This is a genomic window from Shewanella xiamenensis (genome assembly GCF_014647135.1).
Classification (GTDB): domain Bacteria; phylum Pseudomonadota; class Gammaproteobacteria; order Enterobacterales; family Shewanellaceae; genus Shewanella; species Shewanella xiamenensis.
This window is the reverse complement of record NZ_BMOP01000003.1, coordinates 173,014-230,684: the sequence shown is the minus strand read 5'-3', so window position 1 is coordinate 230,684 and position 57,671 is coordinate 173,014. Positions and strand designations below refer to the sequence as shown.

The window sequence follows — 57,671 nt, the reverse complement described above, 5'->3', positions numbered from 1 at the left end:
GCTGCGCGCCCTAGAGCGTTGGCGCAAGGCCGATGCGATGGAGATGATCGCGGCAATGGAAGGCTTTAAGCGCCTGTTCGAGGGTTCAAACCCAGTTAAAAAGGCCATTCGCGATCTGGGACTCAACCTCGTCGATAATGTCGCTGGGCTGAAAACAGTGTTCATGCAACAGGCCATGGGTAATAAGTCGTCGCTACCCAAGTTATGTCGCTAGCCTCGGTTGCGCTAATGTGATCAGAATTGCTGCTAATATCAGCATATTGGTGGCAAGCTGTGCAAATCTGGCTTTCGCATGTAAAAAAATTACATGTTGAAGATGAGAAAATCTAATGACACTGGCTTCGGATTAGAAAAATCTCCTGTATACAAATTTGTGACGCAAGGTATAATTTCGCCGCATTTTAGACCCTAGTACTTATACCAATCACGATAAATATCTGATTAATTCAGAGCGAATCAGGCGTTGCAGTGACAGACGCATTGAGACCGAAAGAACCCCTTTCAAATTGATGCATCGTGGAAGTGAAATGCCGATTAGCCAGATATTTAGCCGGATTTGTATCACCCTACGCTAGGCAGAGACCTGAAGAAGGCCGCAAAAAAGGGATAACAATGGCTAATAAAACTGTTCTGTTTAACAAGCACTTAGAATCAAACGCTAAGATGGTCGACTTCCACGGTTGGGATATGCCCCTCAACTATGGTTCACAAATCGAAGAACACCACGCCGTGCGTCAAGACGCAGGTATGTTCGACGTATCCCACATGACTGTGGTTGATGTGACCGGAACCGACGCTTGTGCATTCCTCCGTAAGTTGCTCGCCAACGATGTGGCCAAACTTAAAGTTCCTGGTAAAGCCTTATACGGCGGCATGTTAGATGACAATGCCGGCATCATCGACGACCTAATCACTTACTACCTCACCGACACTTTCTACCGTGTTGTTGTTAACAGCGCGACCCGCGAAAAAGACTTAGCCTGGATCGCTAAACAATCCCAAGGTTTTGATGTCACAGTGACCGAGCGTCCTGAGCTGGCGATGATCGCCGTTCAAGGGCCTAACGCTAAGGCCAAAGCCGCCGCCGTATTCAGTAGCGAGCAAAATGCCGCAATCGAAGGCATGAAGCCTTTCTTCGGTAAGCAAGCGGGTTCTCTGTTTATTGCGACCACAGGTTACACAGGTGAAGCGGGCTACGAGATTATCGTGCCAGAAGCGGAAGCCGAAGCCCTGTGGCAAGCTCTGTTAGATCAAGGCGTTAAGCCATGTGGTTTAGGCGCTCGCGATACATTACGTCTCGAAGCCGGTATGAACCTCTACGGCTTAGATATGGACGAAACCATCAACCCGCTTGCCGCCAACATGGGCTGGACCATCGCATGGGAGCCAACCGACCGTGACTTTATCGGTCGTAAGGCGCTTGAAGCCCTGCGCGATGCGGGAACCGATAAATTAGTCGGTCTAGTGATGGAAGAAAAAGGCGTGTTACGCCATGATATGCCAGTATTTTTCACCGATGCAGCGGGTGTTGAGCAGCAAGGCGTGATCACTAGCGGTACTTTCTCGCCAACATTGGGCTATTCTATTGCGATGGCGCGTGTTCCTAACTCGATTGGGGATACGGCGGAAGTCGAAATGCGTAAAAAGCGCGTGGCTGTTAGAGTAGTAGCGCCAAACTTTGTGCGCAACGGTAAACAAGCATTTTAAAAAAACGGAACAAGGAACAAGAACAATGAGCAATATTCCGACAGAACTGAAATACGCCTCTTCACACGAATGGATCCGCAAGGAAGAAGACGGTAGCTACACTGTGGGTATCACTGAGCACGCTCAAGAGCTGTTAGGTGACATGGTTTTCGTTGAGCTGCCAGAAGTGGGTGACACTGTCACGGCGGGCGACGACTGTGCAGTGGCGGAATCAGTGAAAGCGGCTTCTGACATCTACGCGCCAATCTCTGGTGAAGTGATTGCCGTCAACGAAGCACTGGAAGATTCTCCAGAGCTGGTAAACAGCGACGCTTACGGCGAAGGCTGGTTCTTCCGCGTTATGCCTTCTGATGAATCAGAAGTTGACGCTCTGCTCGATGCAGAAGGTTACCAAGCTGTAATCGACGAAGAATAATCGTCGACGCTAACGAAGCCCCAAGGGGCTTCGTTTGTTTTAGCGCAAGTTTGACATAACAATAGCCCGTTTATCAGTACCCTACAGTCCTGAGCGACGGCAAATCTGGAACAAGGTTTATCATGACCAAGCAAACCCTCACTCAGTTAGAACAGCACGATTTATTCTTACGTCGCCATATCGGCCCGGATAGCAGCCAACAACAAGAAATGTTGAACTACGTTGGTGCTGAGTCTCTGGACGATCTGACTGCGCAAATCGTGCCTGAGTCGATCCGTTTAAGCCAAGAGTTGAGCATTGGTGATTCCTGCGGCGAAGCCGAAGGTTTGGCCTACATTCGTGGTTTAGCCAAACAAAACCAAGTCTTCAAAAGCTACATTGGTATGGGTTACTACGGTACCCAAGTGCCTAATGTGATTTTACGTAACGTCTTAGAAAATCCAGGTTGGTACACGGCGTATACGCCCTATCAACCAGAAATCGCCCAAGGCCGTTTAGAAGCGATTCTAAACTTCCAACAAGTGTCGATGGATTTAACTGGTTTAGATTTAGCCTCTGCTTCACTGCTGGACGAAGCGACCGCCGCCGCCGAAGCGATGGCGCTGGCGAAGCGTGTATCTAAAGCCAAAAAAGCCAACATTTTCTTCGTAGCCGATGACGTATTCCCACAAACCTTAGACGTAGTGAAGACTCGCGCTGAGTGTTTTGGTTTTGAAGTGGTGGTAGGTCCTGCCCATGAAGCAGTAAACCACGAACTGTTTGGTGCCCTGTTCCAGTATTCAAACCGTTTCGGTCAAATCACTGACTTCACTGACTTATTCGCCGAATTACGCGCGAAAAACGTGATTGTGACTGTGGCTGCCGACATCATGGCATTAGTGTTACTTAAGTCACCGGGTGCCATGGGCGCCGACGTGGTCTTCGGTAGCGCGCAGCGTTTTGGTGTGCCGATGGGCTTTGGTGGTCCACACGCGGCCTTCTTCGTGGCCCGTGACGAGCACAAACGCTCTATGCCTGGCCGTATCATCGGTGTGTCAAAGGACACTCGTGGTAACCGCGCACTGCGTATGGCGATGCAAACCCGCGAGCAACATATCCGCCGCGAAAAAGCCAACTCAAACATTTGTACCGCGCAAATTCTGTTAGCGAACATGGCGTCTTTCTACGCCGTATTCCACGGCCCACAAGGCCTGAAAACCATCGCATCACGCATCAACCGCTTTGCTGATATCTTAGCCGCGGGCTTACAAGCTAAAGGCGTGAGCTTAGTGAACAATACTTGGTTCGATACCATCAGCATCAAAGGCTTAGACGTTGCAGCAGTCAATGCACGTGCGCTAGCCGCTGAAATGAACCTGCGTTTCGATGCTGACGGCATCGTCGGTGTGAGCTTAGATGAAACCACTATCCGCACCGATATCGAAGCGCTGTTCGATGTGATTTTAGGTGCTGGCCATGGCTTAGACGTTGCCGCATTAGATGCGCAAATCGTGGCGCAAGGTAGCCAATCGATTCCTGCCTCTTTAGTGCGTCAAGATGCCATCCTGAGCCACCCAACCTTCAATCGCTATCAAAGCGAAACCGAGATGATGCGTTATATCAAGCGTCTCGAAAGCAAAGACTTAGCACTGAACTACTCAATGATTTCATTGGGTTCATGCACCATGAAGTTAAATGCTGCGGTTGAAATGATCCCAGTCAGCTGGCCAGAATTTGCCAACATGCACCCATTCTGCCCACTGGATCAAGCCAAGGGTTACACCCAACTGATTGAAGAACTGTCTTCATGGTTAGTGAATGTCACAGGTTACGATGCCGTGTGTATCCAACCTAACTCTGGTGCACAGGGAGAATACGCGGGTCTGCTGGCGATTCGTAAATACCACGAGTCTCGTGGCGAAGCCCACAGAAACATCTGCTTAATCCCACAATCTGCCCACGGCACTAACCCTGCATCGGCGCAATTAGCCGGCATGCAAGTGGTTGTGACTGCCTGTGATAAGCAAGGTAACGTGGATTTAGAAGATCTGAAGGCCAAAGCGGCTGAAGTGGCAGAAAACCTGTCATGTATCATGATCACTTACCCATCGACCCACGGTGTGTACGAAGAATCTATCCGCGAAATCTGCAACATAGTGCACCAGCACGGTGGTCAAGTGTACTTGGACGGCGCCAACATGAACGCCCAAGTTGGCTTAACCTCTCCAGGCTTTATCGGTGCCGACGTATCGCACCTTAACCTGCACAAAACCTTCGCCATTCCACACGGCGGCGGTGGTCCAGGTATGGGCCCAATCGGCGTGAAAGCGCACTTAGCGCCGTTCGTTGCGGGTCACGTAGTGGTGAAACCAGGCCGCGAAAGCGATAATAACGGTGCAGTTTCTGCAGCGCCATACGGCAGTGCTGGCATTCTGCCAATCAGCTGGATGTACATTAAGCTGCTCGGTTCAAACGGCCTGAAAAAGTCGACTCAAACCGCGCTGTTAAACGCTAACTACGTGATGAAGAAGCTGTCTGAACACTACCCAGTACTGTTCCGCGGCCGTAACGATCGCGTTGCACACGAATGTATTATCGACCTGCGTCCAATTAAAGAAGCCTCTGGCGTGACCGAAATGGATATCGCTAAGCGTCTGAACGACTACGGTTTCCACGCACCAACCATGAGCTTCCCTGTTGCGGGCACGCTGATGATTGAGCCAACCGAATCTGAGTCTAAGGTTGAACTGGACCGCTTTATCGACGCTATGGTGTCAATCCGCGCCGAAATCGCTAAGGTTGAAGCAGGCGAGTGGCCAGCGGACAACAACCCGCTGCACAACGCACCACACACTATGGCCGATATTATGGACCCAGCATTTGATTCACGCCCATACAGCCGTGAAGTTGCCGTGTTCCCAAGTGCCGCAGTGCGTACTAACAAGTTCTGGCCAACTGTGAATCGTATTGATGACGTGTACGGCGACCGTAATTTGTTCTGTGCGTGTGTGCCGATGGAAGACTACCAGTAATTGCTGGTTTGGGCTTGCGACAGCTAGCCCTTGCTAAGAGTTAGCTTCGGCTACGACGCAATTATGAACGTTAAAAAGCGACCTTTCGGTCGCTTTTTTATTACCTAAAATCTTGTTGCGGATTGTCATAAAGCGCTAATTAACTTTTAAGTTGCTGATAGCACTGTGCTGCTAATTGCCTGCCGCAGGCTCTTGCACTGTTACACCAGTGACTCGCTGTAAATACATCCCTGTAAGCTCTACTAAAACATCCATGTTTTAGAAGGTCACTGGTGCAACAATGCCAGTTCTGGTGTAACCATTGAGTGAAGAGTTATGCCTGTCCTGTCATTCTTCTGACATTCTTTGTGGTTATATCCTAGTAATAAGTTTTCTTGGTAGGCGTATAAGTTTAAAACTATTAACATTTAGTCCTAAAACAGAAGCTAGATATGTTTCTTCATTTTCATCAAATGATGCAGCAACAATACTTTGTAAACCTTTTGTAGTTGCTAAGGTGTCAAGCATCCTATTAACACTTTTTGTGCTCATTGAATGTTGGGCTGGCTCATCAAATAGTAGCAGTCCAAGGTGATTTCCTCCTGTGGCGTTCGAAGTCGTATACAAGGCAATTAAATAAGACCAAATTAATCTTACAAAGTCACTTGCAGAAGAATCTGATTTTATATCTGTGCCGTTATTCTTTGTCGCAACCTCTGTAGGTGTATTAAGACTCTCTCTTAACTCAAGGTCCTTTAAATATGGCAGTAGTGTATCTGGTTTTATTTCTATCTCATTAACATCTGCACTACGGTAACCAAATTTTATTGCTAATTTTTTAAATTCACTTGAAAATGTGTTAATTTTTAACCAATCACTTTTAGTGACAGTGGTTTTTAATAATTCAGAAATTTCGCCATTTAATATTTTATATCTTTCCGACATTTCTATGAGTGTTCTGACACTGTTTTCAAACTTTTCTTCAATTTTTTTAATTTCTGAAATTCTATTTTCAATATTGATTTTATTTCTAATGTCAGCCTCTTTAATACTATTGGTAGATTTTATATCTCTTTTCAAAGAAGTCAGTTCTAACTTATATTTTATGATTTCCCTATTAATTGTTAATAACTGACCTCTATCAGATTCAATACTGCTTTCTAGGCCTTCAAGGATTGATTTTGTCATTTTCCTCTGGTTATCCAGATGCGTGATGTTCTCTTCTAAAGACATTGGCATTGAAATACTATCAGGTGGTAGTAGAATGTCATCAATTGGATTCATGCACGTATGGCACTTTCCTCTTGCGAAGTCTAGTTCTGCTTCATTAGCACCATATCTGACAAGTTTCTCTATTAATTTATTTGATTTTAAATCCTTTTCAATACTATTTAAGCTTTCAATGTATTGTTTTAGTTGTGACTCGTTTATTTTTATTTTGCTACTACAAATTCCATTGATTGTTAGTAGCTCATCAATCCTGTTTTGTACTTCTTCGATATTATTAATTAAATCAACTGGTTCAGCTTGTAATTGGTTTTTTTCAAGTTTAACAATTTTCATGAACTCTTCGTTAAGTTCATTTTTAATATCTTTTATTGATTTTGATTCTGATCCTTTTTTCTCACTTACTGTTATTAGTCTAGGGTCAAAATCTGTTGATGGTGTTCTATTTAATCCTGATATGGATAAATAATTACTTTCAACGGAGAACTTTAGTTCTGTTACTGTCTCTGACCATTTGTTTATTAGTGTTGAACGTTCAGATTGTAATTCATTAAGAATTTTTTTGTTTCTAAAATTATCTAGATTTAAAAGAAAACTTGCTACTTTCTCCCTCATTCCGCTCACTCCAAAATATGGAATATTCGCAATGTAATCTGTCCAGCCTCTTTTTTGTTCGACTATCAACGCAGCAAAAATTGACTGTAAATAGAGTTTAGTTTCTTTTCCTTTGTTATCAATTAAACTTGGTAGATCTAATCCAATAAATTTCTCTAAATAAGCAAAAAATCCATGTTCAGCATCTTGAGCAGAACCTGCATCGTGTAAGAATGTATACCTGCTTTTAAGATTATTTAGTGAAGGGTTGGTTAAATATGCGCCCTCAATGATTTGAATCAGCTTAGTATTGGCATCTTCTGATTTTATGACTCGCTTTAATGTAATTGTTTTGCCAAATTTATTCTCTATCTCTAGATATACAGTTGAGCTTAAAATTCTTTTTTCTTTTCCATCTAAATCGAACCTTTCTTTTAAAGCGTATGGTAATGTAGTATTTCCTTTTGAGCCTATTATCTCTTCCATACCAAGGCTATATATTAATGAGTTTACAAGTGTACTCTTGCCTGATGAATTATCACCTCTAATTATATTTAGGCCTGAGTTAAACTCTATAATATAGCCATAGTTTTGACTGTCAGGATCAGTTAGTTTTACACATAACTTATTAAACTTCATCTACCCACCTCTTCGCTGCTTGCGTAACCATAGCTTCAGTTATTTTTTTATCTATTTTTTTTAGTGTGTTAAATTCATTATCAAATAAATTTATAAGATCAGATCCCGAAATAAATGATTCTGATTTTGATGTTAGCTTATAATTTCCATTTTGCAGTCTGCAGAGAAGACCTTCAGATGTTGCATAATTCAGTGCCATATTTAACGATGGGTCAATCCCCCATACACCAAGTAATAATTCTTTTCTCTCAGCAGAGCTGAGTAATATTTGTAAGCGTTGTGGCTCTAACATTGCCCAGTTAAATAAGTGTAGTTTTAGGAGACTTGCTTTTCCTCCGCTACAACAAATCTTAAGTATTAAGAGTATTTTACCTACTTTGTACATTGGTCTTAGTTCTGGTAACACAGCAGTTTTTTTTCGAGAAAATAATAGCTTGCTCATTACTCAATCCTCATTGGGCATTCAGCTATCCACCTTGCTATCATATGTTTAGTAATTGATACAAGATCTTCATGAGATATAGCTGATATGTGTGGTTCTTTATAGAATCTATCCAATAATTTATCTTCTACCCATTGAACTAATTTTTGAGGGCTATCTTCCCAAGTCATAGATGACTCTTCTACATCATCTTCAAAATTATTTACTAATTTAGCAATCTTCTCATACAAATCTGGTGATTGATTAAAAATTTTTCTTAATATTTCATATCCTTCTAGATAGTTCTTTTTAGTAATATCATTAAGTCGATGATGATTAGTAGGTTTATATTCTTTGTTTATAATGCTTCTTATTTTGTTTTTATTATAAATATTGTCATCATAAACAGTGTCTAATTTTGGTTCAGATATTTTCTCACCATTAAAACCTGAAAAACTAAGTTGTTCACCATTAATTACTTGTAAATTTCTTATATCATGAATATAAAAACCAAGATCTTTTATAAGAATTTTAAAGTCATCTGCGATAATATCAAGGTTCGCAGATTTTACTTCAGACTCCTTGGTTCTAGCATGAGTATAAATATCATGTTTAGCTATTCTAGGAGTGATAAATACCCATTGAGAAATTTTTGTATCACCAATGTGTTTGCGTAAATCCTCTTGGTTTGAAAACAGTTTACCAATATCCTTAGTTATCTTATCTCGTTGTTTTTCATGTAATGTTTTTGTGTCATAGTTTTCATCTGGACAATAGCATTGAATTACAATTCCTTCATCGAGAACGAAACCTTCTATTCCAAGATCACCTGGTGAGGCAATCATGTCCTGATAAGAGTCGTACTTTTTTTTATAAATAACCTGAATCAGACTTTCCCATTTGTCTCCATCTAATGGACCAATATCAGTTTGAAACATATACTTTTAATCCTGTAATTATTATTTTTCAGTGTCATTTTACTGTTAAGTCTTTAGTAATGCCAAAGTTAAATATAAACTATACCAAGCTTCTATCGTTTAAAGTTTCATCTTTTTCCAATTTAATGTTCCTTCATATAGTAAGTGGAATAAACGTGAGCATTTCATTTTAATTATTTCCTCACTTCACTTTTACTTAGGCATCTTTGGGCGACTTGGTAGATGATGGTGTCGACTTGTTGCTGGGTAAGATCTTGGGTTTTCAGTTTTGGGATCGTTCCGACTAATTGTTTGTGGTTGAGGATCGGCAGCGGTGGTTTTGATTGACTTGTGACATACCAGCCGGGGAATACTAGGGCTGGGGTGGCAGCGACGGGGGAGCCTGTGGCTTTGGTTAACCATTGGCTGACCCATTGGGCTTGGCGCTGCGCTTGTTCTATGGGTTTGGTTTCAGTCCACGAGGGGAAGTTTAAGCGCCCGTCTTTGTAAAATACTTCATAGCCTTTTTTGCCATTGCCATTGCCATTGCCATTGGTTTGGCGTAGGTCTTTATTGCGCTTATGGCGGCCTTTGGTTTCAATCGCGAATACGCCATTTTTGCCGATTACGAGGTGGTCGATATTAAAGCCGTCGGCTTGCACATCGTGGAACACTTGATAACCCAAGGCTTGTAGGCCGATTAGCTCATTGGCGGTAGCGATTTCAGCCGTATGCCCTAGGCGTAATTTGGTAAGTTTGGAGAAGAGTTTCCAGGTTTTAAATCCAAAGTAAGTGGCGCCTACTGAACCCATTAGCGCGTAAGCCCAAGGGAATTTTCCGACAGTGATATAGGCATGGACACTGCTAGCCGCAAATGGGAGGCATACCACCAGTATTCCCATCATCACACAGCCCATTAAATCTAATTGCAGATCATGGATTTGCTTTTGTAAGCCATAGGCGGGAATGCGGGTTAACTGCTCACGATCAACGGGCAGGGTGACTGTGGCATCACGGTGTTTTAGCAACGCATACATCACACCTAGAGTCACCATAAAGCCAGAGAGAAGTATCCCGTAAGATAACAGGCCGTTAGTAAAATCTGCCATTTACATCCTTGAAGTAAAAAGGTTTTTTATTCCATAACGCACATATAACGAATGTGCTTTATACCTTGGTGACAGAGGTGGCTGTTAAGAGGGGAGTCAGATAATTGATTGGCTGCTTCGTCCCTAAATAGCGTGCTCGATATGGGTGTTCGAGTGTGGCTCTGCATTTCCCTTAGTGGTCACACTTTAACCTGCGTTATGTGGTGTAATCAATGCGTTTTATCACAAATACTTATTTTAAATAACAACTTGTGAATATTTGGAGTGATGAATTGGTGGGCGTTTTGGGGTTATACAGGGTAAATAAAAACGGCCAATCGAATTGGCCGTTATTATTATCCATTAAGCCGCGGGTGCTTAACGGTAAAATGCTTCTACTGTGCCTTTGATGGTTAACAGTAGAGGTTGACCGCGACGGTCTAAGGATTTGCTTGGTACTTTAACCCAGCCTTCGCTGATGCAGTATTCTTCAACATCGAAACGTTCTTTACCGTTCACGCGGATACCCACATCGTATTGGAAGACTTCAGCCACATGGTGGCGGCTGCGTGGGTTAACCGAAAGACGATCGGGTAATGCGGGTTGTGCTGTTGTGTCAGTCATGGTCGTTATCTGTAGTGAACAAAAAGTGCGTTATTGTAGGCAATCCCGCCGCCTTGCTCAAGGACTGTTGTTGTCAGTCTGTGACGCCTAAGCCGCTATCTTGGGCGAGTGGCACTCAGCGTGAGTTGTAGCATCTGCCTGTATCGTCTTTTGTTCGCACGCCCTGCAAGGTAAACTCTGGCGGCGTTGGCTATAGGTTTCGCGCTAAAGGCATCTTAAGGCTTAGTGCTTAGTGCTTAGTGCTTAAGGCACGCGCTTACAACTTATAGCCGCGCTCCGTTATTCACCCACATTCGACCCAAGGCCCGATAGTTAACTTGCCATGCATGATGATATTAGTATTCCCTTGCCATCACTTATCCATCGCATCGGCCGCGAGGCGGCAAAGCGGGCGCAGGCAATGGCGCTTAAGCACGGCTGCGAGCTAAAGCGGGTGCGCCGCTCCCGTAATTGGAGTATCACAGGGCAGGCTATCGCCATTCAAAGTTGCTGCGGTGAGTTAACAGCCCAGAGTGATGCTGCCGAATTTACCTTTATGATCAAAAAGATCGACAGCGCCTTATTACAACACGCCGATAAGCTTGAACCACTCAGCGCAAAATTGATCCGCCTAATCAACCAAAACCCCGCAATCACCTTGGGCGAGCTGATGCAGCAAACCCAATGCAGCATAACTGAGGCAAGATTGGCGCGCTTTGATGCCGAGCTCTGAGCTTGGGCGTGGTCTTTAGCGGGCAGCCACTAAGAAAAAGGCCTCAATTGCTTGAGGCCTTAGGTGGTTAAGGATAGCTATTTATGCCGAATCGACTAACACTGAATCGATTAACACTTAATAGACTAACGCCGATCGCCGACATGAAGTCTTAGGCGTTAAATCTTAAATTGACCCACAAGTTTACCCAGATTCGTCCCTTCCTGTGACACGGTTTGGCTCACTCTTGCTGCATCTTCGCTGGAGTGCAGTAGCTCATTCACAATCTCTTGAATAGCAAACACATTGCGATTGATCTCTTCGGTCACTGAGCTTTGCTCGGTCGCTGCCGTGGCAATTTGGGTGCTCATATCATTGATGGCAGTTACTGCCGAAGTCACCGAGCCTAAGCTTTCGGAGATGGCGCGGGACGAATCCACCGAGCGGATACAACTCTGCTGACTCTCTTCCATGGTTTTAACCGCTAAGCTCACCAGCTTGTGTAGCTCAGATAGCATCTCGTTGATTTCTAATGTGCTTGATTGAGTGCGGCTGGCTAAGCTACGCACCTCATCGGCCACCACGGCAAAGCCGCGTCCCTGTTCACCAGCGCGGGCGGCTTCAATCGCGGCGTTTAATGCCAACAGGTTGGTTTGCTCGGCAATGCCGCCGATGACCGAGAGTACGCTGTTGATTTTTTTGGATTGTTCACTCAAGGATTGAATATTGCTGGCGGCATTATTGATTTGCGCCATCAGTGCCGAAATCTCCTCTAGCGAGGCATCGACACAACGCTGGGCATTGGCCACATCGCCCGTGGCGGCATGGGTAGCCTCGGCCACTTGGGTGGTATTTTGCGCTACTTCACTCGCGGTTGCAGACATCTCTGTAATGGCGGTAACCACTTGATCTGTCTCATTGTTATGGCTGATAAGTTGGCTCGACATCACTTTGGTTTGGTCATGAATCGCATTGGCCGCGCTTTTGACTTTGGCGGTCGCGTTTGCCACATCACCAATGATGGTTTGCAGTTTATCGACAAACAGGTTGAAGGAGCGGCCTAATTGGGCGATTTCATCCTCACCCGTCACTGTAAGGCGTTTAGTTAAATCGCCTTCGCCTTTGGCGATATCGTTTAAGTTATCGGCCATATTCTTAATCGGCGTCACCATGCGATGAGCTGTCAAAAGGATTACTGCGGCGGTAATTGCCGCCAGTATCAGCGCAATTAATAACACCCCAAGGGATTTACTCATCATTTGTTCATATGCGGCAGCGCGGTAATCCTCAACCACGGCATCGATATCATCAACATAGACCCCTGTGCCGAGCATCCAATCTGTACCAGGGATCATCATGGAGTAGCCGATTTTTTCGATTTGCTCGTTGGTATTTGGCTTTTGGAAATAAAACGAGAAGTTACCGTCACCGTTTTTCGCGGCATTGAGTAAACCGACAATGATTTTGGTGCCGCGGGGGTCGGTCATATCGATTTTATTTTGCCCTTCGAGATTGGGCATGACCGCATGGAACAGGTTTTTACCTTGGGAATCGTAAATAAAGAAGTAGCCCGAACTACCAAAGCGAATATCGCGTAGGGCTTGATTGACATTGCCCTGTTCTTTTAACGATAACTGATATTGCACTATGCCTGCGGCGATTTGGGTGGCTTCTTTGATTTGGGTTTTACGCTCGCCAATCAGCTTTTCTCTAAATGCGGTGACCTCATCGGCAAGAGATTCTTGTTCTACATGGTAGGAAACTGTCATCAGTATGACGAGGGTTAAGAGTAACGGGAACAGCGCTAACAGGAGCAATTTGTTACGTAAACTGAGATTAGACATGCTTAACAACTCCGAAATAAGCCTCTATATTTGCAGGGCAGTATAACTAATCCCCATTCTTCTTAAGTGCTTAAGTTAACAAAAATCTAATGTAACCGACAAAAAACCTTAATGATATTTGACTTAAGGATGAGGGCGGCTCGCAGTACTTCGTTGATCTTAATCAAAGCCTAAATAAGCCAATGCGCTCATTATATTAGTTATTCTTGATAAAATGCGACAGGGCGTTTGTTCGCTTAAGTGGGCAAGAGTCGCAGCTCAAGCTTAATCAAAGTGAGGTGGGCAAGGCGAGATGGACACATACCAAATGCGCACACTAAAAGGGGCAGGACTGTGACCAACCAACGGCTGATCACCCTCTTAAAAATCTGTATTAGCATCGGGTTGTGCCTGATTGTGCTTGGCATTTATCTGCATAACTTTAATCAAACCGTCGAAGCCATGGGTGTTAAGGGGATTATTATCAGCGCCGTTTGCGTTGCCGTTGGGATGGCCTTATCCCTGCCGACCAAGATGTATTTAACCTTTCTACTGGTTAAACGCGAGGCGGATAAGCAAGGTAGTGCTGAGCATTAATCCTTGGCCAAACCACGGTCAATGCCGCAATAAATCCCACTGTTCTACTTGCTGCTCACTGCATAAAACTCCCGCTGGTGTTTTTTTAACATAATTAACCCAAGACTAATGGTCGAAAAACACCGATAATTCCCCCCAGATGATAGCGCCCAAGGGCAATGCTGTGCGGTAACGGATACGATTACCGCGTTTGAGCATATTGAGTGGAAAAATTCTAATGGAAATCAAAGTTAATTTTCTCGACAACCTGAGACTCGAAGCCAAGTTCGATGATTTTACGGTCACGGCCGATCAGCCCATCCGTTATAAGGGCGACGGCTCGGCGCCGAGCCCCTTCGATTATTTCTTAGCTTCTTCGGCGCTGTGTGCGGCCTACTTTGTGAAGGTATATTGTAAATCCCGCGATATTCCGACGGACAATATCCGCTTGTCGCAAAACAATATTGTCGATCCAGAAGATCGCTATAACCAGATTTTCCAGATCAATGTCGAATTGCCCGACGATATTTCGGATAAAGACCGCGAAGGTATTCTGCGCTCCATCGACCGCTGCACAGTGAAAAAAGTAGTGCAGACTGGCCCCGAATTTAGAATCGAAACCGTTGAAAACCTCGATGCCGACGCCAATGCTATGTTGATGGGTCATCCCGCCGGTGAGAGCAGTACCTATATTTTGGGCAAAGACTTACCGCTGGAGCAGACCATTGCCAATATGACGGCGATGCTCGCCGATTTGGGGATGAAGATTGAGATCTCCTCATGGCGCAACATCGTGCCCAATGTGTGGTCACTGCATATCCGCGATGCTGCATCGCCCATGTGTTTTACCAATGGTAAAGGCGCAACCAAAGAGAGCGCGCTGTGCTCGGCCCTCGGCGAATTTATCGAGCGGTTAAACAATAACTTCTTCTATAACGATCAATTCTTTGGGGTTGAGATCGCGAGTAGCGAGTTTGTGCATTACCCCAACGAAAAATGGTTTGCTTTAGAAGAGGACGATTCGCTGCCAGCGGGATTGTTAGATGATTATTGCCTCGAGATTTACAATCCCGATGAGGAGCTGTGCGGCTCGCACTTAATCGACACCAACTCGGGTAATCGTGAACGCGGTATTTGTGCGATTCCTTATACCCGCAAATCCGATGGCGAGACGGTGTACTTTCCATCAAACCTGATTGAAAACCTGTTCTTAAGCAACGGCATGAGCGCGGGTAATAACCTGAAAGAAGCCGAAGTGCAGTGTCTCTCTGAGATCTTCGAGCGCGCGGTGAAACGCCAAATTATCGAGCAAGAAATCGTCCTGCCAGACGTGCCTATGTCGGTGTTAGAAAAATACCCAAGTATTCTTGCTGGCATTAAGGGCTTAGAAGAACAAGGCTTCCCTGTGGTGGTGAAAGACGCCTCCCTCGGCGGCCAATTCCCTGTAATGTGTGTCACCCTGATGAACCCAAAAACCGGCGGGGTATTTGCCTCCTTCGGTGCCCACCCAAGCTTTGAGGTGGCATTGGAGCGCAGCCTAACCGAATTACTCCAAGGTCGCAGTTTTGAAGGCTTAAACGATGTACCAAAACCGACCTTTAACAGTATGGCGGTGAGCGAGCCTGAAAACTTTGTCGAGCACTTTATCGACTCAACGGGGGTGATCTCCTGGCGCTTCTTTAGCAGCAAGCATGACTATGAGTTCTGCGAATGGGATTTCTCCGGCACGAACGAAGAGGAAGCGGACCGCTTATTCGGCATTTTAGAAGATCTTGGTAAAGAGGTGTATGTTGCCGAATTTACCGAGTTAGGCGCATCGGCTTGCCGTATTTTAGTGCCTGATTACTCTGAGGTTTATCCAGTAGAAGACCTGATTTGGGATAACACCAACAAAGCGCTGGATTACCGTGAAGATATTCTGAATCTGCATTCTCTAAGCACTAAGCAATTGGTTAACCTAGTCAATCGCTTAGAGGAAAGTCAGCTCGATAACTACACCGATATTCGTACCCTGATTGGTATCGTCTTCGATGAAAATACCGTCTGGGGCAAGTTAACGATTATCGAACTTAAGATCCTGATTTATTTGGCACTGGGTGCGCATGAAGAGGCGCTGGAATTAGTCGGTGAGTTTTTGCAATTTAACGATAATACCGTGAAGCGCAATCTGTTCTACCAAGCAATGAGCGCGGTACTGGAAGTGACGCTGGATGAAGACCTTGAACTCGAAGACTTTAGCCATAACTTTACCCGCATGTTTGGCGCGGAAGTGATGGAACAAGTGGTCGGCAGCGTTACTGGTAAAGTCCGTTTCAGCGGTTTAACTAAGACCAGCATGCAACTCGAAGGTATTGAGCCACATTTACGCTTAATCGAGAGCTATAAGAAACTGCACGCCGCCCGCAAGGCCAACGCAGCGAACTAATAGTAAATATTAAGTATTTGATATGAGTAAAAAAGCGAACCTAGGTTCGCTTTTTTAATGGCCGTTGCCACGGATATACAGCCTTAAGCACTATTGGCGATAACGCGATTCTTACCATTCCGCTTGGCTTGATAGAGCGCGGCATCGGCGCGTTTTAAGGTGTCTTCGTAGGATTTATCGCTCGTCTCTATGGTGGCGACACCAATACTGACGGTGGCGAAGAGCCCTTTTACGGCGTGTTTTTGTAGTGCTTTGAAGCAGCAATCGCAGAGAAATTCTGCAAACACTATGGCTTGATCGTATTCAACGCCGGGCAGGGCGACGACAAACTCATCCCCACCAAAACGGTAGGCACTGTCGGTTTTGCGAAATTGCTGCTTGCAAGTGTCGGCCACTGCCATGATGACGTTATCACCCGCATGGTGACCAAGTTGATCATTGATCAATTTTAGATTGTCCAGATCGAGCACTAAGATCGAGGCGGGAATGCGGTGCCGACTATAGGTATCGAACAGCAGGTTTAAGTCGCGCTCTAATCGGCGACGGTTAAATAGTCCTGTGAGTTGGTCTGTATCGCTTAATTGCCGAAGCTGGACTTCAAGCTGATGGCGTTTGGAGATATTGCTAGCGACCCATAGCACCACGGGTTCATTATCGACGAGAAAATCTAATGCCTGAATGCGCCCTTCAAACCAAATAGGTTCGGTGGGGCCTTGTTCGGGTAAGCCTTTGATATCTTTGTTACTGAGCTCATATTCTTCGATGAGCAATTTACGGCTTATTAAAGCTTGTTCAATAATGCTGAGGTAATAAATGGCTTTTTCTTCGTTTAATACGTCACTGATATATAGGCCGACTAATCCACTACCATCATGGTAATAACGATCATCTTTACCGCCAAACACCGCAATATAACGGCCACTTTGGGAAAGGATAAACGCTGGATCGGGTAGGGCGTCCAGCACTAAAGCGATTTGCTCAACATTGATCATCAAATCTACTCCCTGACACATTTTATGTGTTCATTATCCTTGCTACTGCAAATGTCAGTATTGCAGTCATTTGGTTTTGAATTTAGCTTTTTTTTGTGGGTATTCAAACCTTAAACTTGGGTTCAGCATTGTTAACAATATGATGAATAGTCGACTAGCTTTATCAGTTTAGGTGGTTTTTGTGGTCAAATCCTCGATCTGCAAACAATTAGGGTTAATCCCATTTAGGTGAGAGTGTAAACTTTGGCGCATTAACATTTAAAACGAGGAAATGCCATGCACACGGCAGATGATTTTATTCAGTATTTAGCGCTTGAGCAGCATGTTGAGGGCGGTTATTACCGTTCATCTTATCGATCAGAATCGGCTTTTGATCCGAGTCGTCAGCTGTGGAGCAGCATTTATTTCTTATTACGGACAGGCGAAGTGTCGCATTTTCATCGACTCACGGCGGATGAGATGTGGTATTTCCATGCGGGTCAATCCCTGACAATTTACATGATTTCCCCCGAGGGCGAGCTGACCACAGCGCAGTTAGGGCTCGATTTAGCCGCGGGCGAAAGACCGCAGTTTTTAGTGCCCAAGGGCTGTATTTTTGGCTCGGCGATGAATCAAGATGGATTCTCGCTGGTGGGCTGCATGGTATCCCCGGGCTTTACCTTCGATGACTTTGAGTTGTTTAGCCAAGAAGCCCTGTTGACCATGTATCCGCAGCATAAAGAAATCATCTACAAATTAAGTCGGCCAGAGTCGAAATAGCGCAGTAGATCATTGCGTTATCATGCAATGATTTGTTTGTTGAATAGATTTAGTAGCCGCATCCCTTTTATCTCGACATGCGGCTTACTGAGGTTAAGCGCGAATAATGTGGGTTATCTGCACCATGGCATCCCGCGCCGATTGGCTGACGCCAGCGAGTTGGAAGAAGCCGTGGATCACCCCTAAATAGCGGCGGCAATGGGCATTGACGCCCGCATCTAATAGATTACGGAACAGCTGTTCGCCCTCATCTAACAGGGGATCGAACTCGGCGGTAATAATATGAGTTTCGGGTAAACCGGCTAAATCTTGGCTGCGCAGCGGGCTGGCTTCGACATCGGTTCTGGGATGCCAGTCGAGGTACATATCAAAGCCCGTGAGCAGCGTGTCGCGGGTGATAATGTACTTGTCGCCATTGTCGATATAACTCTGGCTCTTGGCGGTCGCATCCAACATCGGATAGATAAGCACTTGTTTTTTAGGCAACCATTCCCCCTTGGCCTTTAACCGCAGGCAAGTGACTAAGGCTAAATGGCCACCGGCACTGTCGCCCATCAGGGTGATATTGGTGTCGTCGCCGCCCCATTGCTGGCAATGTTGCTGCACGAGATTGGCGGCATTGAAGGCATCGTCATGGGCTGCGGGGTACACATGCTCAGGGGCGAGACGATAGCTGACCGCCACCACTAATGCACCGGAATCATTGGCAATTTTACGCAGTTGCTGATTATGAGTAGCGATGCCGCCGCTAACAAAACAACCGCCGTGATAGTAAATAACCACGGGTAAATTGTTATCTGCCGAGGGCTTAAATAGGGTTAACTCTATGCCCTCAAGGGATAGGGTTTTGACCTCAAACACAGCCTCCGGCTCACCTGCCAATACTGTGCTGGCGATATAGCCTTGGCGGCGTTCCTCAAGGCTTTGCTCGCGGACCGAAGGGCAACCTGCGGCGATAAACTCGCTCACCAATTGTTTAATTCCGTCTTCTAAATAGAGTTGGCTCATGTGCAGTTTCTCTGAATATATTCGGCGAGCGCTTATCGCCCTTTGTGGTCGGCAAAGTGTATCGGCTCAATATTAAAAAGGGTAGTGTATATTGGGTGATAAGGTATTAATCCCTGCTATTTCAGTCGATTAAAGATTGTTAATTGAGACGTTGCTGATGTTTTTCGACTTCAATGATTTGAGCTCCACCCAATGAATACGGTTGCAGGGGCTGGTTTTAGGCTTGATGAAGGATTGAGCACAATCTAAAAATGTAAGAAAATTACCGTTCGCCAACCATGGCGTGTTATTGCTATTTCACTTGTCTTCCCGCGGTAAGGATTGGACGTGGCCACACCAGCTAAAACCCTGCAACAACGCATGGGCATTGTCGCCCTCACTTGGCCGATTTTTATCGAAACATTGCTGCAATCCTTACTCGGGATCAGCGATATTTTTATGCTGAGCCATTATTCCGACAATGCCGTTGCCGCAGTGGGGCTCACGACCCAATTGATGTTTTTTATGATGGTGATGTCCATGATGGTGAGCACGGGCGCCAGCATTCTGATCAGCCAAAATAATGGTGCGGGGCGAACCCAACAGGCGACCGATATTGGCGTGGCCAGCGTGGCCTTAAGTTTAGGTTTAGCCGTGATTATGGGTACCTCGATGTTTTTCGGTGCCCACGGCATTATCGGTTTATTTGAGTTAGAGCCTAAGGTTGCGGGCTATGGTTACGATTATCTGCTGATCTGCGGCAGTTTGAGTATCGGGCTGGTAATGAACATCGCCTTTGCCGCCATCTTACGCAGCTACGGTTTTACTCGATCCGCCATGTTAGTTACCTCTAGCACTGGGTTGATGAATGTGCTCGGTAACTATATTGCCCTCTATTCTCCCTTTGGTTTGCCCGTTTATGGGGTAACTGGTGTGGCGATTTCAACTGTCACCAGCCAGATGATTGGTGCCTTGATTATGCTGGCGGTGATCCGCAGTAAGCATATTCCGCTGCCAATGCAACGACTTAAATTATTGCCGCGCAGCACCTATTGGAGCGTGATGCGCATTGGCTTGCTTAATGCGGGCGAAATGCTGTCTTACAACGTGGCGCAGATGACCATCATCTATTTTATTAGTCAGATGGGCACGCTCTCGCTGACCGCCTATACCTATGGCTTGAATATCAGCCGCTTTATTTACTGTTTTGCGGTGGCGCTCGGGCAGGCGGCGCAAATTCAAACCGGTTACTACGTCGGTAAACAATGGTTCGATGAGATTACTGTACGGGTGCAGAAGTATTGCCTTGTGGGCTTTATTGCCTCCCTCGCCATAGTGTTAGCCTTTTATTGGCAGCGCTTTACCATTGTGGGCTGGCTGAGTGAAAACCCTGAAGTGATTCAACTTACTGCACTTCTGCTATTGGGCTCTATCGCCCTGGAAACCGGCCGAGTCTTTAATCTGGTGATTATTTCGGCATTAAAAGGCGCGGGGGATGTGGCGTTTCCGGTGCGGGTTGGCCTGTTTAGCATGTGGGGAATTGGCGTGTTATTGGCTTGGTTCTTTGGACTGCATTTAGGTTATGGCGTGCTGGCCGCTTGGCTTGCCGTTGCGGCCGATGAATGGGTGCGAGGCTTGATTATGGTGCACCGTTGGCGCTCGGGTCGCTGGCAGCGTTTTACGCGTATTCCGCCAGCAACCTCAGCTTAAATCGTTCTGATAATAAAAGGTCAACCCTTATTGGTTGCCCCATTTGCCCGATTTCAGCAGTTCATTTTTAAATTGCAGATACCTTGGGTGCCCTGCATCGGTTTCGATTTCCATTGTGCTGTAAGGGGCAAAAATAGCCCCTGGAATTTGGTATCCTTGCGCCAACACATCTTCTAATGAGGGCATAAAACATTCTTTAATCGGGTCAAAATGGATTTTATAACTGGCATAGCCGCGCTTAACAAAACGCTCGGTGATATCTGTAAATAGCTGTCCAAATTGGGTATAGAGTGTCTCCGGCGTGGAGTAATAAAAGCCTTGTCCGTACCAGTAGAGCAATAAGGCGGTACCCGCATCACAGAGTGGATGTTCGATAATAGCCCTGACCATATCGGGATCATGGTCATCCCAATTCAGGTTGCCCGCGACAAAATGCAATTCCTCCATACTTTGTAAGTCACTGATACAGGTGATTTGTGTCGCCGCTTTGCCAAAGTAGGCGCTGTATTCATGTAAAGCGTCATAATCGGGATCGGCGAGCAATTGGGCGAGGCGGTCATGGTTGGCAATACAGCCTAATTCGGCGCATTCATAGGCGCGGATAAATTGTTCTTGGGTTAATAACTTGGCCACGGGCGTCCTTGGGAGTGTTGAAATAAGCACACTCGCCAGCTCTGAGAGAGCTGGCGAGATATTGGGCGAGTATTAGAGGTTAAGCTTGCTGTTGCAGCAGGGTACGACAGAGCTTGATAAAGTCTGATGAGGTGACTATTCCCAATACTTTCTTATTGTTATCCACTACGGGTAAACAGCCGAGTTTATTGCCGATAAAGTATTCGACTACCACGGTTAAAGGTTCATCAGGGGTGAGAGATTGGCAATCTTTATCCATCACAGTGGCGATGGGGGTGTAACGTTCCTTGCGATCCAATGCGCCTTGGCCGTATTTATTCAACATAGACAATACGCTGGCGATCATCTTTTTGTGGGTAAGAATACCGACTAAGGTACCGTCGGTTTCAGAAATAACAGGTAAATGGCGCACGCTGCGGGTTTGCATTAAATGGTGGGCATCTTTAAGGCTCGCACCATCGCTGATGCAGATGACCTCTGTGCTCATAATATCGCTGACTTTCATCCTAAATTCCTTTTTTAACAATGCTCTGGTTTGACTCAGCATGAGCCAAAATCTGAGCGATTTGCCTCTTATTCGATGTTAGCAGCTTCATTGCGCCTTATGCCAGTATTGTACAAATAAAGTACGATATTCAGTATAAGGCTATGAATTAAAAGAAATCATAAAAGGCTGACAAAGATGTCACAAATGTGTAACAGTGATGTCTCACAATCGGGGCCTCATTAGACCTCATACCAGTGAACCCTCATCTTAGAAAGGAATAATAATAATGAAACGAACCGTGACTCGTCGTGATTTTTTAGCCATGTCAGCCAAAGGTATTGGTGCCGCAGTGATTTCCTACGGCCTAATGGGGTGTAGTGACAGTAATGATGATAACTCTGTGCCCGCACAGTTTTTACATGGGGTTGCCAGTGGTGACCCCGCGCAGGATGCGGTGATCCTTTGGACCCGCGTGACGCCGGATTCTGCGGGGGATGTTAAAGTCAGCTGGCAAGTCGCCAGTGATGCAGCGTTCTCCCAATTAGTGACCACGGGGGAGATGGTCACTAATGCTAATCGTGATTACACCGTTAAAGTTGATGCCCGTGGTTTACGTGCAGGGCAAAACTATTTCTACCGCTTTATGACGGCTGATAAAATCTCTGTCGTGGGCAAAACCCGTACTTTACCGGAGGGAGAGGTGAGTTCAGTCAAGTTAGCCGTGATGTCCTGCGCTAACTTTCCTGCGGGTTATTTTAACGTGTATGAATTGGCTGCGGCGCAGGATGATCTCGATGCCGTGGTGCATCTTGGGGATTATATTTACGAATATGCCCGTGGTGGTTATGCCAGCGAACATGCGGCAGAGCTTGGCCGTGAAGTGTTACCCGCCAATGAGCTACTAACACTTAGCGATTATCGTACCCGTTACGCCCAATACCATACCGATGCCAGTCTGCAAAAACTGCATGCTAAAGTGCCTTTTATTACGGTATGGGACGACCACGAAGTAGCAAACGATACTTGGCGTGATGGCGCTGAGAATCATAACGAAGGTGAAGGGACTTTTGCGGCACGCAAAGAAGCGGCGTTGCAAGCTTACTTCGAGTGGCTGCCGATTCGTCCATGGCGTGAGGGCAACCATGAGGAGATTTACCGTAGCTTTAGTTACGGTAATCTAGTCGACTTACATATGCTCGATACGCGTGTGTTAGCCCGTGATAAGCAGCTCGACTATGCCGACTATATGGATGCCAGCACGGGCGCCTTCGATGGCGAGCGTTTCCGCGCCGATGTGACATCGACCTCTCGCACCATGTTGGGTTTAACCCAATTACTCTGGTTACAGGGCACCTTATTGCAAGCCACGGGTACTTGGCAGGTGTTGGGTCAGCAGATCCTCATGGGCAAAATGTCTCTACCTGCCGCGATTGCCACCCAGCAAATGAGCATTCCACAATACGCCATGCTTGGTGCGCTGGCTAAGTTAGCGGCCCGCGCAGCGGCAAATGATCCAACCTTAACGGCGGCGGAATTACAGTATTTACAGGCCAACCAAGCCCTGTTAACGCCAGAGGTGATCGCCCTACTACAACTGCCATCTATTCCTTATAATTTGGATGCATGGGATGGTTATGCCTATGAAAGAGAAGTGATTTTAGGCACGGCTAAATCGAAAAATCACAACCTAGTGGTGATCGCGGGTGACACCCATAACGCCTGGGCGAATGAGCTTAAAGACGTCAACGGTAATAGTGTTGGGGTGGAGTTTGCCACAAGCTCGGTATCATCACCTGGTTTGGAATATTACTTAAATCTGCCTGTGGAGCAGATCCCCGCGACCGAGGCGGCAATTGTCGAATTGGTACCGGATCTTAAATACACCAACCTCAAAGATCGCGGTTTTATGACCTTAACCTTCACTAAGGAAGCGGTGCGTAGCGACTGGCATTATGTCAGCACGATTCTGGCGAAGGAGTTTGAAGAGTCGACCAGCCGTAGCTACAGCGCCATGACTAAGGTCGGTGAACATATTATCAACCCAGTGAGCTAACTTAAGCGCCAAACTTAAGCTCCATCCTTTGCGCTGAGCTTGTGCTCGTTCCTTGTTGGCCACCTTGGGGTGGCCTTTTTTTTACGCGTTTTTGTTAGTTCCGTCCTAAAAATGCAAAATAAACCGCAGTTAATCTACAACTTATTACTATTACTGCAGCACGGTGGTTTTTTTTGGTATAAAATTCGCTCCCAAAATTCGGCGGCTGCCTACACTTGCTAGGACTCTTATAAAGAGAATGCTGTTCTCGTGTTTTGGACGCCGAACAGACCTTACTAGGTAAAAAGCTACGCTTTGCCGCCTAAAATCAATAATTAAGATGGGGATCGGTGTCATGTCAGAAAAATATTTCGTTACCGCACAGCAACTGCTCGAAGATTCATTTCTATTAGCTTCACAGGTTTATGAGAGTGGATTCCGTCCGCAGTTTATCGTGGGTATTTGGCGTGGCGGTGCTCCAATCGGGATCGCGGTACAAGAGTTTTTCGACTTTAAGAAGGTTGAAACCGACCATATCGCTGTGCGTACCTCGTCTTATTACGGTATTGGTACCGACAAGCAAAGCAAAGAAATCAAAGTACATGGTCTGCATTACATTGTTGAAAATGCCAATGCTAGCGATAGCTTACTGATTGTGGACGATGTGTTTGACTCTGGCCGCAGTATCCATGCGCTGAAGGAAAAGTTAAGCCAACTGATGCGCTTAAATATGCCGCAGGATATTCGTATCGCTTGCCCTTATTACAAGCCAAAGAATACCGCTGTGCCTTTAAAGCCTGATTACTATATTCATGCCTCTGAAGACTGGTTAGTGTTCCCACATGAAGTGACGGGTTTAACGCCGGAAGAAATTGCCGAAGGTAAGGGCGATTTAAAAAATATTCAGCATCTTTTTAAGTAAAAAGAATCTGTTAATAAAAAGCGTTAGCAGTTTTTGCTAACGCTTTTTTGTTTCTCGGTATTTGAAATAGGGCCTATTGTTTTGGCCTATAAATCCATGCAGTTGGCATAGTAAGTCACAGTCGCTGGCCAGTCCGAAAACACGCCAATCACGCCCACATCTTTAGCTAACACATCGAGTAATTCGTAGGTATCGCCCTCATTATCAATGGCATCGGTAATACTTTGATAATAAAAGCCGCCACCATTTTTTAATAAACCAGAACGCTCCAGCGACCATGTGATGATCTTAAGTCCCGAGGCTTTAGCTGCCTTAGCGTATTCCGAGGGAATGATTTTTTTATCCGCATCTAAGGCGACTAAAACCCAGAGTGGCGGCGCGATAATTTCGACGCCTTGGGTCTTTAAATCCGCCATTGAGGGTGACCAAGTCGCTGGATTTTGCGGATCGAAGGCGTTGTTATAATCGTACCTGTCATCGAGAAATACTGCCTGTTTAGCAAATTCAGGCGCGTTGGCGACCCAATATTTAATGTCATCCAAAATAAAGGATTGAGGAAAGACCTGTGAGGCATCGACACCTGCTGCGGTATATTCATCGAGCATCTTCTGAGCGTACTGCTGCTGAGTAAAACCATCGAAGGGCATAGCTACGCTCGCGGCTTTTAGCTCGGGCGTCATTTTTACACCGGCCTTTTTAAACATCTCAATGCTTTCGGCGTGGGTCATTAGGGTGCCATTGCCAGCATATAAATCCGTGCGCCACTTAGGCGTACCATTCATAAACTCCTCGACAGTGGTGGCCTTGGGATTCTCGCCCTCCATCTTCCCCTTTAAGGTTTTAAACTCGGCAAGGGTGATATCACTGGTACAGCAGGTTGCTGTGGCGGCAATGCCATTGGCCGGATCGGCGGGCGTAAAAGGCACAGAGCATTTATTGGCAAGTTCGGGAATGGCCAAAATATTGGTCGTGCTGGCGAGATCGCACTGAGAGTGGCGGCAGACTAAGGCTTTATCGGCGGTAAAGGTCACATCACACTCGACGATACCCGCGCCGGAATCAATAGCCGCTTGGTAGGATTCTTTGGTGTGTTCAGGAAACTGCATCGCCGCGCCGCGATGACCAATGGAAAACTCACTGCGATAAAAATGATCAGTGGTGCATTGCTCTAAGCGGGTTTTAAGTGTGCTGTCTTGCATCTGGCGCACCAGAAACAGCGGCCGCTCACCCACTTGGGCCGCAACCATTTGAGTGGTGGGTGCTGTGGTCTCGTTATCTTTAGTATCACTGTTGCAGCCAGCAAGCAGAGCTGTTGTGGCAAATAGCATGTAGCGTGTTATTGGAGAGGTTTTCATCATCTTTCCTAGATTGAGTTTTTGTGAATGGATTCACCTCACACTCTAAAATGGCTAGATGACTAAATATGTTCAGTTTTATGATCAAAACAAGAAAAGTTACCGTTTGCCCGCCGCTTTTACGCTAGCTTGATACTGAGCTTAGGACTAAGATTAGGGCGAAAAATCATCTAGCATGTCGCGTTACTTTTGGGATTATTACGGCTATTTGAAAGTGCTAAGCATGAAAATTTTCTCGTAAGCGATCTTTCTGTGCCGAAATCAAGTAAACTGCGCTCCTTTTGTTTTATGATGGCGTTTGTATCGCTTGATAAGACAAACGTGGCAAGCATCATTTAGGAAATAGAGCAGAATGAGCAAGGGTAAAAAATACGATTTTCGCGTCACTCAAGCTGAAAATGGTTGGAAGACGGAAATCACTCGTCGTATGACGTCGACTAAGACGGTTGTGTCGAAAAGCCATGATGGTTTTGCGACTGAGGCCGAGGCACAAGCTTGGGGTCAAGCCGAGCTGCAAGTGTTTTTAGGCACACTGGTTGAGCGTAATAAGCGTCGCTCAGAGAAACAAGCTAAGGCTAAATTAGCGGCTGCATTAGCAGCGGAAGCGGCAACTGACGCCGATGATTTTGATGATGAAGACGAGTTCGGCGAAGAATAAATCGCAGAAGAAATCTCGGAACAAAAGTCTCGAAGGCAAGCTGGCTTGTGAGCCAATCTGCATTCAACAAAAAGCGGACCCAAGGTCCGCTTTTTGTTATGCCATCTTAAGGTATTCCCCTAAGTAGCTGTTAGGCAATGGGATTAGCCTTGAATTTTAAAGCTACCTTGCATAATCGCCCAGTGACCTGGGAAGCTGCAGAAGAATTGGTAAGCTTCAGTTGGGCTCATACCCGCAGTACTAAATTTTATCGAAGTAGATTCACCGCCACCCACTAACGCAGTGTGAGCAATAACACGGGTATCACCGGCTTTAACATAAGCTGCATCGGCACCAGCACTCATTCCATCGGTCGCAACGGCAGACATATCTGCGGCTTTAGTTAATACCCAGTTGTGGCCCATAGCGGCTTTGGGCAGGGTACCAGTGTGCGTTAGGGTCAGTGTGACTTCTTTACAGGTAGCAGGAACAGATAGCTCTTTAGTGTCAAATTGCATTGCGTCAGTCGCAGCAATCTTGAGTTCACATTCGTTAGCACTCGCTTGGCTGGCGACGAATAATCCTAGACCGAGTAGGCTTGCGCTAGTCATGTTACGGAAAGTGGTGCTTTTCGCTTTCATCTGGTACTTCCTTATTCTGAACAAGGTGGATCGAGCCGTTTGACTCGAGTATGCGCTGCTCAGCATAGGTTGAATTCATTAAATGGGAATGAATTCGGTATGTAAATTATGTATATACAACTTTTGATTGAAAGAGATTGAGTGCGACAATTTGCCGCACTCATCAGGCATTAACGCGGCACTTCGTTGCGGTAGGGAATGGCGCGTTGTGCGCCTTCACGGGTAACCGTAATCGCCGATGCCGCATTGGCAAAGCCGACGGCGGCGGCAATCGACATACCTTCACTTAAGCCGACAACCAGTGCACCGTTGAAGGTATCACCAGCGGCGACTGTATCTATGGCTTGTACTTCAAGTGCCGGAATTAGCCCGGTAAAGCCTGCGCTACTGATAAATGCACCTTTGCTGCCTAAGGTGATCACTACCGTCGCAATCCCCTGTTGATGTAGCCATTGGGCGGCGAGTTTGGCATCTTCCTCATGCTTGACCTCTATACCCGTTAAGGCTTCGGCCTCGGTTTCATTGGGAGTAATAATGTCGACCCATTTGAGGTAGTCCAGCTCCTGAGTGGCCGCTGGCGCAGGATTAAGCACAGTGGTGATACCAAGACGTTTGGCCATTTGCAGTGCATTACTCACCGTCTCAGTGGGTGTTTCGAGTTGGATCAGTAGGTATTGTGCATTGGCAAACAGGGCGTAATGTTTTTCTAACTCGGCAGGGCTGAGGTGGGCATTAGCCCCAGCGGCAATCCCAATAGTGTTTTCGCCATTTTCAGCGATAAAAATCATCGCTGTACCTGTACTCATATTGGCAACTTGAGTGATGCCATCAGCTTGTATACCGTCCTTGAGCCAACTATTGCGCATTTCATTACCGATACCGTCTTGGCCTACATGGCAAATAAAATCCACGCGAGAATCGGGTAGACACAGGCGAGCGCAAGCGACGGCCTGATTTGCGCCCTTGCCACCATGTTCTAGCCGATAACTTCGGCTTTTTAGGGTTTGTCCGGGAGCGGGCAAATACTCAAAATTCATGACATGATCGGCGTTGGCACTGCCGATAACGAGAATATGGCTCATGGAAGGTTCACCTTAGTGTCATCTGCGGTTGAGATACGTTGGAGTGTAGGCCGCTAAGCTGTCAACTAACAAGTCAACAAAGCCTTGTCTGTCGAGTCCAAACAGTACAGTGGCATTCGCAGGTTTAGCCGTAAGCTGATAGCGGTCGACTACCGTCATCCCCAGCGTTAATTCGCTCTGGGTTTCAATCTCTACTCGACAGTCTTGGGCATCAAACAGTTCAGGTTTGAGTAGCCAAGCAATAGTGCAGGGATCGTGCAGCGGCGCACCCACAAATCCCCATTTGGGATCCCTATGATAAATCATAAAGAAATCCAGTAACTCGGCGACACATTTAGCCACAGGGTTGGGAATAGCACGAATACGTTCGATATCTTCATCCATGATCTGCGCCTGATGTGTTACATCGAGGCCGCACATGGTAATGGGAATGCCGGATTTAAACACGATATCGGCGGCTTCTGGGTCGACAAAAATATTAAACTCGGCGGCAGGCGTCCAATTGCCGACACCCGCTGCACCGCCCATCAATACAATGCGTTCGATCTTGGCGTGTAATTCGGTGTGGCTTGCAAGTAATAGCGCGATATTGGTAAGTGGCCCTGTGGGAACCAATGTCACGGGCTTATCACTTTGACGCAGCTGTTGCGCCATCAACTCAACGGCATTGATGCTTTGTGGCGTAAAGCTGGGTTCTGGTAATACTGGGCCATCGAGTCCGGTTTCGCCGTGGACATTATCTGCAATGATTAACTCACGGCTTAAGGGTTTAACCGCTCCGCCCGCGACCGGAATATCACTGCGATTTAATAAGGTTAAGATCCGCAGGGCGTTATTAAGTGTTTTATCGGGGGTTTGGTTACCCGCGCTGGTGGTGACGGCGAGTGGAACGAGCTCTGGATGGGCGAGGGCTAAAATGAGCGCAATGGCGTCATCATGGCCAGGATCGCAATCCAGAATAATAGGACGAGTCATACTGTTACTCCTTTAAACAGCTCAATGGAGGCTTAGAATAGCACGCTAAAACTTGAAGACAGTGAGTCTCATAGTGTCTTTACAATAAACTGTGAGCATTTTCTGATTTCTCTTCACAAGCTGCTACAATAGCGCCCGCTTTAGGCACAATAAAGATAGATATTCAATGCCTTAAATATCATGGAATGATAAGGACGTTCTGGCGTGTTGGTGAATCCTAGTCAATTAACCTCGAGTACCTCCACTCGTTTTTTGGGGTGGTTAGAAATACTCTTAATCTGTATCCCTCTGCTGCTTTTTAGTTTTGCCGCCTTATTTCTGTGGGAAGGCGTGCAAAAGTGGTCGTTGGTCAATCAACTTGAAGAACGTGGTGCTGTCGCCATTGGCCGAGTGATTGACACTGAGTATCGGAGTGAACGAGGTTCGAACGGCATGTCTCGCCAAAGATTGGTGTGTTTGGTGGAGTATCACACCGCCGAGGGCGAGGAAATTCGTCAGTGGGAGCTTGATGGTGTGGATTGCCGTGCAACTTATCAATTAGTCTCGCCGCAGGGGGATACGCCGGGGGCATTCGTGCCGAACTATGCGCAAAGTGCTGTGAGCTACTTGCCTGATGCACCAACACGGGCGAGCGCCAATCTTGAATTAACCCGCGATCGCGCCAAACTGGACGTTGGCTTTGGCGTCGCAGGCTTATTATTTGGCTTGTTTGTCGGTTATTTCTGCTTGAACTTATTCAGAATTCGTTGGGCTGAGTGTCGTTATGTGCCTATGGTCAAGCGTTTAGGACCGCAGCAGGATTACGCTGGGATTATCAATCTGCTTGAAACCTACAGGTGCCACCCCGCCGCAAATATTCTGGTATGGGAAGCAGCCGATCATATCGGCCATTGCCGTGAGTTATACCCGCGTTTTGTTGCCTTATTTGCCCAAATGCAATCTGTGCCAAGCAAAAAACAGTTAGAACCGATAGATGAAACCATTGTGATGATTAGCTTTTATCGCTTGAGTTCCTTAGGGTTTCACGACTTGGCGCTCGCGATGCTAGCCCGTAGCAATCAAGCTTTATCGGCAAGAACCTTGGCAATCTTTGTACTGATAACTCGCACTTATCAGCTCCCTTTGGCACTGACATTATCGGCAGAAAAGCTCAAGGCATTGGAGGCACTTTGTTATGCCAAAGAGCTCAGTTTTGGCTTGGAGGATGAAAAACAATGCTGTGTCGACCTTGCTACCCGCATCGAATATTTACTTTGGTTAGTTAGATGGGTACTCGATAATACCCATAGTGCGGTGGAACAAACGGTTAGCCCTGTGCAAGCGCGGATCTTAGCGGCGTTTGGCCAGACAATGGCGCTGCAAACACTCAGCCTCGATAGCGCACAGGTGATTGATAAACATACACAAGCACTATTATCTCGGTTAGATACGAGTCATGGTTTTCAGCGCGCATTGAGGCCGATAATCGAGTCATTATCGGATAACGTAGCGCAACATATTCAACAACTCACGTTTTCAGCAACGACAAGGAAATAAGTTATGCAGTCTTATTCAATTCCTCGCCCTTTGGCATTGGTAGCAGCCTTAATCGCCCTACAATTAACGGCTTGTAGTCAGCCGAAACCCGTAACCGTATTCGAAAATGATAAAGAAGCCTTATTGCAGTTTGATAACGGCAAACTGCTCCAATTTAAGGAAAATCCGAGTCCACAGTACCGCCATATTCCCTGTGATTTACCCGCTGTCGAGACTGTGGTCACCAATAGTTCGGCCTTTGCGGCGTTAACACAATCCGGTGAGGTGATCACTTGGGGTGATAGCTATGCTGGTGGCGATAGCCGCGAGGTGACTGAGCAGCTTAAGCAAGTTAAGCAAATCGTCTCGATTAAAGATGGGTTTGCCGCGTTACGTCAAGATGGCACTGTGGTGTTCTGGGGCAATGTGGGTAAATATCGCCTCGACAAAGCCCTACAAAACCGCATGACTAATATTACTAAATTATTCGCCAACCAAGAGGCCATTGCCGCGCTAGATGCCACAGGCAAGGTATACACTTGGGGTTATGGCCCTTACGGTGGCAATAGCTTGCATGTGCAGGATCAATTAGTTGATGTCATTGATATCTTTGCTAAGGGACGCAGTTTTGTCGCCCTCAAAAAACAGGGTAGTGCAGTGATTTGGGGCCAGGTTGAAGAGTCGACCAATATGAAAAAGTTGCTCCCTCAGCTTACGGATGTGGCGAAGATCGAATATTTTCAACACACCTATGCCGCCTTGAAAAAGGACGGCTCAGTAGTGAGTTGGGGCTGGCGCAGTGATACTTATCCTATCCGCAGTGCCTTAAAAGACGTGGCGAGTATGACGGCAAACAATTGCGCATTTGCGGTGTTAAGTCCTACGGGGGATGCGCATTTTTGGGGCGATGGCATTAACTGTGGCGTCGATTGGATTAAAAAAACCGACATTACAGGCGTGAAGGAGATTATCAGCGTCGGCTCAGGTTTTTTATTACTGCGGGATAAGGCGGTGCCGCAAATTGTGGCCGACGACACTGACTACGCGTATATGTTTGGGTTTCACTATGCCCAAGAGATTCTTGATAAATATTGGCAGGAAGGCAGTGTTATTACGCAAGGACCATCTTCCTTTGTGTTTACTCGTCCCGATGGCAAAGTGGTGCCCGTTGGATATCGCGCTAACCGTGATAATGTGGAAAAGTTAATGGCACGTATTCCGCGCCTCACGTGGTTAGATGGCGCAAATGACGGTTATGTTGGCATTAGCGACAAGGGGGAGCTGGTCTCTTGGTCGATGAATTTGCCCATGTTCGACAAGTCGCCTGTGCAACCTGCTGACTCGTTAGTGATTAAGCCGCTGGATTTAAGCCCGGTTGCCCAATGCGAAACCCCTGAGCAACGTCAGGCGATTTTGAGCAAAGACAGACCCCAACCTGCGGCAAAAAACTGGGATGGCGTTTTCTAACTCATCTGAGCTTTCTCGCCAATCTGAGATTAATGGACTTTCATCCGTATAGACGTCTATAATGCGCGCGCTTAGGTCTTTAATATTCTGAGCCTTGTTGGGCGTTAACAGGTTTGACGCCCTTTGAACCTAATTTTTAGTCAACCTTCTGTGGTGCTTGCGATGATGAAGTCGCGAGATAATCGGGAAGCCAGTGAAATTCTGGCACTGCCCCCGCAACGGTAAAAGGTGAGAGACGACCGCATTTGATAGGCGTTCACGATGAACACTGAAATCGAGTGTGTAAAGGTCAGTTTCGCGTTCATTTCAAGTTGAGATGGATATAGCCTAAGTCCGGAGACCGGCCCTAAAGGTGTTTTTGAGATTTCGGTGGGCAGATCTCAAAATGCGATAGTGACTATCAGTGTTTTCTACTGAATCAACGGTATCGTGGCGCTAATGCCCCGTTTTCCTTGTAGGAGTTAAAGGTAAAATGGGAACACATCCAACCAAAATTGCGCTGCTGATTGGCAGCCTTTGCAGTGTATCAATGATCGCGCCCGCTGTGGCTGCTGATGAAACTCATGCCGCCAACGTCGATGAGCATATCGTGGTGATTGGTCGTGCTGATAAGACCCCGTTAAATATTGCCGCTAATGTGAATGTGATTGATGCTGCGGCGATTGAAATGAGTGGCGCGACTAATTTGACTGACGTCTTACGTGGTCAGAGCGGTATTCAAATTTCGGATAACAATATTGGTACTAGCTTTGCGATGCGCGGTTTTAGCGCCAGCGCTGCGGTAAACAACACCTTGATTTTGCTTGATGGTCGCCGTCTGAATAACATTGATATTGCGGCGCCTAGCCTGAATGCAATTCCCTTAAATCAGGTTGAACGCATCGAGATTTTATCCGGCAGTGCGGGCGTGCTCTATGGCGATCAAGCCGTGGGTGGCGTGATCAATATAGTGACTAAATCGCCTGAGAATACGGGCGGCAGCGTGCAATTATCCGGCGGTAGCTTTAATACCTATGAAGGTCGCGGCGATGTGTCTGGCGCGATCAACAAGGATTGGCGCTATTTCTTGACCGGAAGCTACAACCAAGGTGACAACTATCGTCAGCATAATGCCAATGAAACGGGCTCTATCCTTGGCCGCATTCAATATAAAACGGCGACTGATTCTTTCTTTGTCGAAACCAGCTATTACGATGATGACCGCGAAAATCCGGGCTCGTTGACCGTAAATCAGTTCAAAGAAGACCCACGCCAGTCTTCCAATAAAAGCGAATATGTCCATGAGATGACCACTGCGGCGCGTACGGGCTATCAGCATCAGCTTAACCAAAACTGGGCATTAGCGGCGGATCTGGATTACAGCGATACCTTAGTCAGCTCACTCAATTGGGGCCAGAGCCATAATACTCGCTCACTGCTGATGTTTAGCCCTAAGGCGCTCGCCAACTACAGTACCCGTCAAGGTGAGCTAAACCTAGTGACTGGTTTGGATATCAGCCGCGGTAAGGCCGAGTTTGACTCTATGGCGCGTAGCAACGTGCAGGAAATGCAAAGTGCTTACCTGCAAGCCACTGTGCCATTAAGCCACACCTTAAGCTATGTGGTGGGCGGCCGTTATGCGCGGGTGACTGACGATCTGGTCGATGGCAATGTCTATCCAAACGGTATCGATTTAGATGAAGATGCTACCGCATTCGAGTTCGGTTTAAATTACCGCCCGAGCGCCGAGCACAGATTCTATCTACGTGGCGATGAAAACTTCCGTTTCGCTAAGGTGGATGAGCAAGCCTACACCCCGAAAGATGTGTATGGCTTAAAGCCACAGACCGGCCGCTCCTATGAAGCGGGTTGGGATTGGACGGCCGCCAGCCAAAGCCTGCGCGTGAGTTTGTATCGCCTCGATTTAGAAGATGAAATTGTCTTCGACCCGAGTGCTGAAAAACCCGTTGGTGGCAGTTTCCAAGGCGCTAACGTCAATGCCGATGCTTCACGCCGTTATGGCGCGAGTGCCGATTGGGATTGGCAGGTGACTAAAGCGTTGCAACTAGGTCTTGAGTACAACTATATCGATGCCGAATTTACTGATGGGGTAAATGATGGCAAAAAATTGTCTTGGGTGGCCGAGCATTCGGGACGCGGTTATGTCAGCATGGATTTTGCCGAACATTTTCAAGTCTTTGCCGAGGCCATTTATACGGGCGATCGCTTTATCGAAGGCGATAATGCTAACCAAGGCGATAAATTGGCTAGTTATGTCTTAGGTAACTTGGCACTTAACTATACCCGTGACGCTTGGTTAGCGAGCCTGCGTATCGATAACCTGTTCGATAAAGACTATGTCAGTGCTGGTTATTATGCTGGTGGAACCTATGACGGCTATTACTCAGGCCGAGGCCGTGATATTCGCTTTACTGTCGGCTACCGTTTCTAAGCTGAACCCTAATAATTAAGTGATTTAGTACCTTTTTAAGCCAGACTCTGTCTGGCTTTGTTATTTCTGTTGTTGGGTGCAGAGAAAAATCATTTTTACGGGTGTAATATAGGCTAAGTCGTTGCTTATACTGTAAAGCACATCATCTTTAGGGTTAACGCAATTATTCTACGACTTAGTGCTGAAATTCTTTGTAGTTTGGGTATGATGTGAGCGGTATTCGAATCATCTTATAGCTAATTAACAGGTGTAAAGTGTCCTATGACAGATCTTGAGCAACAGGTTTTTACTCAAGTGAGAGCCATCATAGCGAATGAAGAGCAAGTCATTGGCCGCCGTGGGATCTTAATTCCACTGAAAAAGGCCATTCTTGCCGAAGGCGATATTCGTAATGTGATCGATATTATTTCGAGTGATCCCGCGTTAGCGGCCCATATGTTGATGCGCAGTAATTCGGCGCAAGCTTCTGGTGTGGTTAGCCCTAAGTCTCGCTCTTTAAAAGATGCCTTAATTCGTTTGGGCCAAGTTAATATTTACCGTTACGCCTTTACATTTTATTTGAAAGAACGCCTCGATGAATTGCCTCAACCCTATAAGAAGTTGGTGCAAGGTTATTGGAAACTCACGGAAAATATAGCAACTGATGCGGTTGACAGCTTAGTTGATATGCCGGATGTCGATATCGACCCCGATGAGGTGCAAACCTTGGCGCTGTTTAGTGTGTTCGGCCAGATTATTGCCTTAACCGCATTTGCTTATTTGAATGCCAGCTCTGAGCAATCTTTCCCGCTAAGTGTGATTAAGTCTTTGATCGATAATCAGCAACAAACCTTAACCATCGAAGCCTTTGAAGCCTTAGATCTTGACCAAGATCTGCGCCAAGAGTTTATGATCGCCCACAATCTGCGCCAGACCCGTAATCAAAATTCTCCCGGGTTAATTCTGCGCCGAGTATTGTCAATGCGTGGTTTATTGCTTAATCCGCTCTAAGCACCGCCCATAAAAACAAAGCCTGCAATAGCAGGCTTTTTTGTTAAACATTTCAATGCTTAATTGTTTTTTTGCTGGCGGGCTAAGCCTTCGCTTGCTACCAGTTGCAGCCAGTTTTGCACTAAGGCCGAGTTCGCGCTGTGGCGGCGATAAGCCCCAAATAGCGGGCGTTTTAAGCCTTCTTGGCCCAGTTTGACTGAAGCTAAACTCAAACCATGTCCCTCATTGATTGACCAATTGGGTAGGGCGGCGATACCGTCCTTACAGGCGATGCGCTGCAATAACATCATGGTCAAATCACAGGTTTTTTGCTCGCCGGCTTCTATGCCCGCGGGTTCTAAAAAGTGGCGGTAAATATCTAAACGCGCCAGTGGCACCGGATAACTGATTATCGGCAAGCGCGCCAATTGCTTAGGCGTAACATAGGCTTCTTTCGCTAAGGGATGATCCTTAGCAACCACTAACTTCACTTCAAAATCAAACAAATGCTGATAGGCGAGCGAGTGACCTGGCACGGGATCTGAGGTCAGCACTATATCGAGTTCGCCCATTTCTAAGGCATTGAGCGAGTCGAATAGATGACGGCTGGAAAGATCTAACTCGGCTTGGGGATGATCTTGCCTAAATTGTTCCATCACGGGCATTAGCCAGCGAAAACAGCTGTGGCATTCAATGCCAACCCTTAGCTGATTGGTTTCAGTTTCCAGCCCATTTTTGAGATCGGTTTCCGTCTCTAATACCTTAGGCAGGATCTCTTCGGCGAGGTGCAACAGGCGTGCACCTTCCTGAGTAAAGGAGAGCGGTTTGCTCTTACGCACAAAAATGGGCGAGTTAATTCGTTGCTCTAACTCCTTAATTTGATGGGAGAGAGCCGATTGAGTGACAAAACGTTTTTTGGCTGCGCCCGCCAAGCTGCCACTTTCCTTCAGGGCCATTAAGGTTCGCAGATGTCTTAGTTCGATCATGATCACTCCAAGTGAATTTCGCTCATGTTGTGCTTGAAATCAATTCGGTTGCTGGCATAGAGACTATCACAATAAACTTCTAGACGTCCAGACGCCCATTGTGATTTATCTAGGCTTAAATGCGAAAAGTTGCCAAGAAAACACCATCAGCTGGGTGCTAGTGCCGAATATGGCTTATCTCAAATAAAGGAAGATATGGTATGCAATTAAACAGTCTTGGTTTTCCCCGTATCGGGCGTCGTCGTGAATTAAAGTTTGCCCTTGAAAAATACTGGCGTGGTGAGAGCACTCAAGCTGAACTGCATGAGGTGGCTAAGGAGTTGCGTCGCACCCATTGGCAATGGCAGGTGGCAGCGGGGATTGAGCAAGTGCCAGTGGGGGATTTTGCCTTTTACGATCAAGTATTAACCCTGAGTGCAACTTTAAATGCCATCCCTGATCGCCACCGTGGCGAGGGCGCTATCGATCTCGATACTTTATTCCGCGTTGCCCGTGGCCGTGCGCCAACTGGCACCGATGCGCCAGCCTCGGAAATGACTAAGTATTTCAACACTAATTACCACTACTTAGTGCCAGAGCTTAAGCAAGACCAAGAGTTCTCTATCGCCTATGAGCAGTTTTTTGATGAAGTGGCCGAGGCGCAGTCCTTAGGTTATCAAGCCAAGCCGGTGTTATTAGGCCCCGTGAGTTACTTGTATCTGGCCAAAACCGTGGGTCAGGATTTCGATAAACTCAGCCTATTGCCAAATCTGTTAAAGGCCTATGCCGACATTCTCGCGCGTTTTGCTGCGCAGGGCGTGACTTGGGTACAGCTTGAAGAGCCGATTTTGGCGCTCGAATTAGCCGCCGATTGGCAAGCAGCGATTAGCGAAGCTTATCAAGTGCTTAAAACGGCTCAAGTGAAGATTTTACTCACCAGCTACTATGGTAGCATCAGTCATCATCAGACGCTGGTTTCTGCGCTGCCGGTGGCGGGTTTGCACCTAGATTTAGTGACTGCCCCTGAACAATTGGCCTTGTTTGCTAATGCATTAAGACCAGATCAAATTCTGTCAGCTGGCGTAGTTAATGGCCGTAACGTGTGGGCGGCAGAGGTTGACCTGATTGTTGAGCGTATCGGCGGTGTTGCCCGAGACTTAGGCCAGCGTTTATGGATTGGCACTTCGTGCTCACTCCTTCACAGCCCAGTGGATTTAGAGGTAGAGACAACGCTCGCGCCGGCGCTACGTCAGCAGCTCGCGTTTGCTAAGCAAAAGCTGTTGGAACTGGCGAATGTGCGTCAATTGCTGCTGGCCCCTGAGTCTGTCGCGGCCAAAGCGATAGTTAACACCTGTTTGGCTCGCCGTGAGGCCAAGGCGCAGGCGGCGGATGCTAAAGTGATCGCCCGTGTGAATGCGCTGACCCCAGCCGACTATGAACGTGTCAGTGAATTTACTGAGCGCCAAGCGGTGCAGCAGCGCAAGTATCGTTTGCCATTGCTGCCAACGACCACGATTGGCTCATTCCCACAAACACCGGCAATCCGCGGACTACGTAGCCGCTGGCGCAAGGGTGAGTTAAGCGATGCTCAATATACTGAGCAATTACAACAAGTGACCCGCGATACCATCGATCGCCAGCTTAAACTCGGTATCGATGTGCTGGTACACGGTGAGGCCGAGCGTAATGACATGGTGGAATACTTCGGTGAGCAGCTCGAAGGTGTGGGCTTTACCAAAAATGGTTGGGTACAGAGTTATGGTTCTCGCTGCGTTAAGCCGCCATTGATTTATGGTGATGTGAGTCGCCCGAAAGCCATGACGGTTGATTGGGCTGTATTTGCCCAAAGCCTGACGGACAAACCTGTCAAAGGCATGTTAACGGGCCCGGTGACGATTCTACATTGGTCGTTTGCCCGTGAAGATATCAGCCGCGATACCATTGCCACCCAATTGGCGCTGGCTATCCGTGATGAAGTGGTGGATTTACAAAATGCAGGTATTGGCATTATTCAAATTGATGAGCCAGCCTTCCGCGAAGGGTTGCCATTAAAACAAAGCGAGTGGCAAGCTTACTTAGGTTGGGCGGTGAATGCCTTTAAACTGAGTGCGGCGGGTGTGGTGGATGAAACCCAAATCCATACCCATATGTGTTACAGCGAGTTTAATGACACGATTGCCGCGATTGCCGCCATGGATGCGGACGTTATCACCATCGAGACTTCGCGTTCACGCATGGAACTGCTCAACGCCTTTGAAGATTTTGAATATCCAAATGAAATTGGCCCAGGCGTTTACGATATCCACTCGCCAAATACGCCAAGTGTTGAGGCCATGGTGCACCTTATTGAAAAAGCGGCGCAAAAAGTGCCAGTGCGCCAACTCTGGGTTAACCCCGACTGCGGCCTTAAGACACGCACTTGGGCTGAAGTAGAACCCGCGCTGAAGAACATGGTCGATGCGACCCGCGAATTGCGTCGCCGCCTTGGCTAAGTGTTTGTGATATCTGAGTAATAAATGCCACAACTGCTTTACGTAAACAACAGGGATACCTAAGGTATCCCTGTTTTGCTATTGGTTGTTTGAACAGACCGTTACTTATAAAAATCAGCGTTTCACGCCATGACCCTTTAGTTTGAGGTATTCAGATAATCTCAAGTAACACGGATTTATATGGTTCAACGTTTTATCCGTATATTTAAAGGTCTAGGGCGCAAACTTCTACACAGATATTTGCAAATCTTTACCTGATATCGACACTTCCTTCGTCTACTGCGCTTAGCTAACTCTATATACTGACAGCACTATTTTTCTTCCCGCAAGATACACGCTTGCGCCCATTGGCATTGATGGACACCTAGATTCAGATGAAAAAATCCTCAAAGCGTAAATTGATATTGATCCTAAGCGGCCTCATCCTCCTTGGGGGCGGTGCTTATTTTCTGCTACATAAACCCGAGGCGGCCCCAAGCTATGTGACGGAGCCCGTTAGACGCGGTGATATTGAAAACTCGGTGCTCGCCAACGGCATGTTGCAGGCCTCCAAGCTGGTGAGTGTGGGCGCGCAGGTCTCAGGGCAAATTCTGAGTTTGCCTGTGGATCTAGGCCAAGAGGTGAAAAAAGGCGATCTTATCGCGCAAATCGATAGCCTTGCCCAGCAAAACAACCTGCAAAATGCGCTGGCATCCCTTAAAAACATCAATGCCCAGTATCGTGCTAAGCAGGCGCAAATTCGTCAGGCAAAACTCGAATATACCCGTCAGCAGCAAATGCTCGCCGATAAGGCCAGCTCCCGCGCAGACTTTGAAGCCGCCGAAGCCACGCTGACGGTTTATCAAGCCGAGCTTGAGCAGTTACAGGCGCAAAAACAACAGGCTGAGATTAATGTCGATAGTGCCAGAATCGATTTAGGTTATACCAAGATCACCGCGCCGATGGATGGCACGGTCGTTTACTCTGCGGTTGAAGTGGGCCAAACCGTTAACGCCAATCAAACCACGCCAACCATAGTCGAGATGGCACAGCTCGATACCATGACTGTCAAGGCACAGATCTCCGAGGCGGATATCGTCAATGTGCATCCGGGGCAGGCGGTGTACTTTACGATTCTCGGTCGTCCCAACCATCCTTATCGCGGCACCCTAAGGGCGATTGAACCCGGCCCCACCTCCATGGATGGTGACGATAGCAATATGAGTTCCAGCGATTCGGACGCCATCTACTACCACGGCTTATTCGATGTCGAAAACCCCGACCGTACCCTGCGCATTGGCATGACGGCGCAGATCTCGATTGTGCTCGCCAAAGCCGATGATGCGCTGTTAGTGCCATCACAGGTGCTGCGAGCTAAACCGCGGGACAAAGCGGCATCGGCAAGCGAACGCAAATCCCGTGGGCCGCAGTATCAAGTGCCTGTGCTGGTGAATAACCAAGTGCAATATGTGGATGTGAGTGTCGGTATTAATAACAAAATCAATGCCGAAATCCTGTCTGGTCTGAACGAAGGCGACCAAGTGGTGCTCGGAATGCCCGCCGACGGTTCGACCATGAAGTTCCGTGGCCCACCAATGAGGTTTTAAGCGTGAGTAAGCCATTACTGGAAGTCTCAGCTTGCTACCGCAGTTTTCAGGCGGGTGAGCAACAACTGACTGTACTCAAAGATGTTAATCTTTCCATCGCCCGGGGTGAGATGGTGGCGATTGTCGGTGCCTCGGGTTCGGGCAAGTCGACCCTGATGAATATTTTGGGCTGTTTAGATAAACCCTCAAAGGGCGCGTACTTTATCGATGGCCAAGATACCTCGCAGATGGATGTGGATGAACTGGCAAAGCTGAGGCGCGAGCATTTTGGCTTTATTTTTCAGCGATATCATTTGCTTGGCGATCTTAATGCCGTCGGTAACGTCGAAGTGCCCGCCGTGTATGCGGGTAAAGATCGCCTTGAACGTAGACAGCGCGCTGAGCACTTATTGTCGCGCTTGGGTTTAGGTGAGCGTCTCGATCATAAGCCGAATCAGCTCAGTGGCGGCCAGCAGCAGAGGGTGAGTGTGGCGCGGGCGCTGATGAATGGCGGTGATGTGATCCTTGCCGACGAACCGACGGGCGCTTTAGATAGTCACAGCGGCGAAGAAATGATGCGGTTATTACAGGAACTGCACCGCGAAGGCCACACCATTATCATCGTCACCCACGATATGCATGTGGCGCAGCATGCCGACCGTATTATTGAGATTAAGGACGGGGTGATTATCAGCGATGAGCCTAATCCCGCCTCAAACGTTGCGGCTGCGCCTAAGACTGAAGTGATCCCCGCCAAGACGAAGGTGCGCGCCCGCGTGGCGGCATGGGACAGATATGCCGAAGCCCTGAAAATGGCGCTGCTGGCGATGTCGACCCATAGATTGCGCACCTTTTTAACTATGCTCGGCATTATTATCGGTATCGCTTCAGTCGTGTCTGTGGTGGCGCTGGGTGAAGGCTCGCAGCGGGAAATCTTAAAGAGCATTAGTTCAATGGGCACCAATACCATAGACATTCGCCCCGGCTCAGGCTTTGGCGATAGGCGCTCGGCAAAGGTACGAACTTTGACTGCAAGCGATGCTAATGCACTGAAAAACTTACCCTATGTCGATAGCGTCACCCCGAGCATTGGTTCGAGTGCGACTGTGCGTTATGGCAATAAGGCGGTGACGGCGACTGTGAATGGCGTGGGTCCAGAGTTCTTCCGGGTTAGAGGCTATGAGCTCGCCCAAGGGCAGTTTTGGGACGATGACAGTGTTAATGCGTTAGCCCAAGATGCGGTGATCGACGAGAACACCCGTAAACAGCTGTTCCCTAACAGTAGCGGCGTCATGGGCTCTGCCATCGGGGAAGTCATCTTCCTCGGGGATTTGCCGGTGCGGATTATTGGTGTCACTCAGCCTAAGGAAAGTGCCTTTGGTAATAGTGATGCTCTCAATGTGTGGGTGCCTTATACCACGGTATCAGGCCGAATGGTGGGCAAGAAATACCTTGATGGCATAACTGTTAGGCTCGATGAATCCGTACCGAGCAATGCGGCGGAGCAGGGCATTATTAGCCTGCTGAAGATGCGCCACGGCACCCAAGATTTCTTTACCATTAACACGGATACCATTCGCCAGAATATCGAGAAAACTACCGCGACCATGACACTATTAATCTCGGCTATTGCGGTGATTTCCCTCGTGGTGGGCGGCATTGGGGTAATGAATATCATGTTGGTGTCAGTGACCGAACGCACCCGCGAGATTGGCGTGCGCATGGCGGTTGGGGCGCGCCAGAGTGATATTCTGCGGCAGTTTTTAATTGAGGCCGTGTTGGTTTGTCTGTGCGGCGGCGCGCTTGGGGTGGCCTTGGCCTATTTGATTGGCGTGGTGTTTGCCCAAGCGGGAGGCAGTTTCCAGATGATTTATTCGACGACTTCTATTGTTGCCGCCTTCGCCTGCTCCACCTTAATCGGGGTGTTGTTTGGCTTCCTCCCCGCTCGCAATGCGGCGCGTTTAGATCCTGTTGATGCCCTGGCTAGAGAGTAACTCAATGAATAATAAAGTGTTAACGCATCAAAACAAATTAAGAACGCTTAAGTTCAGCGTGATTGCCATCAGCATTGCGCTGTTGTCTGGCTGCGGCGCGCTGATGCGCTCCGACTTTGAGCCGCCAGCATTACAAGTGCCAGAGCAGTGGCAGCACACCCAAGTGAATGGTCAAGTGAGCCTCGACCCTTGGTGGCAGAAGTTTAATCAACCCGAATTAAATCAGCTGATTAGCCAAGTGCTTAGCAGCAATAATGACCTGACGCTCGCCACCTTAACCTTGCAAAAGGCGCGTTTACAGGCGGGGTTAGCGCGGGATGATTTGTATCCACAGCTCAGCTCCAATAATACCGCGTCTGTGAATAAACCGCTGGAGGGCGGCAGTTCGAGCAAGACATTTCAGGCTAACCTGTCGGTAAGCTATGAGGTAGATCTCTGGGGTAAAGTGTCGGCCAATATCGACCAAGCCCAATGGACGGCGCTGGCAAGTCTCGAAGATAGGGAGAGCACGGCGCAGAGTCTAGTCGCGACGACGGCATCCCTCTATTGGCAGATTGGCTATCTGCATCAGCGGATTGAACTAAGCAATAAGAGTATTGAACATAGTCGACAAACACTGGCATTAACCCAGCGCCAATATGCCTCGGGCGCCGTGACTGAACTGAATGTGCTCGAATCCCAACGCAGTTTAGCGGGGCAAGAGGCTTCCCACAGTCAATTACTGCAACAGTTAGCTGAAGCCGAAAATGCGCTGGCGATCTTACTCAACCGTGCCCCGGGGCAAGTGGCGGTTGAGATCAAGCAATTGCCGGACAGTGCAGTGCCTGAGGTTGGTGTTGGCATTCCCGCCGACTTGGTCGGCCGTCGTCCCGATGTGAAGGCGGCTTTGTACCAATTGCGCTCGGCGCTGGCCAGTAAGGATGCGACCTACGCCAGTTACTTCCCAAGTTTGAGTTTGACTGGCAGCGTGGGGGAGTCGACCTCCGAGCTAAAAGAGCTGTTGCGCAATCCCGTGGGGAGTTTAGGTGCGGGTTTAGTGCTGCCTTTTTTGCAATGGAATCAAATGCAAATCAACAATGATCTTGCTGATATCGACTATCAAACGGCGATTGTGAATTACCGTAAAACCCTCTACAGCGCTTTTGAAGATGTGGATAACGCTATCTCGGCCAAGCAGCAATACGCCTACCAAGGTGAGAAGCTTGAGCAGCAATTTAGCGCCGCCGCCCAGGCCGAAGCGATTTATGAGAGCCAATATCGCCATGGCGCTATCGGCATTCAAAATTGGATTGATGCGCAGGAGAATCGCCGCAGCGCTGAGGCCGCATTGCTGGAGAATCGTTATAACCAATTAACGGCCCAAGCGACACTCTACCAAGCCCTCGGTGGGAGCGATATTGCGCCGTCATTAACGGATAACTAATTGAATTGTTAGATAAATAAAAACCGCGATGCCTTAAGCAATCGCGGTTTTTTATTATGTGGATCAGACGATTGCGTTTAGCTGCGCAGGATCTGGAGTGGCAGGCTTAACATATCATCGCCCGTGCCTGCTAAGTGCCAGATAATCCCAACGAGGGCTGCAACGGTCAGTAAGTACCAAATGGTTGAGAATATCTGCCCATATCTGTCCAGCGGTAACAAGTGGCTTTGATGGCGGGTACGCCACTCGAACACTATCTCTAAGCTACCGATAAGTAAAAGGAAACCGAGCAAGGCTAAGCCTAAGGTATAGCTGATATACACCCCAAAGGCAGCGCCAATCACGCAGGCAATTAACCCCATGATGCTGTTCATCGAGAAGCTAATGCTTTTTAAAATATGGCCACCATCGAGGGGTAAAATTGGCAATAAATTAAACAGGTTAAGTAGCGCGTTAAAGGCTGCTAGCCCTGCGAAAAAGATATTGTCCGTCATGTGGTAAGCGATAAGCGAGCCTACCGACATCAACAGGCCGAAGGTTGGCCCCATAATCGAGATGACCACATCCTGCCAGCGGGTGTTAATCTTTTCATCGCTGAGGGCGAGTCCCCCCATAAAGGGGATGAGGTAAATTCCTTTGGTTTTCATCCCAAAGTACTTCATCGCGCGAATATGGCCGTACTCGTGGAATACCAAACAGGCGATAAGTGCCAAGGCAAATTGGAAGGAAAACAGCCAAGAGTAGGCCGCCACACTCGCGCCCGCGAGTACCACTTTGATGACCTTAGCGCTTTTGAGTAGCTTAAATCCAAGGGAAGCTAAACCAACAAAGCTAAATTTTTGTGGTGTAGTCACTGGGATTTCAGGGGTTTGGCGTTCGATATCTTTTTCGGTACGAGTGCCTTGGGCAATCACTTCTTCATCAATAAGCAGTCGATAGTCGAATCTAAAGGGCTGCCAAACCACATCAGTTTCAAGCCGCACAAGGATTTTATGCTCAAGAACTTGCGCTTCGCCATGCTCGCTGGCCAATTGGCTATGCTGTTGAGTGAGTTCAAATTCATGGACTTTGAGACCGCCATTATCCACTGAAGCGGCTTTTTGTGAGACTAAGGTATTGTCCCAAAAGAGTTGTTGCCAACCTGCGAGGGAGCCTTCCAAACGCAGTGATTTGCCTAAGCAGTCAATCTTAAGTAGTTCCAATTTAGGTTCCGTTTGTTGGTGTATCCGAATGATGTCCAGCGTTGATTTGGCACTTTAAGGCAAAGTATGCAGACCAATCGCTTTGGACATAACGGGCTGGGCCGTTCGTGATAAATTATGCCTGCTAAATGTGGTTGAGGATATTAGCTTTTTGGATCATCTCGTTGAAGACTGTGAATCCTATCAGATTTTACTTTGCTTCTGCTTAGTCATCTAAGCTATGGACGATTTCCATCCCTTGGGCGAATGTTGTAAACGCTAATTTGGCCACACAGCATTGGCCTACGGCATTGGCATGTTTTTGTACCCATTTAATAAAATCGGTGAGGGGCAATTTGTGCTCTTGTTTTAGCAGGTTAGGTAGCTCACCAATAGGATCTTCATGAATAGTGGTTGGGGTGGCGCGGATCAAATATTGGTTACCTAAGCTGTCGAGTAACAGGTCCGTATCGATAAATTGATGCTGGTAAAGGCAGGCGAGTTCTAACCAATCACGTTGATGGCCAAGATAAAGGAGTTCATCATTTTGAGTCAGCTTAACTACTGCTGGCCATTGAATATCAGCCATTTTTACTTGAGTCATGTGTATTCCTGGGGCCATGTTCTACTTCAACCTATCACATTTATCCTTATCCCCCAACGCTGGCGTTTACGTGGGGAATCGTAGGCAGTATGCCACCGACTAGGTCAAAGAAGAAAGCCATTGAAATGTTCTTGAGCGAGGATTCACTCGTGGATAACAATGAGGGGGTTATGATTGAAGCAGCAGCCCTAAGGGGCGCGCCATGTTGAATGGCATGTGCACCCTAAGTAAAACGCTTTGAACGTTATTTAACTGGCTGCCGCTTGTGCTTTAGGTTTGGCATTGTAATCAAAGTTAATCTCTTGATTAAGATTGGTGATGGAGCAAGTGCCATGTTCGCGGGTCGTTCTATGATTAGCTTGGCCAATATGAAATTCGACATTGAGGAACACATGCTTAATCACATCGATGTGATACTTATCGAAATAACTTTCCACTTCCTGCTTTAGGCTATCAAATTCGAGCTCTTCACGGGTGCGCTCGTTTAAAATCCGGTTCTTCTCATCGAGCATCATCTTAATCTGCTCAATCATCACGGGATCATTTTGCCATTCGGATTTTGGGGGAAGTCTTTTTAGGCGAGCTTCAATATCGAGGGTGGCTATCACCATTGATTGGACACTTTCCTCCAGCTGTTTGAGGTTTTGCTTGAGCTCGCCTTGCTCCATTGCACAAAAGACTTCTGTTTTTGTCCCCGCAGTGGCACCAATAGCAACGGCAATGAGTCCTTTTTCAGCATGGGCGACGCCACCAGTTAAATCGCCGCGGCGACCGCTAGTGTCACTTATTGTCAGGGTTCCTGCTGTTTTGGTATTACTATGAAGTAATTGCTTAGTGATCAGAATATTCCCCTTTGCAGTTAATTGGGAATATTGCACAAACTGGGCGCTGATTTGCCCTTGAGCAGTGAGGTTAGTCGAAAACTCATTGACGCGAATTTGCCGACCAATGACGCCTTTACTAACGGTAATATCGCCTTCTGCCTCAAGGGTCGCTGAATCGACAAAGCCCATCACAGTAATATCACCGGAGCTTTTCACTATCATGCCTTCGTGTACATCACCTGTGATTAAAATACTGCCTTTAAAGGTGACATGGCCCGTGCTGATATCGACATCTTTTAGCTGTAAAACATCATCAACATTCATGCCTGTGCGAGTTTCAACGGGTTGCCCTGCTACAGTGGCGATGAGTTTGTTGGGATCATTAGGATGGATGCTGGTACCTGTTCCTGCGAGTAAAGGCAGATCCTTGCCAGGCTTTTGCTTAAGAACTTCTCCTTTAATGTTATAACCGGGAGAGCCTTCGGTCCCTGGGTGTTTGATCATCAAAATATCGTTAGGCTTGACCATTATCATGGAGCCAAGATTACGCATATCCACAGTACCATCTTCGCGCTCCTGCGGCTGGAGTAAGCGCTCACGGGCCAGCGAAACCTTACGCTCTAGCACGGCATTTTGGCCGTTTACTGGGTGCTTGCCTTGGGCGATTTCACTTTGACAGCTATCGCCGGGTTTGAGCTTGGTGATTTTTTGCAGCAAGGTTTGGATTTTAAGTTTGCTTAAGCCCATGCAAACATTATTTTTTTTAAGTTCAGTAAGAATTTCAGGTAAGTCGACCGCTTTACCTCCACAGGGGGCGGTTAGGGTCATGGTGGCGAGCATTTTATCTGGGCTGATTTCAATCTTAACGCTACCATCTCGGCGTTCAGCCAGTACGGAAAACAGTTCAAATTTACCATCTTCTTGATGGTACAGAGAGTTGGTTTGCGCCACCACTTTATCGATGGCCTGATCAAGTGGATACAGTGAGCAAAACTCTGGGAGCGATAACAGGCGCATCACATCATCACGGGTGATGGGGCCATGCTCTTTGGGGATCAGGCGTAATTCCGCCTTACTTTTGTCACTGCTTAACTCGAGGAGTTCAGGGGCCAACATAGAGCGCTTCCTTACTCGTTTGTTTTATTATTGTTTTATCGGCTAACGCGAGTATAACAGTAGAAACTTTGCGCAAAGAAGCCTTTTCGACGCGAAAAAATGTAAATGTTGTGTTTTTGTTGTCATGGTCTATTGGTTGATTTATCAATAGATTATTTATTTGATTAACGATAGTTAATCTAGTGTAATCTCTGGTTTTTTTTAAAATCTCAGCACGGGTGTTGATTGGGCAAGTTTTTTAGCTTAACAAAAAAGTAAACTTTACAACGCTGTCGGGTATGTTAGGGGAGAGGTTGACTGGACAACATTCTTGATAATTTAGCGTTTACTGCATTTGATACTGTTCACAAAATGATGAAAATCTTATCTAGATAGCAGCAAGTGTTCGGTTGCGGATCACGACTCTATTGAGGTGTTTTTGAGGGGATAACTAGTCTATCCAGACGCGTGCGGTACGTTAAAATCTTCGAATAGCCTAACTTAGGGGCAAAAGTAAGCTAGGTGCTTTGCTTCAATTTGTGGGGTTAGGATTAAATCGTGGGATTAAAAATTCTATGGTTAGCATTTGATTACCTCTACTCTATTCTTGTGTTACACCCCCATGAGTCAGCTCAAATCTGGGTTCTTTATTGCTTGGCCATGTCGGCTTTTCTATGGGAGATTCAAAAGTGGTCAGCCAAACCTCAAGCTCACCGGAGCCAGATAAACACCCCATGAAGGAAAAACACATGCCGCTATTTATCATGTTATTGGCAAATTGAATTGCCTCTTCAAGCGACCCTTCTTCCTTGTTATGGCTGAAGGTTTCATCGTCCCACACCCAGTTAATAGGTGCCCCATTTTCATCACAAGCAAGGTATCTTACGTTCTTATAACCTTCGCTAGCTGCTGTTAATGAATCCAGAAAGGATTCTCTGATTTCTGAGAATCTCTTTTTGAATGCTTCAATACCTAAATCTTTACTAATAATGTGCTTCATACTTGCTCTAGAGGTTAACGCTTGCAGCAGCCGAGCGTAGCGAGGTCCTGCCCAAAAGGGGCGTTGCTGACTGCACTTGTTACATGCCTGCTACTCAATTTGAATTTTGGTACCGACATTTACCAATTCCATAAATTCATCCATTTCGGAGTTTGTAATGGCAATACAGCCGTTTGTCCAATTAAAGCGCTGCGCAATTGGAGCAAGCCAACCTAACCAATTACGCTGCCCATGAACCATAATAAAACCACCTGGCGAAACACCATTTTTCTCAGCATTAGCTATATCAACTGTGTTTGGATAACTGACATGCATAGCCCTATAGAATGAAGAGTCTTCTTTTTTGTAATCAAGCGTGTATTCACCTTCAGGGGTCTTTTCATCACCTTCTTGTTCTTTATGCCCTTTAGGATTAGCACCAAGGGCAACGTCATATACTTTTACTATTTCACCAGCCGACAATAAGTACATTTTCCTTTCGGATTTGTCGACTTTAACCAGATCTACTTCAGCAAAAGCCGTTTGAGTAGCGAACATCAAAATGAGCAGGATATATTTCATAGCATGTAACGCTGCGCTCTGGGGCGAACCGAAGCGTAGGTTTGTCCTTAGCAGCGCTTTGTTACATTTGTACTTGCAGCGACTGACGTAATTCATATAGTTTCTTGTACTCGTCTAAACCAACAATAAGCATTCTCTTCATTTGTTCACTACCACCTGCAGTACCCATTCTATTTGCAGCTTTTTCTACAGAATCATTATCCAACGCTTCAATCGTTAACTGCGCTGGCTCTGGAATGATATCTGAACCTGAATATTTACTGCTTATCGAGTCGCTACTTTTTGAAATTCTAGTGAGCTGTCCTTTAATCAGAACGTTCACTACATCCAATAGATTGCTAGCTAATTCGTCTTTGCATCCGAACGATACAATTTGATCATATAAATTCCAGAAGTCGCCAATTCGACTATCGACAGTACCTCCGTCTGAGACACCTCCTGGATACCTTTTTGCAAGAATCAGCAAAAATCTATAGGTTTCAGTTCTTGCCGCTTTCAATTCACTAATTGATTTTTCAGCATCTTTTTTGACTTCTTTTAGCTTTACTATATTTCCAGCTATTGAGAATTCCTGAATCTCAGATGCAAACGAAAGAATCAAACCAATCAAAGCAAAAGCGATTAGAAGACTAACAAACTCGGAGCCACTTAGCTTCTCTGCCATTAGAAGACAGTAACCAAACTTGGCACTAGCTAAAAAGATAACAAGCCCCAGTATCGACAAAAAGATTCTCAAATAAAGCCTCCGAAAATGTAACATTTTATTCATGCAGATGCGCGTTTACCTCGTTGGAGCAGTGAAAACGCGCACAGTTAACTATCTGTATAAAAAGAACTTATCAGCTTTTTGCCGCTTTTCATATAAGTAATCCATCTGGAAAAACGCACATGCGCGTTTTCAAAACCTATTAACTAAAAGTCAGCTAGCATAGTCAATTGATTTTATAGCGTTTTATTTGTTGTAAATGGAGTTAATGCGCACTGATATTGTCTTCAAATCATTCAAAAATACCTAAATTTAAATATGACTGTATACCGTTATATTGTTAGTCGATTTATAGCAGGGCCAAACATAGGCAAATAGATAAGAATTGTATGGCAACAGGAGTGGGAATTTTCGATTGAGCTAACGAGCCGAAGCGCGGAATGGAGCATTAGCTTTTTAGTCAGATGAAAAGTTCAATGGCAATAAATGCTATTTAAGAGATGGCAGCGTTAACTTGTTTGTTGGGGGATTTTTGATTTCAAAATGGGCGTATTTGATAGGGGCGGCGTTATCTTCGTAATTCTTAACGAGTCTTTATTCCTTGGAGCATCCTAGAGTCAAATTAAGGATGCCCCACTCGCAATCGAGCGGGGCGAAAGATTAGGCCTGTTGGAAGGAATAGAGTTTGTACTTGTTGTTCTCTGCTGGCACGGTTAATTGGCCGAACTCGGCGGCGATGGTGTCCGAATAGGGCAGGTGGCGGTTAGCGACGATTTGCCAAATCCCTTTAGATTGTAATTGCTTGGCGCTATCGGCGACAAAGCGTTGGGCAATGCTGGTCGTACTGGCAAGGCCATCGTGGAAGGGAGGATTGGAGATAATACCGTCGAATTTTCCACTGGTTTGCGCCAATCCATCGGAGGGATAGACCTTGGCCGTCATGCCGTTTGCTGCCAGCGTAAGTTCGCAGGAGGCTAGCGCCATAGCATTGATATCAATACATTCTAGCGACAGTGTCGGCTGCGCCTTTAACAGCGCCGCGGCAATGACGCCAGCGCCGCAGCCAAAATCCAGTACTCGGCCAGAAAGGGTTGGCAGATGCGACAGCAATAGCTCTGTGCCTTGGTCTAAATGCTTTTCACTGAACACACCGACTAAGTTGCAGATGGTGATATTGCCCTGCGGAGTGGCGAGTTGATACTGGCTGGTCCAATCGCTGAGTTTAATCTCAGGCGCGGTATCGATTAGGCTGCTGCCAAAGAGCAGGCAATGGCGCGCGTTATCAAGCTTAATGCCCGTTGCGAAATAGTTGGGCAGCAGTTTCACTAAGGATTTAACCCCGCCTTTGTTTTCTCCTACGACTAAGAGCTGACCATTACTTGAATGATCGGACAGGCACAATTCTTTCTGAATTTACAGCCCATATAGTAGTGACAGAAGTTCACCTTCCCCTGCGAAGTTGCTGAAGGGCGTTGAAGAAAATCGCGTGACGCAGACAGGACGTCTGCGTAGCTTTCGGGGGAGGGGCGAATGAAAATCGGTGATTTTCACGATTATGAGCGAGAGGCAGGGACTGCCGAACTGGAGGGCTTTACATGGATGTAAAGCGGAGCCATCGGAAGCGTTAGCGATTTTTGAATAAGCACGAAGCCACTAACCAATGCATGTAACTTCGCTAGGGGCGGCAAGGGAGATCCAAGAGGGAATTGCTGTTGATCCCCTCTTGGTCGGGTGTGGGGTGACCCCCCACTATCTTGATTCACCTCGGCCGTTAGGCCGCAATTTCTTCAGCGGTAAAGCCGCATCAAAACTCAAATGTCGCATTCCGCGACAATAAAAAAGCCACTGTGGTCAGTGGCTTTTATCATAAAAAAATCAAAGCTTAAGCGATTCGGCTTAGTCTAGACTTGGTTCTTCGCGCTCTTTATTTACGAGAATCCGAACCATGGTAGCTTAGGCAAGCGTCCACTTCATTGGCGCTACCGAGGATAACCGCAACGCGTTGGTGAATTTGTGTTGGTTGAATATCCAGAATGGTTTCATAACCGGTAGAGGCTTTACCGCCAGCTTGCTCGACTAACAAGGCCATTGGGTTGGCTTCGTACATTAAACGCAGCTTGTATGGCTTTTTCGGATCTTTATTGTCGGTTGGGTAAGTAAAAATACCGCCGCGAGAAAGTACGCGGTGTACGTCGCCCACCATGGCGGCAATCCAACGCATGTTAAAGGATTTTTCGCGCGGGCCAATTTTGCCTAGCAGTAAATCGGCGATATAGGTCTGCATTGGCGCTTCCCAAAAACGTTGGTTCGACATGTTAATGGCGAACTCTTGGGTGTCTGGGCTGATGCTCATGGCCGCGTTGGTCAGTAAAAATTCGTTGGTTTCTGGGTGCAGGGTAAAGAGTTGCACACCTTGGCCTGTGGTGAGGGCGAGCATGGTTGATGGGCCGTAGAGCACATAACCTGCGGCTAACTGATTGCGGCCAGATTGTAGGAAGCTCGCCTCGGTTAACTCACCCTGTGGTGCTGGTAAAACGGAGAAAATGGTGCCGACCAGCGAGTTGATATCGATATTCGATGAGCCATCTAGAGGGTCGAAACATACCAGATATTGACCATTGGCGCTGACTTCAACCACATGATCTTCTTCCTCAGAGGCGAGGCCGCGCACTGTTCCGTCGGCTTTTAATGCATCTTTGAGCATATCGTTGGTGATGATATCCAGTTTTTTCTGGGTTTCACCTTGGACGTTTTCCTGTTCGGTCGCGCCTAACACACCGGCTAAGGCACCGTGACGCACGGCATGGCTGATGGCTTTGGAGGTGTCGGCTAAGGTCAAAATCAGTTGCGCGAGGGATTCGTTCACTGCCTTTGAGGTTAAGTGCTGGGCAAGAGTCTGCATGTTAGGTCCTTTAGGGGTTCAACATTGAGGTCAATTTCATTATTTGCCGCGAATAATAACTCAGTTAGTCGACAATTTCAGCGATGTTGCTGTGGGTTTTAATCAATTTAAGCCAAGAGGGTTATCCCTTTGTGTCAGACTGAGTGGGTTATCTTGAAAATTGAGCTAACCGCAGGAGTTCGCCAGCTAATTTGTATCTGTATATTGCCTGCGCTTTTTATTTAGGCTTGGCCTCTGGCACAATGGCGGCAGTTTTTTAATCGCCACCTAAAGGCGAATATGCTTCCAAGGAATAATAATGACTAAAAATGGGTTAGCTTCTTCCCTGCGCTCGGTGACATTGGGCGCTTCATCCTTATTGATTGCGAGTCAACTGGCCATGGTTTCTAGCGCGATATTTACCCCCGCCTATGCACTTGAGGGCGGCACAACGCCGCTGACTATCGAGCGCATGAATGCGTCTCCTGCCTTGGCGGGTACGAGTCCCCGTGGATTAAAGTTATCCCCCGATGGCCAAAGGGTGACCTATCTTGCGGGACGTAAAGATAACCAAAACTTTTACGATCTCTGGCAAATGGATGTGAAGACGGGCGAATCTAGCCTATTGCTAAATGCCGATAAGTTGGCGAGCAATGAACTGTCCGATGAAGAAAAGGCCCGCCGCGAGCGCCAACGTATTTATGGCGACGGCATTATGGAATATTTCTGGGCGGACGATAGCAAGGCGCTGTTGATCCCTGCCTCGGGTAATCTGTATTACTTCTCCTTAGCGGATAACAGCGTTAGCCAACTGCCGATAGGCGAGGGCTTTGCCACCGATGCGCGCCTATCGCCCAAGGGTAACTTTGTATCCTTCGTGCGGGATCAAAATTTGTATGTGCTCAATTTAGCGACTAAAAAGCTTGAGGCCATGACCACTGACGGTGGCGGCGCGATTAAAAATGCCATGGCGGAATTTGTGGCGCAGGAAGAAATGAGCCGCATGACGGGTTACTGGTGGGCGCCCGATGAGTCGGCCATCGCCTTTACCCGTATCGATGAGTCTGGCGTTGAGTTAGTCACCCGCAATGAAATCTATGCCGATGGCATTAAGCTTACCGAGCAGCGTTATCCGGCGGCGGGCAAAAACAATGTCGAGATCCAACTGGGCGTTGTGACCCTTAATAATAAAGGCATCAATTGGGTCACCTTAAGCGATGATAAAAATAAGGATATTTACCTGCCTCGCGTCGATTGGTTGCCGGATAGCAAGCATTTATCCTTCCAGTGGCAGAGCCGCGATCAACAAAAATTAGACCTGCAACTGGTGGCGCTAGAATCGCTGACCAAGCCGAAAACCTTAGTCAAAGAGCGTAGCGATGCTTGGGTGAATCTTAACAATGACCTGCACTTCTTAAAGCAACAGTCGGCCTTTATTTGGGCATCGGAGCGTGACGGCTTTAATCATCTGTATTTGTTTGACCTAAAAGGTAAGCTGAAGACACAACTGACCAAGGGTAATTGGGCAGTCGATGAGCTGGAATATATCGATGAAACCGCAGGTTGGGTGTATTTCACCGGCCGTAAAGATACCCCCATCGAAAAGCATCTCTATCGAGTGCCGTTAGCGGGCGGCAAGGTTGAGCGTGTGAGCCGCGAGGCGGGGATGCACGATCCGGTATTTGCCGATAATCAAAGCGTGTATCTGGATTATTTCAATAGTTTATCTCAGCCACCACAGATCAGTTTACACGGTGATAAGGGCCAACATCTGGCGTGGGTGGAGCAAAACCAAGTCAAAGCAGGTCATCCTCTGTATGACTATGCAGGCCTGTGGCAACTGCCTGAGTTTAAAGAGCTAAAAGCGGAAGACGGACAAGTCTTACAAACGCGTCTCTTTAAACCTGTGCCCTTCGATGCGAACAAAAAATACCCTGTGGTGGTACGCGTATATGGCGGCCCACATGCGCAATTAGTGACGAATAGCTGGAGTGAGCAGGATTACTTTACCCAATACTTAGTGCAGCAAGGTTATGTGGTATTTCAACTGGATAACCGTGGCAGTGCCCACAGAGGCACTCAGTTTGAGCAAGTTATTTATCGTCACTTGGGCGAAGCGGAAGTGAACGATCAAAAGGTTGGTGTCGATTACCTGCGCAGCTTGCCCTTTGTTGATAGCGATAATGTGGCGATTTATGGCCACAGCTACGGCGGTTATATGGCCTTGATGAGTTTATTTAAGGCGCCAGATTACTTTAAGGCGGCGATTTCGGGCGCGCCCGTCACCGATTGGCGCTTGTACGACACCCATTACACCGAGCGTTATTTAGCCCATCCCGCAAGCAATGAGCAAGGTTACGAAGCCAGTAGTGTGTTCCCCTATGTAAAAAACTATCAGTCGGGGCTATTGATGTACCACGGTATGGCGGACGATAACGTGTTGTTTGAAAACAGTACTCGCGTGTATAAGGCGTTGCAGGACGAAGGCAAATTGTTCCAGATGATTGATTATCCTGGGTCTAAGCATTCGATGCGCGGTGAGAAAGTGCGTAATCACTTATACCGCTCGCTGGCGGATTTCCTCGATAGACAGCTTAAAAGCGGCAAATAACTCAGCGTTAGGTTGGCATTTATATCAGACTGGTATTTATGCCAGAGTGGCGTTTTTAAAAGAGTGGGGTAACGTCCTCACTCTTTTTTATTTTGTATGATTCTGAGTTAAGCCTATTTAACAGTACGCTGCTTAGTTTAATCACAACACACTCAATACTTATCTGGCGCTTAATATTCCAGTTCACTGAGTTGTATTTTGGATTTCCAGTTTGCTTTATTTCGTACAGCTAAAACCTTTTTTGCAGAGATAAAAAAACCAGATCCTAGGATCTGGTTTTTATGGCGTTCAAACGGTAAGTTGAAGATTAGTCTTCTAAGTTACCGCAGAAACGGTAGCCTTCACCGTGAATGGTAGCGATGATTTCTGGCGTATCTGGCAAGCTTTCGAAGTGCTTACGAATACGACGGATTGTCACGTCAACAGTACGGTCGTGTGGCTTTAACTCACGGCCAGTCATCTTCATCAGTAGATCGGCACGAGTTAAGATTTTGCCTGGGTTTTCAACAAAGTGCAGCATAGCGCGGAATTCGCTACGTGGCAGTTTGTAAGATTCACCTTGTGGGCTGACGAGAGAACGGCTGTTGATCTCTAGGCTCCAATCGTTAAAACGATAGTATTCTACAGAGCTCTTTTCTTCGACTTCATTGCCTGCGCTATTAACACGAGTCAGAAGGTTGCGAGCACGAATCGTCAATTCACGAGGGTTGAACGGCTTGGTAATATAATCGTCCGCGCCAATTTCAAGTCCAAGGATTTTGTCGACTTCGTTGTCACGGCCTGTTAAGAAGATCAGACCGATGTTGTTGATTTCACGTAATTCACGTGCCAACAACAGACCGTTTTTACCTGGTAGGTTAATGTCCATAACCACGAGGTTAATTTTGTTTTCCTGCATAGCCTTATGCATTTCTGCGCCATCATTGGCCTCAGTTACCACATACCCTTCTGCCTCGAAAATACTTCTTAGCGTGTTACGGGTAACGGCTTCATCTTCAACGATCAGAATGTGCGGATTTTGCATATTAAGTACCTAAATTTTAACCAATATTCTAACCATAAGAATCACTTACATCGGATTCTTATATTCATAAAATGTTGATACTTCCACTTACTGCTCTGTGCTTCAAAGGGAAGATCTTCACGGCTACACGTCAGGATGTATATAAGTGAACGTTTAAAGTGTAATACGATAAAACGTAACCAGTATCAACTTCGATAAGCAATAGTTAAAAATAGTTCCTTAACTATTGTTTTTTTTAAAATGTTTAAATGATAAATCAAATGTAGAACACATTTTAAAAGATGTCTGGCCAGCATAAGGTGATTTCGCAGAGGAATCTAACAAACCCTTGTCAAGATTAAGCAAACTTAATGTTATCTGCTTAACTGGCCAATGACGACATTGTACTCGTTTTAGGCATTTGTTAACAAATGAAATGTTAACAAATTTCAGGCTGAGACGCTGATTTACCATGATATTTACTTTAGTCATTGATTAGTATAACTAATGTATTTTTAATTCTTGTGAGCCAGTTCACGCCTCTTTGGATTTTTTAGGCTCTCTGTTAAACTAGCGCGGGTTCATTTTTCGACTAGACTACCAATGGACAACATGACTCAAGATTTGTGGCAGCATTATCAAACGCCGTTGTTTTTGCTTACTCAAGCATTATCCTGTGATTTTTCCTTTGCTGTAATTACCGCCCATAATCCCGCTTCAACCCTCCTCACTCCCAGCCAAAACCGATTACTCGACCGCCAACTTCTGCGTGAAATTGAATTATTAGGCAGTCCCTATCGTGCACTGATTGGGGCATCGCCAGATTTATCCCATATGGAGAAGAGCTGGGCCGTGTTTATTGATCGCAGTATGGCCTTGCAGTTGGGGAAAAAGTTTAATCAATACGCTATCTACATGGTGGAACAGGGCGAGGTGAGTTTAGTGCCTTGTACTTTAGCCGGGCAAACAGAGGTGTGTTTAGGTCGATTTAACGACTATGTGCGTTTGGTTTATGAGCTACCGGACTTAGTCACC

46 protein-coding genes and 1 riboswitch (2 of these 47 only partly in view) are annotated in these 57,671 nt (G+C 46.9%); of the genes, 22 read left to right on the top strand and 24 right to left on the bottom strand.

Annotated elements, in window-relative coordinates:
- The 4 genes from IEY09_RS04195 to gcvP form a co-directional block, all read left to right on the top strand.
- Positions 1 to 214 carry the final stretch of an FAD-dependent monooxygenase gene (locus IEY09_RS04195; protein WP_188869972.1) on the top strand. 1,004 nt of this gene lie to the left of the window's left edge, so only the last 214 of its 1,218 coding nucleotides appear in the window; the start codon falls outside the window, past its left edge; its stop codon occupies positions 212 to 214.
- 398 nt (positions 215 to 612) lie between these two features.
- Positions 613 to 1,707, top strand: a complete 1,095-nt coding sequence (gcvT, locus tag IEY09_RS04190; RefSeq protein WP_069453560.1) for a glycine cleavage system aminomethyltransferase GcvT — start codon at positions 613 to 615, stop codon at positions 1,705 to 1,707.
- Positions 1,708 to 1,732: 25 nt separating this feature from the next.
- Positions 1,733 to 2,122 carry a glycine cleavage system protein GcvH gene (gene gcvH / locus IEY09_RS04185; protein WP_011071083.1) on the top strand — a complete coding sequence of 130 codons (390 nt, stop codon included), beginning with the start codon at positions 1,733 to 1,735 and terminating at the stop codon, positions 2,120 to 2,122.
- Positions 2,123 to 2,244: 122 nt separating this feature from the next.
- Entirely contained in the window at positions 2,245 to 5,133 is a 2,889-nt protein-coding gene (gene gcvP / locus IEY09_RS04180) for an aminomethyl-transferring glycine dehydrogenase (protein ID WP_188869970.1), read from the top strand.
- A gap of 351 nt (positions 5,134 to 5,484) precedes the next feature.
- Here the strand turns inward: gcvP and IEY09_RS04175 are convergent, their stop codons facing one another.
- The 5 genes from IEY09_RS04175 to IEY09_RS04155 all read right to left on the bottom strand — a co-directional run bounded on the left by IEY09_RS04175 (position 5,485) and on the right by IEY09_RS04155 (position 10,622).
- Positions 5,485 to 7,572 (bottom strand): P-loop NTPase family protein, encoded by a 2,088-nt coding sequence (locus IEY09_RS04175; RefSeq protein ID WP_188869969.1) that lies wholly within the window; start codon positions 7,570 to 7,572, stop codon positions 5,485 to 5,487.
- Complete coding sequence (locus IEY09_RS04170; RefSeq protein ID WP_188869966.1) at positions 7,562 to 8,014, bottom strand: hypothetical protein; 453 nt, start codon at positions 8,012 to 8,014, stop codon at positions 7,562 to 7,564. Before IEY09_RS04170 ends, IEY09_RS04175 begins: the two co-directional genes overlap by 11 nt.
- Complete coding sequence (locus IEY09_RS04165) at positions 8,014 to 8,931, bottom strand: hypothetical protein (RefSeq protein ID WP_188869965.1); 918 nt, start codon at positions 8,929 to 8,931, stop codon at positions 8,014 to 8,016. The genes IEY09_RS04170 and IEY09_RS04165 overlap by 1 nt, the downstream gene beginning before the upstream one ends.
- Positions 8,932 to 9,104: 173 nt before the next feature.
- Positions 9,105 to 10,019 carry a nuclease-related domain-containing protein gene (locus IEY09_RS04160; RefSeq protein WP_188869963.1) on the bottom strand — a complete coding sequence of 305 codons (915 nt, stop codon included), beginning with the start codon at positions 10,017 to 10,019 and terminating at the stop codon, positions 9,105 to 9,107.
- A gap of 357 nt (positions 10,020 to 10,376) precedes the next feature.
- Positions 10,377 to 10,622, bottom strand: coding sequence for a DUF3297 family protein (locus tag IEY09_RS04155; RefSeq protein ID WP_037414354.1), 246 nt, complete (start codon positions 10,620 to 10,622; stop codon positions 10,377 to 10,379).
- Between the two features lie 322 nt (positions 10,623 to 10,944).
- Between IEY09_RS04155 and IEY09_RS04150 the strand changes: the two genes are divergently transcribed.
- The gene (locus tag IEY09_RS04150; protein ID WP_188869961.1) at positions 10,945 to 11,334 is read left to right on the top strand and encodes a ribosome recycling factor family protein; all 390 of its coding nucleotides are present in this window, start codon (positions 10,945 to 10,947) and stop codon (positions 11,332 to 11,334) included.
- 158 nt (positions 11,335 to 11,492) lie between these two features.
- Here the strand turns inward: IEY09_RS04150 and IEY09_RS04145 are convergent, their stop codons facing one another.
- On the bottom strand, positions 11,493 to 13,157 hold the full coding sequence (locus IEY09_RS04145; RefSeq protein WP_188869959.1) for a methyl-accepting chemotaxis protein: 1,665 nt from the start codon (positions 13,155 to 13,157) through the stop codon (positions 11,493 to 11,495).
- Between the two features lie 333 nt (positions 13,158 to 13,490).
- Between IEY09_RS04145 and IEY09_RS04140 the strand changes: the two genes are divergently transcribed.
- Together IEY09_RS04140 and IEY09_RS04135 are read left to right on the top strand one after the other, a co-directional pair.
- Positions 13,491 to 13,733 (top strand): hypothetical protein, encoded by a 243-nt coding sequence (locus tag IEY09_RS04140; protein WP_169548373.1) that lies wholly within the window; start codon positions 13,491 to 13,493, stop codon positions 13,731 to 13,733.
- Between the two features lie 217 nt (positions 13,734 to 13,950).
- Positions 13,951 to 16,137 (top strand): OsmC domain/YcaO domain-containing protein, encoded by a 2,187-nt coding sequence (locus tag IEY09_RS04135; protein WP_188869957.1) that lies wholly within the window; start codon positions 13,951 to 13,953, stop codon positions 16,135 to 16,137.
- Positions 16,138 to 16,220: 83 nt separating this feature from the next.
- On the opposite strand, the gene IEY09_RS04130 is transcribed toward IEY09_RS04135, so the two are convergent.
- On the bottom strand, positions 16,221 to 17,129 hold the full coding sequence (locus IEY09_RS04130; protein ID WP_188870088.1) for a GGDEF domain-containing protein: 909 nt from the start codon (positions 17,127 to 17,129) through the stop codon (positions 16,221 to 16,223).
- 276 nt (positions 17,130 to 17,405) lie between these two features.
- Between IEY09_RS04130 and IEY09_RS04125 the strand changes: the two genes are divergently transcribed.
- Positions 17,406 to 17,888 carry a cupin domain-containing protein gene (locus IEY09_RS04125; RefSeq protein ID WP_188869955.1) on the top strand — a complete coding sequence of 161 codons (483 nt, stop codon included), beginning with the start codon at positions 17,406 to 17,408 and terminating at the stop codon, positions 17,886 to 17,888.
- A gap of 93 nt (positions 17,889 to 17,981) precedes the next feature.
- Here the strand turns inward: IEY09_RS04125 and IEY09_RS04120 are convergent, their stop codons facing one another.
- On the bottom strand, positions 17,982 to 18,896 hold the full coding sequence (locus tag IEY09_RS04120; RefSeq protein WP_188869953.1) for an alpha/beta hydrolase: 915 nt from the start codon (positions 18,894 to 18,896) through the stop codon (positions 17,982 to 17,984).
- Positions 18,897 to 19,223: 327 nt separating this feature from the next.
- Between IEY09_RS04120 and IEY09_RS04115 the strand changes: the two genes are divergently transcribed.
- Positions 19,224 to 20,585 carry an MATE family efflux transporter gene (locus IEY09_RS04115; RefSeq protein ID WP_188869951.1) on the top strand — a complete coding sequence of 454 codons (1,362 nt, stop codon included), beginning with the start codon at positions 19,224 to 19,226 and terminating at the stop codon, positions 20,583 to 20,585.
- A 27-nt stretch (positions 20,586 to 20,612) separates the two neighbouring features.
- On the opposite strand, the gene IEY09_RS04110 is transcribed toward IEY09_RS04115, so the two are convergent.
- Entirely contained in the window at positions 20,613 to 21,218 is a 606-nt protein-coding gene (locus IEY09_RS04110) for a DUF4274 domain-containing protein (protein ID WP_047539824.1), read from the bottom strand.
- Positions 21,219 to 21,297: 79 nt separating this feature from the next.
- A complete protein-coding gene (locus IEY09_RS04105) occupies positions 21,298 to 21,723 on the bottom strand; it encodes a CBS domain-containing protein (RefSeq protein ID WP_188869949.1) in 426 nt (141 codons plus the stop codon).
- Between the two features lie 268 nt (positions 21,724 to 21,991).
- On the opposite strand from IEY09_RS04105, the gene IEY09_RS04100 reads away from it, so the two are divergent.
- The gene (locus tag IEY09_RS04100; RefSeq protein WP_188869947.1) at positions 21,992 to 23,758 is read left to right on the top strand and encodes an alkaline phosphatase D family protein; all 1,767 of its coding nucleotides are present in this window, start codon (positions 21,992 to 21,994) and stop codon (positions 23,756 to 23,758) included.
- Positions 23,759 to 24,092: 334 nt separating this feature from the next.
- On the top strand, positions 24,093 to 24,659 hold the full coding sequence (locus tag IEY09_RS04095; RefSeq protein WP_011624046.1) for a phosphoribosyltransferase: 567 nt from the start codon (positions 24,093 to 24,095) through the stop codon (positions 24,657 to 24,659).
- Between the two features lie 86 nt (positions 24,660 to 24,745).
- Here IEY09_RS04095 and IEY09_RS04090 read toward each other — a convergent pair whose 3' ends face one another.
- Complete coding sequence (locus IEY09_RS04090; RefSeq protein ID WP_188869945.1) at positions 24,746 to 26,014, bottom strand: glycerophosphodiester phosphodiesterase family protein; 1,269 nt, start codon at positions 26,012 to 26,014, stop codon at positions 24,746 to 24,748.
- A 352-nt stretch (positions 26,015 to 26,366) separates the two neighbouring features.
- Here IEY09_RS04090 and IEY09_RS04085 point away from each other — a divergent pair, with 352 nt between their 5' ends.
- On the top strand, positions 26,367 to 26,672 hold the full coding sequence (locus IEY09_RS04085; RefSeq protein WP_037414426.1) for a DUF3622 domain-containing protein: 306 nt from the start codon (positions 26,367 to 26,369) through the stop codon (positions 26,670 to 26,672).
- Positions 26,673 to 26,815: 143 nt separating this feature from the next.
- Here IEY09_RS04085 and azu read toward each other — a convergent pair whose 3' ends face one another.
- The 3 genes from azu to rihA all read right to left on the bottom strand — a co-directional run bounded on the left by azu (position 26,816) and on the right by rihA (position 29,349).
- Complete coding sequence (gene azu, locus IEY09_RS04080) at positions 26,816 to 27,292, bottom strand: azurin (RefSeq protein WP_055648145.1); 477 nt, start codon at positions 27,290 to 27,292, stop codon at positions 26,816 to 26,818.
- Positions 27,293 to 27,462: 170 nt separating this feature from the next.
- Positions 27,463 to 28,374 carry a ribokinase gene (gene rbsK, locus IEY09_RS04075; RefSeq protein WP_055648146.1) on the bottom strand — a complete coding sequence of 304 codons (912 nt, stop codon included), beginning with the start codon at positions 28,372 to 28,374 and terminating at the stop codon, positions 27,463 to 27,465.
- An 18-nt stretch (positions 28,375 to 28,392) separates the two neighbouring features.
- Positions 28,393 to 29,349 (bottom strand): pyrimidine-specific ribonucleoside hydrolase RihA, encoded by a 957-nt coding sequence (rihA, locus tag IEY09_RS04070; protein WP_188869943.1) that lies wholly within the window; start codon positions 29,347 to 29,349, stop codon positions 28,393 to 28,395.
- 204 nt (positions 29,350 to 29,553) lie between these two features.
- On the opposite strand from rihA, the gene IEY09_RS04065 reads away from it, so the two are divergent.
- The 4 genes from IEY09_RS04065 (at position 29,554) to IEY09_RS04050 (ending at position 35,752) form a co-directional block, all read left to right on the top strand.
- Positions 29,554 to 30,885 carry a DUF3592 domain-containing protein gene (locus IEY09_RS04065; RefSeq protein ID WP_188869941.1) on the top strand — a complete coding sequence of 444 codons (1,332 nt, stop codon included), beginning with the start codon at positions 29,554 to 29,556 and terminating at the stop codon, positions 30,883 to 30,885.
- 3 nt (positions 30,886 to 30,888) lie between these two features.
- On the top strand, positions 30,889 to 32,331 hold the full coding sequence (locus IEY09_RS04060; RefSeq protein WP_188869939.1) for an RCC1 domain-containing protein: 1,443 nt from the start codon (positions 30,889 to 30,891) through the stop codon (positions 32,329 to 32,331).
- A 134-nt stretch (positions 32,332 to 32,465) separates the two neighbouring features.
- Positions 32,466 to 32,694: riboswitch (cobalamin riboswitch) on the top strand.
- Between the two features lie 109 nt (positions 32,695 to 32,803).
- The gene (locus IEY09_RS04055; protein WP_188869937.1) at positions 32,804 to 34,762 is read left to right on the top strand and encodes a TonB-dependent receptor; all 1,959 of its coding nucleotides are present in this window, start codon (positions 32,804 to 32,806) and stop codon (positions 34,760 to 34,762) included.
- 261 nt (positions 34,763 to 35,023) lie between these two features.
- On the top strand, positions 35,024 to 35,752 hold the full coding sequence (locus tag IEY09_RS04050) for an HDOD domain-containing protein (RefSeq protein ID WP_037414412.1): 729 nt from the start codon (positions 35,024 to 35,026) through the stop codon (positions 35,750 to 35,752).
- Between the two features lie 59 nt (positions 35,753 to 35,811).
- Here the strand turns inward: IEY09_RS04050 and IEY09_RS04045 are convergent, their stop codons facing one another.
- Positions 35,812 to 36,717: a LysR family transcriptional regulator gene (locus tag IEY09_RS04045; protein ID WP_172587714.1), complete on the bottom strand. Its 906-nt coding sequence runs from the start codon at positions 36,715 to 36,717 to the stop codon at positions 35,812 to 35,814.
- 200 nt (positions 36,718 to 36,917) lie between these two features.
- Between IEY09_RS04045 and metE the strand changes: the two genes are divergently transcribed.
- From metE to IEY09_RS04025, 4 genes are all read left to right on the top strand, one after another.
- Positions 36,918 to 39,188: a 5-methyltetrahydropteroyltriglutamate--homocysteine S-methyltransferase gene (metE, locus tag IEY09_RS04040; protein ID WP_188869935.1), complete on the top strand. Its 2,271-nt coding sequence runs from the start codon at positions 36,918 to 36,920 to the stop codon at positions 39,186 to 39,188.
- A gap of 374 nt (positions 39,189 to 39,562) precedes the next feature.
- Positions 39,563 to 40,774 carry an efflux RND transporter periplasmic adaptor subunit gene (locus IEY09_RS04035; RefSeq protein WP_188869933.1) on the top strand — a complete coding sequence of 404 codons (1,212 nt, stop codon included), beginning with the start codon at positions 39,563 to 39,565 and terminating at the stop codon, positions 40,772 to 40,774.
- Between the two features lie 2 nt (positions 40,775 to 40,776).
- Positions 40,777 to 42,747 (top strand): MacB family efflux pump subunit, encoded by a 1,971-nt coding sequence (locus IEY09_RS04030; RefSeq protein ID WP_188869931.1) that lies wholly within the window; start codon positions 40,777 to 40,779, stop codon positions 42,745 to 42,747.
- A gap of 4 nt (positions 42,748 to 42,751) precedes the next feature.
- A complete protein-coding gene (locus tag IEY09_RS04025) occupies positions 42,752 to 44,170 on the top strand; it encodes an efflux transporter outer membrane subunit (protein ID WP_188869929.1) in 1,419 nt (472 codons plus the stop codon).
- Positions 44,171 to 44,247: 77 nt separating this feature from the next.
- Here IEY09_RS04025 and IEY09_RS04020 read toward each other — a convergent pair whose 3' ends face one another.
- From IEY09_RS04020 to IEY09_RS03985, 8 genes are all read right to left on the bottom strand, one after another.
- Entirely contained in the window at positions 44,248 to 45,372 is a 1,125-nt protein-coding gene (locus IEY09_RS04020; protein WP_188869927.1) for a site-2 protease family protein, read from the bottom strand.
- Between the two features lie 205 nt (positions 45,373 to 45,577).
- Positions 45,578 to 45,955 (bottom strand): DUF4144 domain-containing protein, encoded by a 378-nt coding sequence (locus IEY09_RS04015; RefSeq protein ID WP_037414404.1) that lies wholly within the window; start codon positions 45,953 to 45,955, stop codon positions 45,578 to 45,580.
- Between the two features lie 248 nt (positions 45,956 to 46,203).
- Entirely contained in the window at positions 46,204 to 47,895 is a 1,692-nt protein-coding gene (locus IEY09_RS04010) for a flagellar assembly protein A (protein WP_047534553.1), read from the bottom strand.
- A 580-nt stretch (positions 47,896 to 48,475) separates the two neighbouring features.
- A complete protein-coding gene (locus IEY09_RS04005; RefSeq protein WP_188869925.1) occupies positions 48,476 to 48,874 on the bottom strand; it encodes a hypothetical protein in 399 nt (132 codons plus the stop codon).
- 90 nt (positions 48,875 to 48,964) lie between these two features.
- On the bottom strand, positions 48,965 to 49,435 hold the full coding sequence (locus tag IEY09_RS04000; protein ID WP_047534559.1) for a L,D-transpeptidase family protein: 471 nt from the start codon (positions 49,433 to 49,435) through the stop codon (positions 48,965 to 48,967).
- 61 nt (positions 49,436 to 49,496) lie between these two features.
- Entirely contained in the window at positions 49,497 to 50,204 is a 708-nt protein-coding gene (locus IEY09_RS03995; RefSeq protein ID WP_172590942.1) for a hypothetical protein, read from the bottom strand.
- A gap of 597 nt (positions 50,205 to 50,801) precedes the next feature.
- On the bottom strand, positions 50,802 to 51,554 hold the full coding sequence (locus tag IEY09_RS03990; protein ID WP_257749380.1) for a methyltransferase: 753 nt from the start codon (positions 51,552 to 51,554) through the stop codon (positions 50,802 to 50,804).
- Between the two features lie 511 nt (positions 51,555 to 52,065).
- Positions 52,066 to 53,043 (bottom strand): class 1 fructose-bisphosphatase, encoded by a 978-nt coding sequence (locus IEY09_RS03985; protein WP_144344879.1) that lies wholly within the window; start codon positions 53,041 to 53,043, stop codon positions 52,066 to 52,068.
- 298 nt (positions 53,044 to 53,341) lie between these two features.
- Here IEY09_RS03985 and IEY09_RS03980 point away from each other — a divergent pair, with 298 nt between their 5' ends.
- On the top strand, positions 53,342 to 55,633 hold the full coding sequence (locus IEY09_RS03980) for a S9 family peptidase (RefSeq protein WP_188869923.1): 2,292 nt from the start codon (positions 53,342 to 53,344) through the stop codon (positions 55,631 to 55,633).
- 307 nt (positions 55,634 to 55,940) lie between these two features.
- On the opposite strand, the gene arcA is transcribed toward IEY09_RS03980, so the two are convergent.
- The gene (gene arcA / locus IEY09_RS03975) at positions 55,941 to 56,657 is read right to left on the bottom strand and encodes a two-component system response regulator ArcA (protein WP_007644695.1); all 717 of its coding nucleotides are present in this window, start codon (positions 56,655 to 56,657) and stop codon (positions 55,941 to 55,943) included.
- A gap of 582 nt (positions 56,658 to 57,239) precedes the next feature.
- On the opposite strand from arcA, the gene IEY09_RS03970 reads away from it, so the two are divergent.
- Positions 57,240 to 57,671 carry the 5' portion of a DUF3293 domain-containing protein gene (locus IEY09_RS03970; protein ID WP_037430123.1) on the top strand. Its footprint extends 3 nt past the window's final position, so the window shows 432 of its 435 coding nt (coding positions 1-432); it begins with the start codon at positions 57,240 to 57,242; the stop codon falls past the right edge of the window.

Bases quoted from the DNA above. Each gene is read 5' to 3' on its own strand.
- gcvT (WP_069453560.1), top strand. From the start codon at position 613: ATGGCTAATAAAACTGTTCTGTTTAACAAGCACTTAGAATCAAACGCT.
- gcvH (WP_011071083.1), top strand. From the start codon at position 1,733: ATGAGCAATATTCCGACAGAACTGAAATACGCCTCTTCACACGAATGG.
- gcvP (WP_188869970.1), top strand. From the start codon at position 2,245: ATGACCAAGCAAACCCTCACTCAGTTAGAACAGCACGATTTATTCTTA.
- IEY09_RS04175 (WP_188869969.1), bottom strand. From the start codon at position 7,572: ATGAAGTTTAATAAGTTATGTGTAAAACTAACTGATCCTGACAGTCAA.
- IEY09_RS04170 (WP_188869966.1), bottom strand. From the start codon at position 8,014: ATGAGCAAGCTATTATTTTCTCGAAAAAAAACTGCTGTGTTACCAGAA.
- IEY09_RS04165 (WP_188869965.1), bottom strand. From the start codon at position 8,931: ATGTTTCAAACTGATATTGGTCCATTAGATGGAGACAAATGGGAAAGT.
- IEY09_RS04160 (WP_188869963.1), bottom strand. From the start codon at position 10,019: ATGGCAGATTTTACTAACGGCCTGTTATCTTACGGGATACTTCTCTCT.
- IEY09_RS04155 (WP_037414354.1), bottom strand. From the start codon at position 10,622: ATGACTGACACAACAGCACAACCCGCATTACCCGATCGTCTTTCGGTT.
- IEY09_RS04150 (WP_188869961.1), top strand. From the start codon at position 10,945: ATGCATGATGATATTAGTATTCCCTTGCCATCACTTATCCATCGCATC.
- IEY09_RS04145 (WP_188869959.1), bottom strand. From the start codon at position 13,157: ATGTCTAATCTCAGTTTACGTAACAAATTGCTCCTGTTAGCGCTGTTC.
- IEY09_RS04135 (WP_188869957.1), top strand. From the start codon at position 13,951: ATGGAAATCAAAGTTAATTTTCTCGACAACCTGAGACTCGAAGCCAAG.
- IEY09_RS04130 (WP_188870088.1), bottom strand. From the start codon at position 17,129: ATGATCAATGTTGAGCAAATCGCTTTAGTGCTGGACGCCCTACCCGAT.
- IEY09_RS04125 (WP_188869955.1), top strand. From the start codon at position 17,406: ATGCACACGGCAGATGATTTTATTCAGTATTTAGCGCTTGAGCAGCAT.
- IEY09_RS04120 (WP_188869953.1), bottom strand. From the start codon at position 18,896: ATGAGCCAACTCTATTTAGAAGACGGAATTAAACAATTGGTGAGCGAG.
- IEY09_RS04105 (WP_188869949.1), bottom strand. From the start codon at position 21,723: ATGAAAGTCAGCGATATTATGAGCACAGAGGTCATCTGCATCAGCGAT.
- IEY09_RS04100 (WP_188869947.1), top strand. From the start codon at position 21,992: ATGAAACGAACCGTGACTCGTCGTGATTTTTTAGCCATGTCAGCCAAA.
- IEY09_RS04095 (WP_011624046.1), top strand. From the start codon at position 24,093: ATGTCAGAAAAATATTTCGTTACCGCACAGCAACTGCTCGAAGATTCA.
- IEY09_RS04090 (WP_188869945.1), bottom strand. From the start codon at position 26,014: ATGAAAACCTCTCCAATAACACGCTACATGCTATTTGCCACAACAGCT.
- IEY09_RS04085 (WP_037414426.1), top strand. From the start codon at position 26,367: ATGAGCAAGGGTAAAAAATACGATTTTCGCGTCACTCAAGCTGAAAAT.
- azu (WP_055648145.1), bottom strand. From the start codon at position 27,292: ATGAAAGCGAAAAGCACCACTTTCCGTAACATGACTAGCGCAAGCCTA.
- rbsK (WP_055648146.1), bottom strand. From the start codon at position 28,374: ATGAGCCATATTCTCGTTATCGGCAGTGCCAACGCCGATCATGTCATG.
- rihA (WP_188869943.1), bottom strand. From the start codon at position 29,349: ATGACTCGTCCTATTATTCTGGATTGCGATCCTGGCCATGATGACGCC.
- IEY09_RS04060 (WP_188869939.1), top strand. From the start codon at position 30,889: ATGCAGTCTTATTCAATTCCTCGCCCTTTGGCATTGGTAGCAGCCTTA.
- IEY09_RS04055 (WP_188869937.1), top strand. From the start codon at position 32,804: ATGGGAACACATCCAACCAAAATTGCGCTGCTGATTGGCAGCCTTTGC.
- IEY09_RS04050 (WP_037414412.1), top strand. From the start codon at position 35,024: ATGACAGATCTTGAGCAACAGGTTTTTACTCAAGTGAGAGCCATCATA.
- IEY09_RS04045 (WP_172587714.1), bottom strand. From the start codon at position 36,717: ATGATCGAACTAAGACATCTGCGAACCTTAATGGCCCTGAAGGAAAGT.
- metE (WP_188869935.1), top strand. From the start codon at position 36,918: ATGCAATTAAACAGTCTTGGTTTTCCCCGTATCGGGCGTCGTCGTGAA.
- IEY09_RS04035 (WP_188869933.1), top strand. From the start codon at position 39,563: ATGAAAAAATCCTCAAAGCGTAAATTGATATTGATCCTAAGCGGCCTC.
- IEY09_RS04025 (WP_188869929.1), top strand. From the start codon at position 42,752: ATGAATAATAAAGTGTTAACGCATCAAAACAAATTAAGAACGCTTAAG.
- IEY09_RS04015 (WP_037414404.1), bottom strand. From the start codon at position 45,955: ATGACTCAAGTAAAAATGGCTGATATTCAATGGCCAGCAGTAGTTAAG.
- IEY09_RS04010 (WP_047534553.1), bottom strand. From the start codon at position 47,895: ATGTTGGCCCCTGAACTCCTCGAGTTAAGCAGTGACAAAAGTAAGGCG.
- IEY09_RS04005 (WP_188869925.1), bottom strand. From the start codon at position 48,874: ATGAAGCACATTATTAGTAAAGATTTAGGTATTGAAGCATTCAAAAAG.
- IEY09_RS04000 (WP_047534559.1), bottom strand. From the start codon at position 49,435: ATGAAATATATCCTGCTCATTTTGATGTTCGCTACTCAAACGGCTTTT.
- IEY09_RS03995 (WP_172590942.1), bottom strand. From the start codon at position 50,204: ATGAATAAAATGTTACATTTTCGGAGGCTTTATTTGAGAATCTTTTTG.
- IEY09_RS03985 (WP_144344879.1), bottom strand. From the start codon at position 53,043: ATGCAGACTCTTGCCCAGCACTTAACCTCAAAGGCAGTGAACGAATCC.
- IEY09_RS03980 (WP_188869923.1), top strand. From the start codon at position 53,342: ATGACTAAAAATGGGTTAGCTTCTTCCCTGCGCTCGGTGACATTGGGC.
- arcA (WP_007644695.1), bottom strand. From the start codon at position 56,657: ATGCAAAATCCGCACATTCTGATCGTTGAAGATGAAGCCGTTACCCGT.